50 protein-coding genes and 1 pseudogene (2 of these 51 running past the window's edge) are annotated in these 57671 nt (G+C 60.6%); 23 read left to right on the top strand and 28 right to left on the bottom strand.

Annotated elements, in window-relative coordinates:
* The 4 genes in view from ABUK12_RS00715 to ABUK12_RS00700 are tightly spaced (at most 22 nt apart) and all read right to left on the bottom strand, a layout consistent with a single transcriptional unit that may run on beyond the window.
* A protein-coding gene (locus ABUK12_RS00715) for an ABC transporter ATP-binding protein (RefSeq protein WP_410014485.1) crosses the window boundary here: on the bottom strand, positions 1 to 597 show its 5' portion. It extends 435 nt beyond the left edge of the window; only the first 597 of its 1032 coding nucleotides appear in the window; it begins with the start codon at positions 595 to 597; the stop codon falls past the left edge of the window.
* Positions 594 to 1481, bottom strand: a complete 888-nt coding sequence (locus tag ABUK12_RS00710) for an ABC transporter permease (RefSeq protein WP_410014484.1) — start codon at positions 1479 to 1481, stop codon at positions 594 to 596. Before ABUK12_RS00710 ends, ABUK12_RS00715 begins: the two co-directional genes overlap by 4 nt.
* On the bottom strand, positions 1481 to 2437 hold the full coding sequence (locus ABUK12_RS00705; RefSeq protein ID WP_410014483.1) for an ABC transporter permease: 957 nt from the start codon (positions 2435 to 2437) through the stop codon (positions 1481 to 1483). Before ABUK12_RS00705 ends, ABUK12_RS00710 begins: the two co-directional genes overlap by 1 nt.
* A 22-nt stretch (positions 2438 to 2459) precedes the next feature.
* A complete protein-coding gene (locus ABUK12_RS00700; RefSeq protein WP_410014482.1) occupies positions 2460 to 3980 on the bottom strand; it encodes an ABC transporter substrate-binding protein in 1521 nt (506 codons plus the stop codon).
* 153 nt (positions 3981 to 4133) lie between these two features.
* Here ABUK12_RS00700 and ABUK12_RS00695 point away from each other — a divergent pair, with 153 nt between their 5' ends.
* Together ABUK12_RS00695 and ABUK12_RS00690 are read left to right on the top strand one after the other, a co-directional pair.
* On the top strand, positions 4134 to 4853 hold the full coding sequence (locus ABUK12_RS00695; protein WP_410014481.1) for a GntR family transcriptional regulator: 720 nt from the start codon (positions 4134 to 4136) through the stop codon (positions 4851 to 4853).
* Positions 4846 to 5940 (top strand): enolase C-terminal domain-like protein, encoded by a 1095-nt coding sequence (locus ABUK12_RS00690; RefSeq protein WP_410014480.1) that lies wholly within the window; start codon positions 4846 to 4848, stop codon positions 5938 to 5940. Before ABUK12_RS00695 ends, ABUK12_RS00690 begins: the two co-directional genes overlap by 8 nt.
* Positions 5941 to 5980: 40 nt before the next feature.
* Here ABUK12_RS00690 and rhaT read toward each other — a convergent pair.
* A pseudogene (rhaT, locus tag ABUK12_RS00685) lies at positions 5981 to 7016 on the bottom strand (L-rhamnose/proton symporter RhaT).
* Between the two features lie 638 nt (positions 7017 to 7654).
* Between rhaT and fucO the strand changes: the two are divergent.
* The 10 genes from fucO (at position 7655) to ABUK12_RS00635 (ending at position 19068) form a co-directional block, all read left to right on the top strand.
* Positions 7655 to 8806, top strand: a complete 1152-nt coding sequence (gene fucO, locus ABUK12_RS00680) for a lactaldehyde reductase (RefSeq protein WP_410014479.1) — start codon at positions 7655 to 7657, stop codon at positions 8804 to 8806.
* 268 nt (positions 8807 to 9074) lie between these two features.
* Entirely contained in the window at positions 9075 to 10055 is a 981-nt protein-coding gene (locus ABUK12_RS00675) for a sugar phosphate isomerase/epimerase family protein (RefSeq protein WP_410014478.1), read from the top strand.
* Positions 10056 to 10078: 23 nt separating this feature from the next.
* Positions 10079 to 11122: a substrate-binding domain-containing protein gene (locus ABUK12_RS00670; RefSeq protein ID WP_410014477.1), complete on the top strand. Its 1044-nt coding sequence runs from the start codon at positions 10079 to 10081 to the stop codon at positions 11120 to 11122.
* Between the two features lie 30 nt (positions 11123 to 11152).
* Positions 11153 to 12649 carry a sugar ABC transporter ATP-binding protein gene (locus ABUK12_RS00665; RefSeq protein WP_410014476.1) on the top strand — a complete coding sequence of 499 codons (1497 nt, stop codon included), beginning with the start codon at positions 11153 to 11155 and terminating at the stop codon, positions 12647 to 12649.
* 44 nt (positions 12650 to 12693) lie between these two features.
* Positions 12694 to 13665, top strand: a complete 972-nt coding sequence (locus ABUK12_RS00660; protein WP_410014475.1) for an ABC transporter permease — start codon at positions 12694 to 12696, stop codon at positions 13663 to 13665.
* 2 nt (positions 13666 to 13667) lie between these two features.
* Positions 13668 to 14525: a MurR/RpiR family transcriptional regulator gene (locus ABUK12_RS00655; RefSeq protein ID WP_410014474.1), complete on the top strand. Its 858-nt coding sequence runs from the start codon at positions 13668 to 13670 to the stop codon at positions 14523 to 14525.
* A complete protein-coding gene (locus tag ABUK12_RS00650) occupies positions 14525 to 15418 on the top strand; it encodes a PfkB family carbohydrate kinase (RefSeq protein ID WP_410014473.1) in 894 nt (297 codons plus the stop codon). The genes ABUK12_RS00655 and ABUK12_RS00650 overlap by 1 nt, the downstream gene beginning before the upstream one ends.
* Before the next feature lie 172 nt (positions 15419 to 15590).
* Positions 15591 to 16613, top strand: coding sequence for a LacI family DNA-binding transcriptional regulator (locus tag ABUK12_RS00645; protein WP_410014472.1), 1023 nt, complete (start codon positions 15591 to 15593; stop codon positions 16611 to 16613).
* Positions 16614 to 16660: 47 nt separating this feature from the next.
* Positions 16661 to 17779, top strand: coding sequence for a mandelate racemase/muconate lactonizing enzyme family protein (locus ABUK12_RS00640; protein WP_410014471.1), 1119 nt, complete (start codon positions 16661 to 16663; stop codon positions 17777 to 17779).
* A 74-nt stretch (positions 17780 to 17853) separates the two neighbouring features.
* Positions 17854 to 19068 carry an MFS transporter gene (locus tag ABUK12_RS00635; protein ID WP_410014470.1) on the top strand — a complete coding sequence of 405 codons (1215 nt, stop codon included), beginning with the start codon at positions 17854 to 17856 and terminating at the stop codon, positions 19066 to 19068.
* A gap of 32 nt (positions 19069 to 19100) precedes the next feature.
* Here the strand turns inward: ABUK12_RS00635 and ABUK12_RS00630 are convergent, their stop codons facing one another.
* From ABUK12_RS00630 to ABUK12_RS00620, 3 genes are read right to left on the bottom strand one after another with little or no spacing between them, the layout of a single operon-like run.
* A complete protein-coding gene (locus ABUK12_RS00630) occupies positions 19101 to 20642 on the bottom strand; it encodes a DHA2 family efflux MFS transporter permease subunit (RefSeq protein WP_410016782.1) in 1542 nt (513 codons plus the stop codon).
* Between the two features lie 53 nt (positions 20643 to 20695).
* A complete protein-coding gene (locus tag ABUK12_RS00625) occupies positions 20696 to 21778 on the bottom strand; it encodes an HlyD family secretion protein (protein ID WP_410014469.1) in 1083 nt (360 codons plus the stop codon).
* A 12-nt stretch (positions 21779 to 21790) separates the two neighbouring features.
* Complete coding sequence (locus ABUK12_RS00620) at positions 21791 to 22333, bottom strand: winged helix-turn-helix transcriptional regulator (protein ID WP_410014468.1); 543 nt, start codon at positions 22331 to 22333, stop codon at positions 21791 to 21793.
* Positions 22334 to 22521: 188 nt separating this feature from the next.
* Here ABUK12_RS00620 and ABUK12_RS00615 point away from each other — a divergent pair, with 188 nt between their 5' ends.
* On the top strand, positions 22522 to 23448 hold the full coding sequence (locus ABUK12_RS00615) for an MBL fold metallo-hydrolase (protein WP_410014467.1): 927 nt from the start codon (positions 22522 to 22524) through the stop codon (positions 23446 to 23448).
* A gap of 106 nt (positions 23449 to 23554) precedes the next feature.
* Here ABUK12_RS00615 and ABUK12_RS00610 read toward each other — a convergent pair whose 3' ends face one another.
* On the bottom strand, positions 23555 to 24370 hold the full coding sequence (locus ABUK12_RS00610; protein ID WP_410014466.1) for an aldo/keto reductase: 816 nt from the start codon (positions 24368 to 24370) through the stop codon (positions 23555 to 23557).
* A gap of 431 nt (positions 24371 to 24801) precedes the next feature.
* Between ABUK12_RS00610 and ABUK12_RS00605 the strand changes: the two genes are divergently transcribed.
* On the top strand, positions 24802 to 25488 hold the full coding sequence (locus ABUK12_RS00605) for a GntR family transcriptional regulator (RefSeq protein WP_410014465.1): 687 nt from the start codon (positions 24802 to 24804) through the stop codon (positions 25486 to 25488).
* 116 nt (positions 25489 to 25604) lie between these two features.
* Here the strand turns inward: ABUK12_RS00605 and ABUK12_RS00600 are convergent, their stop codons facing one another.
* Both ABUK12_RS00600 and uxaC read right to left on the bottom strand, forming a co-directional pair.
* Positions 25605 to 27140: an MFS transporter gene (locus ABUK12_RS00600; protein WP_410014464.1), complete on the bottom strand. Its 1536-nt coding sequence runs from the start codon at positions 27138 to 27140 to the stop codon at positions 25605 to 25607.
* A gap of 136 nt (positions 27141 to 27276) precedes the next feature.
* Positions 27277 to 28680, bottom strand: coding sequence for a glucuronate isomerase (gene uxaC / locus ABUK12_RS00595; RefSeq protein ID WP_410014463.1), 1404 nt, complete (start codon positions 28678 to 28680; stop codon positions 27277 to 27279).
* Positions 28681 to 29013: 333 nt separating this feature from the next.
* Between uxaC and ABUK12_RS00590 the strand changes: the two genes are divergently transcribed.
* A complete protein-coding gene (locus ABUK12_RS00590; RefSeq protein ID WP_410014462.1) occupies positions 29014 to 29583 on the top strand; it encodes a DJ-1/PfpI family protein in 570 nt (189 codons plus the stop codon).
* Positions 29584 to 29625: 42 nt separating this feature from the next.
* Here ABUK12_RS00590 and ABUK12_RS00585 read toward each other — a convergent pair whose 3' ends face one another.
* From ABUK12_RS00585 to ABUK12_RS00560, 6 genes are all read right to left on the bottom strand, one after another.
* Positions 29626 to 30756, bottom strand: a complete 1131-nt coding sequence (locus tag ABUK12_RS00585; protein ID WP_410014461.1) for a M20 family metallopeptidase — start codon at positions 30754 to 30756, stop codon at positions 29626 to 29628.
* A gap of 192 nt (positions 30757 to 30948) precedes the next feature.
* On the bottom strand, positions 30949 to 32259 hold the full coding sequence (locus ABUK12_RS00580; protein ID WP_410014460.1) for an MFS transporter: 1311 nt from the start codon (positions 32257 to 32259) through the stop codon (positions 30949 to 30951).
* 26 nt (positions 32260 to 32285) lie between these two features.
* Complete coding sequence (locus ABUK12_RS00575) at positions 32286 to 33038, bottom strand: SDR family NAD(P)-dependent oxidoreductase (protein WP_410014459.1); 753 nt, start codon at positions 33036 to 33038, stop codon at positions 32286 to 32288.
* 14 nt (positions 33039 to 33052) lie between these two features.
* Entirely contained in the window at positions 33053 to 33817 is a 765-nt protein-coding gene (locus ABUK12_RS00570) for an acetoacetate decarboxylase family protein (RefSeq protein ID WP_410014458.1), read from the bottom strand.
* Between the two features lie 33 nt (positions 33818 to 33850).
* Positions 33851 to 35062: an alpha-hydroxy acid oxidase gene (locus ABUK12_RS00565; RefSeq protein WP_410014457.1), complete on the bottom strand. Its 1212-nt coding sequence runs from the start codon at positions 35060 to 35062 to the stop codon at positions 33851 to 33853.
* Positions 35059 to 35913, bottom strand: coding sequence for a fumarylacetoacetate hydrolase family protein (locus ABUK12_RS00560; RefSeq protein ID WP_410014456.1), 855 nt, complete (start codon positions 35911 to 35913; stop codon positions 35059 to 35061). Before ABUK12_RS00560 ends, ABUK12_RS00565 begins: the two co-directional genes overlap by 4 nt.
* A 280-nt stretch (positions 35914 to 36193) precedes the next feature.
* On the opposite strand from ABUK12_RS00560, the gene ABUK12_RS00555 reads away from it, so the two are divergent.
* Positions 36194 to 37165, top strand: a complete 972-nt coding sequence (locus tag ABUK12_RS00555; RefSeq protein ID WP_410014455.1) for a GntR family transcriptional regulator — start codon at positions 36194 to 36196, stop codon at positions 37163 to 37165.
* Between the two features lie 75 nt (positions 37166 to 37240).
* Here ABUK12_RS00555 and ABUK12_RS00550 read toward each other — a convergent pair whose 3' ends face one another.
* The 11 genes from ABUK12_RS00550 to ABUK12_RS00500 all read right to left on the bottom strand — a co-directional run bounded on the left by ABUK12_RS00550 (position 37241) and on the right by ABUK12_RS00500 (position 51177).
* A complete protein-coding gene (locus tag ABUK12_RS00550) occupies positions 37241 to 38290 on the bottom strand; it encodes a cyclase family protein (RefSeq protein WP_410014454.1) in 1050 nt (349 codons plus the stop codon).
* 10 nt (positions 38291 to 38300) lie between these two features.
* The gene (locus ABUK12_RS00545) at positions 38301 to 39617 is read right to left on the bottom strand and encodes an MFS transporter (protein ID WP_410014453.1); all 1317 of its coding nucleotides are present in this window, start codon (positions 39615 to 39617) and stop codon (positions 38301 to 38303) included.
* Between the two features lie 86 nt (positions 39618 to 39703).
* Complete coding sequence (locus ABUK12_RS00540; RefSeq protein ID WP_410014452.1) at positions 39704 to 41026, bottom strand: MFS transporter; 1323 nt, start codon at positions 41024 to 41026, stop codon at positions 39704 to 39706.
* A 99-nt stretch (positions 41027 to 41125) separates the two neighbouring features.
* On the bottom strand, positions 41126 to 42076 hold the full coding sequence (locus ABUK12_RS00535) for a phosphoglycerate dehydrogenase (protein ID WP_410014451.1): 951 nt from the start codon (positions 42074 to 42076) through the stop codon (positions 41126 to 41128).
* Between the two features lie 49 nt (positions 42077 to 42125).
* Positions 42126 to 43010 carry a dihydrodipicolinate synthase family protein gene (locus ABUK12_RS00530; protein ID WP_410014450.1) on the bottom strand — a complete coding sequence of 295 codons (885 nt, stop codon included), beginning with the start codon at positions 43008 to 43010 and terminating at the stop codon, positions 42126 to 42128.
* Positions 43011 to 43027: 17 nt separating this feature from the next.
* A complete protein-coding gene (locus ABUK12_RS00525) occupies positions 43028 to 44176 on the bottom strand; it encodes an iron-containing alcohol dehydrogenase (protein ID WP_410014449.1) in 1149 nt (382 codons plus the stop codon).
* 318 nt (positions 44177 to 44494) lie between these two features.
* Positions 44495 to 45571, bottom strand: a complete 1077-nt coding sequence (locus tag ABUK12_RS00520) for an ABC transporter ATP-binding protein (RefSeq protein WP_410014448.1) — start codon at positions 45569 to 45571, stop codon at positions 44495 to 44497.
* Complete coding sequence (locus ABUK12_RS00515; protein WP_410014447.1) at positions 45564 to 47333, bottom strand: ABC transporter permease; 1770 nt, start codon at positions 47331 to 47333, stop codon at positions 45564 to 45566. Before ABUK12_RS00515 ends, ABUK12_RS00520 begins: the two co-directional genes overlap by 8 nt.
* Positions 47334 to 47352: 19 nt before the next feature.
* Positions 47353 to 48420, bottom strand: a complete 1068-nt coding sequence (locus ABUK12_RS00510; protein ID WP_410016781.1) for an ABC transporter substrate-binding protein — start codon at positions 48418 to 48420, stop codon at positions 47353 to 47355.
* 248 nt (positions 48421 to 48668) lie between these two features.
* On the bottom strand, positions 48669 to 49454 hold the full coding sequence (locus ABUK12_RS00505; protein WP_410014446.1) for an SDR family oxidoreductase: 786 nt from the start codon (positions 49452 to 49454) through the stop codon (positions 48669 to 48671).
* A gap of 814 nt (positions 49455 to 50268) precedes the next feature.
* Positions 50269 to 51177 (bottom strand): GntR family transcriptional regulator, encoded by a 909-nt coding sequence (locus tag ABUK12_RS00500; RefSeq protein ID WP_410014445.1) that lies wholly within the window; start codon positions 51175 to 51177, stop codon positions 50269 to 50271.
* Between the two features lie 191 nt (positions 51178 to 51368).
* Between ABUK12_RS00500 and ABUK12_RS00495 the strand changes: the two genes are divergently transcribed.
* The 7 genes from ABUK12_RS00495 to ABUK12_RS00465 all read left to right on the top strand — a co-directional run.
* On the top strand, positions 51369 to 52184 hold the full coding sequence (locus ABUK12_RS00495; RefSeq protein WP_410014444.1) for an ABC transporter substrate-binding protein: 816 nt from the start codon (positions 51369 to 51371) through the stop codon (positions 52182 to 52184).
* 45 nt (positions 52185 to 52229) lie between these two features.
* Positions 52230 to 52949: an amino acid ABC transporter permease gene (locus ABUK12_RS00490; RefSeq protein WP_410014443.1), complete on the top strand. Its 720-nt coding sequence runs from the start codon at positions 52230 to 52232 to the stop codon at positions 52947 to 52949.
* A 10-nt stretch (positions 52950 to 52959) separates the two neighbouring features.
* Entirely contained in the window at positions 52960 to 53703 is a 744-nt protein-coding gene (locus tag ABUK12_RS00485) for an amino acid ABC transporter ATP-binding protein (RefSeq protein ID WP_410016780.1), read from the top strand.
* A 55-nt stretch (positions 53704 to 53758) separates the two neighbouring features.
* A complete protein-coding gene (locus tag ABUK12_RS00480) occupies positions 53759 to 54922 on the top strand; it encodes a M20 family metallopeptidase (protein ID WP_410014442.1) in 1164 nt (387 codons plus the stop codon).
* 9 nt (positions 54923 to 54931) lie between these two features.
* Positions 54932 to 56128 (top strand): mandelate racemase/muconate lactonizing enzyme family protein, encoded by a 1197-nt coding sequence (locus ABUK12_RS00475; protein WP_410014441.1) that lies wholly within the window; start codon positions 54932 to 54934, stop codon positions 56126 to 56128.
* Positions 56125 to 57327, top strand: a complete 1203-nt coding sequence (locus ABUK12_RS00470; RefSeq protein WP_410014440.1) for a M24 family metallopeptidase — start codon at positions 56125 to 56127, stop codon at positions 57325 to 57327. Before ABUK12_RS00475 ends, ABUK12_RS00470 begins: the two co-directional genes overlap by 4 nt.
* Before the next feature lie 164 nt (positions 57328 to 57491).
* Positions 57492 to 57671, top strand: the start of a protein-coding gene (locus tag ABUK12_RS00465) for a dihydrodipicolinate synthase family protein (protein ID WP_410014439.1). 744 nt of this gene lie beyond the right edge of the window; 180 of the gene's 924 nt are visible here — the first part of the coding sequence; it begins with the start codon at positions 57492 to 57494; its stop codon lies beyond the right edge, outside the window.

The raw sequence follows: 57671 nt of genomic DNA, 5'->3' as shown, positions 1-57671 counted from the left end.
CTGGGCCTGCACGGTAACATCCAGGGCGGTGGTCGGCTCGTCGGCGATAATCAGCCGCGGATGGTTTACCAGCGCGATGGCGATCAGGATGCGCTGGCACAGCCCGCCCGACATTTCGTGGGGATAACGTTTCATTTTGTCGGCGGCATCGCGGATACCCACCAGCGCCAGCACCTCTTCCGCCCGGTCGGCGCGCTGCCGGCGGGTGAGCGAGGGCTGGTGGCGGCGGATGCTTTCGGTAATCTGTCGCCCGATGGTCAGCACCGGGTTAAGCGAGGACATCGGATCCTGGAAAATCATGGCGATCTCATCACCGTACGGCCCGGCGCCCCGCCCCGCCTCCGGCGCCGGTAAATCCCGGCCGTCAAAGCGCATCCTGCCGGCGGCCACCTCGATGCCCGCCGGCAACAGCGACATCAGCGCCAGCGCCGTCAGCGTCTTGCCCGAGCCGGATTCACCGACGATGCACAGGGTTTCGCCGCGTTCGACGCTAAAGGAGATATTATCGATCGCCCGGCAACGTTCCCGGCCGGTGGCGAGATCAACGCTTAGCCCCGTCACCTCCAGCAGCGGCGCCGGGAGTTCATGGCTTGTCATAAGGACCTCCCCAGCGGGTCGAGCGCCTTATGCAGCGCGTCGCCCAGTTGATTCAGCGCCAGTACCAGCACCAGTAACAGCAGGCCGGGTACCACGGCATACAGCGGCGCCGTCGCCAGGTAATCGCGGCTGCTGCTGAGCATCGTTCCCCACGAGGCGGCCGGGGGTTTGATGCCCAGGCCGATAAAAGATAAGGACGCCTCCAGCAAAATGGCGTGGCCTGCCGCCGACGCCAGCTGCGTTATCACCACGCCGATGCTGTTGGGCAGCACATGACGCAGCATGATGCGCCACGGGCCGCTGCCCTGCACCACCGCCGCCTTCACATAGTCAAGCTCGCGCTCGCGCAGCACCGACGCGCGCATCAGGCGCGCAAAAATAGGGATGTTCACCAGCGCCACCGCGATACAGATTTGCGCCAGCCCGGCGCCCAGGATGGCCACCGTCATGACCGCCAGCAAAATGCCGGGATAGGCCAGCAGGATATCGCAGCCCCGCATCAGCAGCGCGTCCAGCCAGCGCGGCCCCATGCCGGCAACCAGTCCCGCCACGATGCCCAGTACCGCGCCCGCGCTCACGCTGGTAAACCCCACCAGCAGGGAGATGCGCGATCCGAACAGCGCCCGGCTGAGCAGATCCCGCGACAGCTCGTCGGTACCCAGCCAATGGCCGCCGGTACCGGCCGGCACCAGCCGCAGCCCGGCAAACTGGACATCCGGATCGCAAGGCGCCAGCCAGGGGGCCAGCAATGCCGCAAGCGTAATCATCGCCACGCCGCACAGGCCGAACAGGCCGGAGGGCGTGGCGAGCAGCGCCCTGAGCAACCGCAGCCGGCCGGGTGCGGCCGCCGCCGCGCCGCTCGTTTCCACAGCGTCTGCGCTCATCACGCCGCCCCCTTGACCAGGCGGATGCGCGGGTCAACGGCGCCGTACAATACATCGACCGCCAGGTTCAGCAGCAGGAAAAACAGCACCAGCACGATCAGGATCCCCTGCACCATGCCGTAATCGCGATTGATAATGGACTGTACCAGCAGGCGCCCGATGCCCGGCCAGGCGAACACCGACTCGATAACCACCGCCCCGCCCAGCATGCGGCCCAGCAGAATGCCGGTCATGGTGACAATCGGCAGCAGTGAATTACGCAGCACATGCCAATAAATGATATGCCCACGGCTCAGTCCCTTGGCCCGCGCGGTACGGATGTATCCCTCTCCCAGCGTGTCAACCACCGCGCCGCGGGTCGAGCGCACCAGCACCGCCGCGCCGTGCAGCCCAAGCGTCAGAGTAGGCAGCACCAGCGCCTGGGCAAAACCGGCGAACGATTCATCAAGGCTGACAAATCCCCCCGGCGGCAGCCAGCCCAGGGTGACGGCGAACAGCAGGATGGCGAGCATGCCGAACCAGAAATTAGGCGTGGCCACCGCCACGGAGGAAAAGACCGACGCCAGCCAGTCGACGGCTTTGCCCTGCCACAGGCCGGCGGCCAGGCCCAACGGCACCCCCACCGCCAGCGCGCTGAACAGGGCCGTGGCGGCCAGCAGCAGGGAATACGGCAGGCGGCTGAAAATCAGCTCGCTGTTATCGCGATGATAGATATAGGAGACGCCGAAATCGCCGCGCGCCATATGCCCCAGCCAGGCGGCGTACTGTACCGGCAACGGCCGGTCGAGGCCATATTCCACCCGGATGCGCTGCACATCCTCCCGGCTTGCGTCCGGCCCGGCAATCAGTTCGGCCGGATCGCCCGGCATGGCGCGCACCACCGCAAACACGATAATGCTTGAGACCAGCAGCACCGGGATCCACTGCATCAGCCGGCGTAGCAGATAGGCGGTCATCGTCTGTTTCTCCTGGTCCGGCTCATGGCTGGAAGGACGCCGCGCTCAGGATCGGCATGCCGTCCAGATTAAAACGCACGCCCGTCAGCCCCTTGGCGGAGGCCCACAGCACCGGCAGCGTCGCCACCGGCAATACCCAGTTTTGCTCCAGCATAAAGCTGTCGATGCGCTGCCAGGCGCGATCGGTTTGTTCATCCGGCGGCCGCGAGGTCACCAGGGCCACATCGTCCTGGTACTGCTGGGATTTGACGCCCGCCAGGTTATCGGTGGCGCGGAAAATCACCGCCGACATCAGGATGGTGGACGGACCGCGGCCGGCGCGGGCGTAGACATGGGCCGCCATTTGGAAATCCCCTTTGCGCAGGCGCGATATATAGGCGGCCTCGGACATTTCGACGATATTCACCTTCAGGCCGATGTCGCGCAGCGCGCTTTGCAGCATCTGCGCCATGGCGCCAATCTGCGGCTCGGACTGACTGCGCGACATCAGCGATATTTCCGCCCCGGCGGCGCCCGCCTGCTGGATCAGCTGTTTAGCCTGGGCCAGGTCGAAGGTACAGGCGTTTTCATGCCCCGCCGCCTCGCGCTGGCTAAAATGCGGCCAGGGCAGGCATTTCACCCGGGCGTCCGGGCCGGCGATATCATGGGCGATACGCGCGCGATCCAGCGCCAGGCCGATGGCGCGCCGCACTTCGGGCTTATCCAGCGGCGGGGTTCGGGTATTCAGCGTAATATCCAGCACCCGTCCCTCCACGGTGGCGGCGCCGGTGGCGAAACCGGCCGCGGCCAGCTGTTCGGCGGCTTCCCGGTCCAAAGACGGCAAAAAATCCACCGTGCCGGCGCGCAGCTGCATCACCCCGGACTGCTGATCGGGAATCACTTTCAGGGTGATTTTCTTTAGCGCCGGACGCGGCCCCCAGTAGGCCTCGTTACGCACAAACACCGCGTCCTCGCCCGGCAGGTAGCGGCTCAGTTTAAACGGACCGGTGCCGTTGCCGCCGGTTTTGATTTTTTTAGGCGCGCTGCCGTCGATAATAAACGCCAGATCCAGTAAATCGAAGATTGCGTCCGAGGCGCCGGCAAAATGCAGTATCACGGTGCGATCGTCGGGCGTATCGATACTGCCGATCATTTTGGCCAGCGGCAGGATATTGGCGCCGTTAACCGGATCGCGGGCATAGTTCAGGCTGAACGCCACATCCCTGGCGGTAAACGGCCGGCCGTCGTGGAACGTCACGCCGTCCGCCAGTTTAAGCGTCAGCGTTTTGCCGTCGTCGGAGCGGGTCCAGGACCGCGCCAGCTCCGGCTGCGGACGGCCGTCGGCATCCAGGCGGATCAGCGTGTTATACAGCAGATGCGTCAGCACAAAGGTGCCCATGCGCAGTTCCGTCGGATCAAAGGAGGTGATATCGGCGCTTTGTCCAATCACCAGGGTATCGCGCGCCGCCGCCAGGGCCTTGCCGCTCGCCAATGCCAAGCTTAACAGCAGCGCCAGCAGCAGGCCGCCGGCGCGGGCACGGCCGCTGAACATCTTTAACGTCATACTATCCCTCATACTCGCTTCAACGATGGACCAACCAACGGCAATGCGTTATTTGATCAAATTATTGTCTGTTGTTGTCCGAATACTATTGAATAAAGCCGATTTATAACAGAAAATAACTCCACATCTCATATGATTTGATCAAATATCGTTATGCGAAAAATAGATAAGCCCATCCACGACGGCGAACCGGACATTACCGACCGGCTTCGGGACGCCATCATCAACCGGCAGGAGTTCGACGCCGGGGCGCCGCTGCGCATCGACGCGCTGGCCACGCGTTTCGGCGTGTCCCATATGCCGATACGGGCGGCGCTGCAGCGGCTGGAAAGCGAAGGGCTGATCGTCGCCCAGCCCAATAAGGGCGCGCGGGTGGCGGCGGTGGATGAGACCTTCGTGGCCGAATTGCTGGATGTGCGCATGTTGATTGAAAGCTACCTGGCGCGCCGCGCCGCCGGGCGCATGACGCCGCAGTGGCTGGAACAATTGGAAACGCTGCGGGCGCGGCACGAAGAGGCGGTTGCCCGCGGCGACGCCGCCGAGGCGCTTACGGCCAACCGCGATTTTCACGCCGCCATTCATCACATTGCCGCCAACCGCGACGCCAGCCTGATTCTCGAGCGGCATTGGCGGCTGATCCGCGCCCTGTGGAAACGCTACGGTTATCAAGCCGACCGTTTTGCCGGCGTGGTGGCCGATCACCGGCTACTGCTGGCGGCCTTCGCCGCCGGCGACGGTGAAGCGGCGGCGGCCGTAACCGCCGCCCATACCGCGCGCGCAAAGCTGGTGCTGCTCAACCGGATGCGTGAGCATGCCCCGCCCGCGGACGGGTCGCAAACCTTTGACGCCGCCACGAAGGAACCCCATGAATAATTCGCGCATCGCCGCGCTGGAACTGGTGCATTGTCCGGTCACGACCAAAACCACCTGGTCATTTATCCGCCTGGCGCGGGCGGACGGCGCATGCGGCTGGGGCGAGGCCAGCTGGGTGCGCGAGCCCGGCGCGCTCGACGCCTGCCATGACGCCGCCCGGCGATATCTGCTGGGACAGCCCTGGGAGGCGCTTGCCGCCTATATTGCCCGGGAAACCCGCGGCGTACCCCAGGCGGCGATGGCCAGCGCCCTGGAACAGGCGATGTGGGATATCCGGGGCAAGGATAGGGGCGACTATGCGGCATCGCTGGCGGGCGGCGGCTACCGCACCCGCATCCCGTTGTATGCCAATATCAATCGCAGCATCGTCCAGCGCGACGGGGCGGGTTTCGCCCGGGCGGCGCAACGTGCGCGCGCGGCGGGGTTTAACCGTATCAAGATAGCGCCTTTCGACGGCCTGACCCCCGATATCCGCCTGACGCCGCTGGGCCGGCGGCGGCTGGACGATGGGCTGGCGCGCGTGGCGGCCACCCGCGCGGCCATCGGTCCCGCCGCCGAGCTGTATGTGGATTGCCACTGGCGCTTCGACCCGCCGGGCGCGTCGGCGGTATTACCGGAACTGGCGGCGCTTGGCGTCAGCTGGTTCGAGTGCCCGCTGGCGGAAACGCCGGAAAATATCCCCGCCCTGAAACACCTGCGCGGCGCAGCCAATACCCTGGGCATGCGCCTGGCCGGCCTGGAGGAACTGACGCATCCCGCCGCGTTTCTTCCCTGGCTCGCCGCCGGCGCTTACGATGTGGTGATGCCGGATGTCAAATATGCGCGCGGCATCACCGGCGTGCTGGAGGTGGCAACGCTTGCGGCCGCCCACGGCGCCGGTTGCGCGCCGCATAACCCCAGCGGACCGATTGCGCATGCCGCCAGCCTGGTGGCCTGCGCCATCAGCGAGGGCATTGAACAGTTGGAGCATCAATTTGATGAAACGCCGGCCTTCTGGCGCTTGGCGGCCGCCGATTTCCCGCGCCCGGCGAACGGGGCCAGCCTGACGCCCACGCTTGCGGGGCTGGGCACGGCGCTCAGGCGGTAAATGGCGGGCCGGGTGCCGTATCACCGGCGGCCCGCCCCGTTCAGGAGGCGATGCCCAGGCCGACGATATTGGCCGCCAGGATAATCACCATCGCGCCGAGGCTCAGCACCCGCACCGGTTTTTTGCCCACGGCCAGCCACTCTTTGAGCAGCAGGCCGACGATGCCGCCGCACAGCACATAAAAGCTCATATGCAGCATCCAGCTGACATAACGGTATTGTTCCGGAATATTGGCGTGTCCCCAGGCATAGAAGAAAAATTGCAGATACCACATGACGCCGCCGAGGATGGCGAACAGCGCATTGGCTATCAGCAGGGATTTCCCCACGGATAAATCCGCTTTTATCGACAGTTCGGGCCTGGTGGCGCAACCGGAAAAAACAGTAGGCCAGATTGACGATAGCCCCGCCGCCCATGATGATCACATAGCTGGGCAGCGCCACGTACAGCGGGCTGATGCCGATATTTTTGGCGGCGATATGCATCGGCACCGCGGCATCCATGGCAAAGGACATGCCGGCGGAGAAGATCCCGCACAGCACGGCCAGGATCAGGCCCTTCTTAAGACTGAACTCCTGGGCGCTGACGCCGAGCGCTTTTTCCTTCATTACCCCGGCATAGCTGACGATGCCGACGCCTATCAGGGCGACGAACACGCCCAGCAAGGTGATCTGGCCGCCGGTCGAGCCGGCCATGGCGCCGAACTTCCCTTGCAGGATAGGCGTCATCAGCGTACCGACAATCAGGGTGATGCCGATGGCAATGCCGATCCCCATGGACATGCCGAGATAACGCATCGTCAGGCCGTAATTAATATTTCCCACGCCCCACATGGCGCCAAACAGAAATACCGGCAGCAATGTCGACCAGGAAAACGCGCCGAAATAGCCCCAGAAATCGGGGAGCAGGATGGCGCTGACGGTCCAGGGCAACACCACCCAGGAAAAGAACCCGCCCAGCGACCACATGGTCTCCCAGCTCCAGCGCCGGACCTGCTTGAACGGCGCGTAAAAACAGGCGGCGGAAGCGGCGCCGACGAAATGCCATAATATACCGAGGAAAATTGAGCTGCCCATTTACAATTCCTTAGAAAATAATTTGCATAAAGTGATAGGGACACATGCCGGAAAATGAATGCCAATGTAATTTTGTATTCTAAGCATCGGACTGAGCCTTACCTTCATATCCACGCCATTCAGATCGTCACCCTGGCACGCATATAAAGAGGGATGTGATGAGTATCACAAAAACATAATTAATTTATTTGCGGCAGGTTCTCATAAGCTTATTTTTTATCGCTCAAAAAACAATGTATTATTAATAAAAAAATCGGCACGACGTTTCATTTTTTTTATTATTCGCGCTCATTTATCGACAACAATCTTAATTATCGTAAAATTAAGTACATAATTTATGCCATGCTGATTTAAATTAATGTGTTGTTTTTAAATCTAAAAATAATAAAAGCGTTCTTTTTTAAGGCTGAATTTTTCACACCTATAACCGATTTTTACCACTCCCGCGGCATCTTTACATGATTGCCATCTTTTGTCCGGTACTGGCAATGGGAAGAAGGTCTTGGGGCGGCGCTTGCGTTACGATACCGGCAAAGATCAATCCACAGGCGATATATCGCCTGTTATTACGCCATACGCATAAAACAAGACGTGTTACTTCTTACTAACAATTCTGAAATCAACCGAAGGTTATCATTATGACTAATCGTATGATCCTAAATCAAACCGCCTATTTTGGCCGGGGCGCTATTTCGCATATTATCGATGAAGCAAAGGCCCACGGTTATAAAAAGGCGCTGATTGTTACCGACCAGGAGTTAATCCGCGTTAAGGTGGCCACCCGGGTATTCGCGTTACTTGATCAGGCGGGTTTTGCCTTCGACGTTTTTGATGAAGTGATGCCAAACCCCACGGTCTCCGTCGTCAAACGCGGCGTAAGCGCCTTTAAAGCGGCCCAGGCGGATTTTCTTATCGCCATCGGCGGCGGTTCGCCGCAGGATACCAGCAAGGCCATCGGCATTATCATCGCTAATCCCGGCTTCGCCGATGTGCTTAGCCTGGAAGGCGTGGCCGCCACCACCGCGGCCAGCGTACCGGTGATCGCCATACCCACCACGGCCGGCACCGCGGCCGAAGTGACGATTAACTACGTGATTACCGATGAGGACAAACGGCGTAAATTCGTCTGTGTCGATCCCCACGATATTCCGCTGGTGGCGATTATCGACCCGGACATGATGTCCAGCATGCCCGCGTCCCTGAAAGCCGCCACGGGCGTAGACGCCTTGACGCACGCCATTGAGGGCTACACCACCCGGGCGGCCTGGGAACTCACCGATATGTTTCACCTGAAGGCCATTGAAATCATCGCCCGCTCGCTGCGCGCGTCGGTTCAGGGCGATGCCAGGGGCGTGGACGACATGGCGTTGGGGCAATATATCGCCGGCATGGGATTTTCCAACGTCGGCCTGGGGCTGGTGCACGGCATGGCGCATCCGCTGGGGGCGTATTACAACACCCCGCACGGCGTCGCCAATGCCATTCTTCTGCCGCATATTATGGTCTACAACGCGGCGCAAACCGGTGAAAAATTCCGGGCGATCGCCGTGGCGATGGGTGTTGAAAACGCGGCCGCCATGCCGCTTGAGCAGGCGAGGACGGCGGCCATCGACGCGGTGAAGGCGCTTTGCCGCGAGGTGGGCATTCCCGCGCGGCTGCGCGAAGTCGGCCTGAGGGAACAGGACATCCCGGCGCTGGCGCAGGCGGCGCTTGACGACGTCTGTACCGGCGGCAACCCCCGGCAAACCAGCCTGGAGGATATCAAGGCGTTATATCAGGCCATCTTCTAATCCCTCCTCGCCGTCCCGGTAAAGACCTTGCCGGCGCGGCGGGAAGACCTTCCCCGCCGCCCGGTTTAATGGCAAGCCGAACCCACGATCCCCCCTATGGCCGCCTCACGGTTGCGCCGGTTGATTTTGTGAATTACCTCTGATTTGTGAACAATTCCCTTCCATACCCTTGCCGGGTGATAATTCCGATGTTAGCTTACTTATCAACTTCACTAATTATTGTGAAATAGATAAGTACAACACGAATTATAATTGATGAGGGTTCACCATGACGGGACTGAAGTTTGCGACACGATTAAACTCCTTCGCTTCGGGGGCGCACGCGTACTGGCCGGACTTGCAGGGTAAGCCATCCGTAATGCAAATGATCGAAAGAGCCTCTAGAGTCAAGGGATTGACGCATCTGGATTTAAATTATCCACAGCATGTCGGCGCTGATCTGAAAACGCTTGGACAGCATATTGCGGATCACGGATTAACCGTCAACGGCATGGCCATGCGGTATGACAAACCCGCGTTTAGGATTGGCGCCTTCACGAATCCTGACGCGCAAGTGAGGCGCGATGCCATCGAACTCACCAAACGCGGCATTGATGCCGGCCGTGAATTAGGCACGAAATTAATGACCATCTGGCTGGGACAGGACGGTTTTGATTACAGCTTCCAGGCTGACTATAAAAAAATGTGGAGCGATGCGGTAAAGGCGGTGCAGGAAGTTGCCGAATATGCTCCCGATTGCGATATCAGCATTGAATATAAACCCAATGAACCCCGTTCATTCAGCATCTTTCCCAACGTCGCCACCTGCTTGCTGGCGGTGGAAGAGGCCGGCAACAGTAATCTGGGCATTACCCTAGACTTCGCGCATGTGCTGTATGCCGATGAAATACCGGCCTTTGCCGCCAGTATGGTGACGCGTCGTTCCCGCATTCTGGGCCTGCATCTGAATGACGGTTATGGCAAACGCGACGACGGGCTGATGGTGGCCTCGGTGAATCCACGCGCCACGCTGGAATTATTATGGCAGTTGCAACGAGACGGTTTTAGCGGGGCATATTATTTCGATACTTTTCCGGATGCCAGCGGTCTCGATCCGGTGCGTGAATGCGAAGTCAATATTTCGACGGTACAACGGCTGTTGGCAATGTCAGGCAAGCTGCTCGGACACCCGGGTTTGCAGACCGGCATCGACAGTCAAGATGCAGTGTCAACACAGCAAATCGTGAATGATATCCTGCTTGCAAAATAATTAAATAAAGAAGGAATCAGATTATGAATAAACTCCTCTCTACCCTTATTGCCGCATCCGTATTCGGTTCCGCGGTGCTGCACGCGGCCGATTTACCGCCGCTGCAATCCGACACCGAGCCCGATCGCATAAACTGGACCCAGCTGGAACAAAAATTTGGCCCGCTGCCGGCGGTAAAACCCGGATTGAAAATCGGCGGCGTATCCAAAACCTTAACCAACGAGTACTGGCGAACCCTGGGAAAGGGGTATGAAAATTTCGCCAAACAGCATGGCATTACCTTTGTTTACCAAGCCGCGGCCAACGAGGACGATCAGATGGGGCAGTTATCCATCGCTGAGACGCTGATAGCCCAGGGTTTTAACGGTCTGCTGGTTTCGCCGCAGACCGACGCTAATCTTGAGCCCGCGGTGGAAACCGCCAAGGCGCGCGGCGTCGCGGTGATAAACGTTAACGACGCGGTTATGCCCGGCGCCGCCCACTATGTCGGCAATGTGCAAAAGGACAATGGCGTACGTGTTGCCGAATGGTTCATCAAACATCATCCGCAGGGTGGGAAAGTGGCGATAATTGAAGGACAGCCGGGCGTTTACGCGGCACGCCAGCGCACCCAGGGTTTGCGTGAAACACTCACCGCCAACGGTAAATTCCAGGTGGTCGCCAGCGTCCCGGCAAACTGGAGCCGTGAAACCGCCTACAACGCCTCCGCCACTATTTTACAGCAGCATCCCGACCTGATCGGCTTCTATGCCAACAATGACGGCATGGCGCTGGGCGTGGTGGAGGCGGTTCATGCCGCGGGCATGTCTAAACAGGTAGCGGTATTCGGCACCGACGGCATCTCGGATGCATACAATTCCATTGAGCGTGGCGAATTGACCGGCACGGTGGACAGTTTTCCTGAACTCACAGGTGAGGTGGGGATGGAAGTGGCTGTTCGATTGATTGCGGGCCAGCCCCTGCCGCGTGTGGTGTCAACACCCCAGGCGCTGATTACCAAAGACAACGCCAATCAATTCCGTACCGCCACCAAAGAGCAACTCAAAACCCTACTGCAGCAACAATAAGCGCTTAAGCCATGCGCGCATGGAGAGGTTATGGACAATTATCGTTTGGAAATGCGTAACATGACCAAGATATATGGCGCCGTTACGGTACTTGATGAGGTGAATTTCGCCGTAAAAGCCGGCGAGGTTCATGCCCTGATCGGTGAGAACGGCGCGGGTAAATCCACGCTGCTGAATCTATTGTCCGGAGTAAAAGAAGCCAATTCCGGCGATATTATGCTTGAAGGCGCTGCGGTCAAGATTAAAAACCCCCTCGCCGCCCGCAACGCGGGGATCGCCATGATTCATCAGGAATTACAGCATGTTCCCGAACTCTCCGTCGCGCAAAATATGTTTCTCGGACGCCCGCTAACGAAGCACAACGGCCTGTTCGTGGATAAAAAAGCCCAGTATGCCAAAGCCAAGCTTATCCTCCGGCAACTGGATCCCGCCATCGACCCCGATGCGCAGATCAAGACGCTGAAAGTGGCGCAACAGCAAATTGTCGAAATTGGCCGGGCCTTGCTGGAGGAGGCCAAGATCATCGCCATGGACGAACCGACGTCCAGCCTGACGCCGACGGAGTTCGAGCGGCTGGCGCAATTGATCCATGACCTGAAAATGATGGGCGTGTCCATTATCTATGTATCACACAAAATGGATGAAATTTTCAAGGTCTGCGATCGGGCCACTATTTTGCGCGACGGCAAACAGGTCGGCGTGGTTAATCTTGCTGAGGAAACCGAAGAGACCCTGGTCACCCGCATGGTCGGCCGTAAGATTGATAAGATAAAACACAATACCTTCGCCACCGATCGGGAAATATTAAAGGTGGAAAACCTGGGCCGGAACAATGCCGTCAAGCCCGCCAGTTTTTCGGTATATGCGGGCGAGGTGCTGGGCATTGCCGGTCTGGTCGGCTCAGGACGCACGGAACTGCTGCGCCTTATCGCCGGCCTGGACAAAAAAACCAGCGGCCGGATTTTTATCAATGGCCGGGAAATCACATCCCACAACGTCAGGTCTGCTATCCAGGCCGGCATCGGACTGGTGCCGGAAGACCGGAAAAAAGAGGGAATAATCAAGGAAAGGTCCGTAGCGGTCAATATGGCGCTGCCTTCCATGAAGCAGTTTACCCGCCAGGGGCTGGTTAACAGTAAAAAACTTAAAAGCGTGGCCGTTGAGGTGATGTCCAGTTTAAGGCTCAGACCCTTGGATATTCAGCGACACATCGGCACATTAAGCGGCGGCAACCAGCAGAAAGTCATTATCGGCAGATGGGTCGCAGCCAAAAATGAAGTCTTTTTATTCGATGAGCCGACCCGGGGTATTGACGTCGGCGCCAAATCAGAAATCTATAACCTTATTGAAAAACTGGCGCATGACGGTAAAGCCATAATTGTGGTGTCATCGGAAATGCCGGAAATAATGCGAATTTCAGATCGCGTGCTGGTGATAAAGGACGGCAAAGTTGCCGCCCAATTGACCGGCGGCGATATCAGCGAAGAAAAAATTGCTCAATACGCTCTCAGCAGCACTGTAAATTGATTTTTATTCTACTTTTTCACAGATTAATATCATGAGGTTAAACCATGAATGCCCAAGAGAGTACTTTGCGGAGTAAATACTACTCTTCCCTGCTTAAATTTAATTTGCGTGACGCGGGAACATTAATAGGCCTTATCATCATCGTAGGCGTATTTTCGGTGTTGTCGCCCGTATTCCTTACCGTACCCAACCTGCTGAATATCCTCCAGCAGTCTTCCCTCAACGCCGCCATTGCCCTCGGCATGACGCTGGTCATAATCTCCGGCAGCATCGACCTGTCGGTCGGTCCCGTGGCAGCGCTTTCCGCCGTGGTCGCGGCGTCGCTGATGGTGGCCGGCGTGCCTATTTCGCTCTCCATCATCGGCGCGCTGGCGGTCGGCGTGTTATGCGGCACCTTCAGCGGCGTGCTGGTGGCCTACGCCGGGCTGCAGCCGTTTATCGTCACGCTGGGCGGTCTGTCGCTGTTTCGCGCCGTGGCATTAATCTATACCGGCGGCAATCCCATCTTTGGTATTCCGCAAGAATTCAGGAGCTTTATCAACGGCTATTTCTTCGGCATCCCCTGCCCGATAGTGATCGTAGCAATTATAGCGATAATATTATGGGTTATTATGAACAAAACGCCGTTGGGCGAATATATTCTCGCCGTGGGCGGCAACCAGGAAGCGGCCAGGGTAGCCGGGGTGCCGGTGGAAAAAACCAAAGTCATTGTCTTTATTATTTCCGGGCTGCTTGCTGCTATTTCTTCCCTGATTTTAATTGGCCGGCTGGGCGCGGCCGAACCCACCCTGGGCAACCTGTGGGAGCTGGATGCCATCGCCGCCGCGGCCATTGGCGGCGCCTCCCTGATGGGCGGCAAGGGCAGTATCATCGGCACCATTATCGGTACCATAATCCTTGGCGCCTTGCGAAATGGCCTGACGTTGATGAACATCCAGGCCTTCTATCAATTGCTTGCCACCGGCCTAATCATTATAATCGCCATGCTGATTGACAGGGCCACCAGAGGTAAGTAGCGATGAAATATGATCCAAGAGCCATTGGCGCGCAAATTCGTATGCGATTACCACAATTAACGCCGCTGGAAATAAAGGTAGTGGAGTCAATTACCTCTAAAGAAAGCCTTTCTGAAAGCACGTCACTCAAGGAAATTGCCACAGAAAATAGCGTTTCAGAAGCCATGATTGTTAAATTAGCCAAAAAACTGGATTTTACCGGTTTCCGGGATTTCAGGACCAGTTTAATACATTATAATCATTCCGACGTGGCTAATCTTCATAAAGAAATATCGCCGGACGACTCATCCGCGCAATTATTGGAAAAGGTTTTCAAAACCTCGATACAAGCGATTGAGGAAACCATGGCCATTATTGATATTGCAGCATTTGAGCGAGCAGCGGAAATAATATACCGCGCGAGAAATATTGATTTATACGGCGTGGGGGGATCGGCGCAGGTAGCTCGGGATATGTCGCACAAACTGTTAAAAATCGGCATACGGGGCATGGTGCATGATGATTCCCACATGATGATGATGTCGGCATCGGTATTGAATGATGATGATGCGGTGATCGCGATAAGCCACTCCGGCACCACCAAAGCGGTGATTGAACCCATAAAGCTCGCCGCTAAAAATGGCGCGAAAGTTATCGCTATCTCAAACTATGTTAACTCGCCCATAGTGAAGTACGCCGATGTGGAACTGCATTCAACGTCGCAGGGCTCACCCTTGTTGGGTGAAAATGCGGCATCGCGAATAGCGCAGCTCAATATACTGGACGCGTTATTCGTCGCCATAGCGAAGAAAAATCTCAAGATTGCACAGGCTAATCTGAATAAAACTCAAATGGCGGTGCGCAGCATGAGGGTAGATTGATGCGTGTAAATAAAATTTTAGTGGTCGGCAGCCTGCATTACGACATGATGGTCGATGCCCCTCACCTTCCCGAAAAAGGCGAAACGGTGATCGGCGACTCCGCCTCATTTAAGTTCGGCGGCAAGGGAGGCAACCAGGCCGTAGCGGCGGCCAAAGCGGGGGCTAACGTTGTGTTCCTCGGTGCCGTGGGCGCGGACGATAAAGGCCGCTTTCTTCTCTCGACGCTGCAAGCGTACGGAATAGATACCACCCCGGTTGAAACCGTCGCCACGCTTGCCTCGGGAATGAGTTTGGCCATCACGGATGCCGACGGTGATTATGGGGCCATTGTGATATCCGGCGCTAATAATGCCATTGATATCACCAGACTTAGCCATGATGATGTCTGGTCAGGCGTCGGCCTGCTGGTATTGCAAAATGAAGTGCCGGAAAGCGTGAATTTATCCGCCGCGCGGGAAGCCCGCAGGCGCAATATTACCGTCTGTTTAAATGCCGCGCCGGCAAAAACGTTGTCCGCCGATTTCCAGCGGTACATCGACATGTTGGTGGTCAATGCCATCGAGGCGCGCGATATGTCGGGCGTGGCCGTAAACGATGCCGACTCCGCGGGCGCCGCGGTAGTAGCCTTAAAACAACGGTTTTCCGTGGTATTGGTCACCGCGGGTGAACATGGGGTAGCGTTTTCCGCCACCGATGATGCCTACGACTACCTGCCGGCGGAAAAAGTCACACTGGTGAGCACCCATGGCGCTGGCGACTGTTTTTTGGGCAACTTCTGTCATGCATTTAACCGCGGCGCGTCGCTAAGAGACGCTGTGGAGGCGGCAAACCATGCGGCGGCGCTACATGTTTCCCAACCGAAGACTTCCCAGCTGACGACCCTAATTTCTTAACACCGGCCTTCGGGCCGTTCCCAGCCTCTTGCCGGGCGTAGCTGCCACGCCCGCCTCGCCGGTGCCTGCTCATTCCTTTCCCGACTGAAAATCATTTTTGCGCCTTGGATCACAGTATGGTTTCGCAGTGAGAATCTAACATTAGGTAATCGATTACCTAATGCGAATAAACATGCAAAAACCCATAGCTATCCGTGATGTCGCCCAGGCGGCGGGCGTCTCCACCGCCACGGTATCACGTTATATGAACGGCAAGTTTCATGCGATGAGCGCGGACACCCGATTGCGCATTGAAAGCGTGATTGACGCTATGGGCTATAAACCGAACGATGTGGCGCGCACGCTGCGCAGCACCAAAAGCAACACCATCGCGGTGATCGTGTCCGATATCCTCAATCCCTATTCCATCGCCATCCTGCAAGGGATCGAGGAAGCCTGCGCGGCGTTCGGCTATACCATATTCGTCTGCAATTCCAGGGAACTGCCGGTAAAGGAGAAAGAATTTATCGAGATGATGCTGGCGAAACGGGTCGACGGTTTTGTGATAAATACCACCGGCGGCAACGATGGTCTTATCGCCAGCCTGGCCGAGCGGACCCCCGTGGTGCTGGTTGGACGTAAAATCAGCCAGGGGGCGGTGCAGGCCATTACCGTGAATAACGCGCAGGGCATGGCCCTGGCGGTGGATCATTTGCGGGCGCAGGGCTGCCGTTCCCTGGCATTGCTCAGCCCGCCCACCACCGGGATCAGCCCGCGCATGGAACGCGTTGAGGCTTTCCGCACGCACGCCGCCCGCGCCGGGGCCGACGGCATCATCAGCGATATCCAGATTATCGGCCGTGTCCAGGTCGAGCCGGTCGCCGACGCCCTGCAACATATCATGGCGCGGCGCGACCCGCGGCAACGGCTGGGCATTATCGCCACCAACGGCATGCTGGCGCTGGCGGTGCTCAAGGCCGCCAAGGTCCTGGGATATGCCATTCCCGCCGATTTCCTGTTTATCGGTTTTGACGATACCGAATGGGCCTCGGTCAGTGATCCCAGCCTGACGGTGGTCGCGCAACCGACCTACGAGGTCGGCGCCGCCGCGGCGAAAAGACTGATCGCCCATTTGATTAAAAAAGAACCGCAAAATGGACCGGACGCCATTGAATTACCGGTGAAACTGATCCCGAGAGACTCAACCCTGACTTAATTTTTACCGCCAGGGTAATCGATTACCCTGCTGGACCGGAGGCAGCGATGCACATTCAAGATATCAAGACTTACGTGGTGGTACAAAAACTGGATACACAGTTCGGCATGTCCCAGTGGTTATGGGATAGCCGGGCCAGCTGCCTGTTGGAAATCATCACCGACGAGGGCGTGATCGGCTGGGGCGAGTGTTTTGGCCCGGCCAGGGCCAACGCCGCGCTGATCAATGAATTATTCGCCCCGCTGCTGATCGGGCAGGATCCGCTGCAGCGCGCGCCATTATGGGAAACCCTCTACAACCGCACCCGTGAATTCGGCCGCAAAGGCATCGCGGTTTCCGCGCTGTCCGGTATCGATATCGCCCTATGGGATATCGCCGGCAAAATCATGGGGCAGCCTATCGCGGCATTGCTGGGCGCCGCCGCCGCGGTGCCGGTCACCGCCTATGCGTCGTCTTTTTATTATTCCGGCGACGCGCGCTATACGCTGGAAAAAGACGCTGAAGAGGCGCTGAACCAGGGATTCCGGGCCTTTAAAATGAAAGTGGGCGGCCTGGGGCTTCGCCAGGATGCGCAACGGGTGGCGCGGGTGCGGCAGTTGATCGGCCCCGATGCCGGCCTGGCGGTGGATGCCAATCGAGCCTATACCGCGCGCGAGGCCATCCAGTTGGGCAGGATGATTGAAGAACAGGACATCTCCTGGTTCGAGGAGCCGGTGCTGCCGGATGATTTCACCGGCTATCGCGAGGTGAGAAGCGCGTTGCATATGCGCATCGCCGGCGGCGAATCGGAATTTACCCGCTTTGGCTTCCGGCCGTTCCTGGAACAACGCTGCGTGGACATCGCCCAGCCGGATGTCGCCGCCTGCGGCGGCTTGGGCGAAGCGTGGCATATCGCCGTGATGGCCACCGCCTTCGGCGTCGATTGTTATCCCCATCTATGGGGTTCCGCCATCTCCTTGGCCGCCACGCTGCATTTAATCTCCGCCATTCCGGTGGCGGTGCCCTCGATGGTAAAGGCGCGGCCGCTGCTGGAGCTGGATCGGGCGCCCAACGTCTTTCGCGAACAGCTTTCCGACTTAGTCATCGGGCCGTCGATGCCGGTGCCGGATAAACCGGGGCTGGGCATTGAAATCGACCGGAGCCTTATCCGGCGCTACGCGCAATAACACGGCCGGCACGTTCGCCAGGCCACGTCACCCTACGATGGAATCATTAAAATAAACACAGAATGGGACAGGATATGAGTCATGCAAAATGGTACCGTATCGGCGGCACATTGATGATTGGGCTATTTGTCGCTTATCTCGATCGTTCAAACCTCTCCATTGCGCTGCCCGGCATGGAACGCGATCTGGGTTTTTCCGGCGCGGCGACCAAAAGCCTGGCATTAACCGGCTTTCTTATCGGCTATGCGGTGGCGAATTTTTTCGGCGGCTTCCTTACCTACAAACTGAACCCCAAAACCACCATCGTCAGCATGGTGCTGATCTGGTCGCTGGCCCAGGTGATGACCGCCTGGGTCACCTCGCCCACGCTGTTGATTATCTACCGCATTATTCTCGGCATCGCGGAAGGCATTTACTGGCCGCAGCAATTCCGTTTCGCCCGCGCCTGGTTTACCAAAGATGAAATCACGCGCGGCACCAATCTTATCCAGTTTTACGGCCAGTTCCTGGCGCTGGCGCTGGGGTTCCTGATCCTGACGCCCATTTACGACGCCCTGGGCTGGGAATGGATTTTTTATATCACCGGCGGGCTGGGCCTGGCGATCGTGGTGCCGTTGTTTTTGCTTTTCCTGAAAAACGCACCGGAGGGCGGCAGCGGGGCGGCGGCCGAAGAGGCGCGTCCCGCCGGGAAACTGACTTTCCAGGCGCTCGGCGGTTATCCCTTCCTGTTATTGATATTCAGTTATTTCGCCAACGGCATGCTGTTTTGGGGCATTACGCTGTTTATTCCGATGCTGGTTCATTCGCTGGGCTTTACCGGCCTGTGGCAGGGGTTTGCCAGTTCCCTGCCCTATATGCTGGCGATTGTGTTCGCCATTCCGATGGCCTATATCAGCGATCGTACCCAGAAACGCGGGCTGATCGCCGCCTCGGGACTGGCCGTCGCCGGCATACTGCTGGTCATGTTGCCCGTTATTGATAATCCGGTGGCGAAAATGGCGTTGATTACCCTGGCCATCGCCTATTTCACCAGCAGCTACACCACCAATATCTGGTCGATTATCACCTCAAGCGTCCAGCCCGAAGCGGTAGGCCCGGCGGCCGGGGTGATTAACGGCATCGGCGCGGGCGGCGGCGGCACCACCGCCGGTTTTGTCGTCGGCGTGCTGTACAGCAACACCGGCTCCTATCTGGCGGGATTCAGCGTTATCGGCGCGGTAGCCATCCTGGGCGGGCTGGCCGTCTATCTTTATACCAAAATCCAGCGCACGGACGTGAGCGCGCAATAACGTGGCCACGCGCCCATCCGCCTTTGCCGCCGTCAATGCGCCGGGGGCGCCGCCGCCGGCTTGGTTATTTTCTTCATCAGCGGCACCATGGCGGTGGCGATGATAAAGCACCACATGATCGCCATAAACGTATCGCTGAAGGTTAACGTGCGCGCCTCGCGGTAAGCCAGCGACCACAGCTGGCGCAACGCGGCGGCAGCGGCGGAGGACGGATCGTAGCCGAGCCGGGTAAATTGCCCGGCCAGCGTATCCAGCATGGCGTTCATCGCCTCGTTGGACGCCGTCAGGGATTCCGCCAGGCGGGAATAATGCAGGTTGGTGCGATCGTTGAGCAACGTCGCGCACCAGGCAATGCCGATGGCGCCGCCCAGGTTGCGCATCAGGTTGAAGAGCCCCGAGGCCATTTTCAGTCGTTCCGGCGCCAGGCTGCCCAGGGTCAGCGTGACGACCGGGGCGACGGAAAACTGCTGCGCCATGCCGCGGAACGCCTGGGGTATCAGCAGTTCCCGCGCCCCCCAGTCATGGGTAATCGGCATAAAATTCCACATGGAGAAAGCAAAGCAGGCAAGGCCGAACATCAGCAGCCAGCGCAGATCGATACGGTTGGCAAAAAAGGAATAAACCGGAATGGACAGGACCTGGAAGATGCCGGTGGAAAATACCGCCATACCGATCTGCAGCGCGCTGAATCCCCGGACCTGGCCGAGGAACAGCGGCGTCAGGTAGATAGTGGCGAAGATGCCGACGCCGGTGATAAAGGAGAAAAAACAGCCAAGGGCGAAGTTGCGCTCTTTTAACGCGCGCAGATCGACAATCGGCCGGGCAAAGGTTAGCGAGCGCCAGAGAAACAGCACGCCCGCCACGGCGGAAATCCAGGCGGTGGCCAGGATAACGCCATCACCAAACCAATCCCAGCGCGGCCCCTCCTCCAAAGTGTACTCAAGGCAGCCCAGGCAGAGCGCCAGCAGTACGATGCCCAGGTAATCGGCGCCGCGCAGCAGCGCCAGGTTGGCGCGGTCAATCCTGACCATAAGCGGCACGGCGACGGCAACAAAAATCCCCGGCACTAAATTGATAAAAAAGAGCCAGTGCCAGGAATAGTTTTCGGTAATCCAGCCGCCCACCGTCGGCCCAAGCGTCGGCGCCAGCGACGCGATGCCGCCGACGGTGGCGGCGGCGAACACCCGCTGCGGCCCGGCAAAAAAGATAAAGGCGGTGGTAAACACCAGCGGGATCATCGAACCGCCGAGAAATCCCTGCATCGCCCGGAACAGAATCATGCTCTGGATATTCCACGCCCAGCCGCACAGCAGGCTCGATAAGGTAAAGCCAATGGCGGAAACGCAGAACAGCCAGCGGGTCGACATCACATGCGCCAGCCAGCCCGAAAGCGGTATGACGATGATCTCGGCGATCAGATAGGCGGTCTGGACCCAGACGGTTTCATCGGTGCCCGCCGACAGGCCGCCGCCGATATCCTTTAACGACGCCGAGACAATTTGTATATCCAGCAAGGCGATGAACATGCCGACGCACATGGTGGCAAAGGCGAAGATACGGGTGGGCAGCGTCATGCCGGCCGGCAGGGCCGCCACCGATGAATGCGCGGCCGGCGCGGCGGCGGCGCTCACGGGCGTTCCGCTTCGCGGCTGTCGATGGCGGCGGTTACCGACAGCCCCGGGCGCAGCAGGCCCAGCGTGCCGTCGTCGCGGTCAAGATTGATGCGCACCGGGACGCGCTGGACGATTTTGGTGAAATTGCCGGTGGCGTTTTCCGTCGGCAGCACGCTGAACTGCGCGCCGGTCGCCGGCGCCAGGCTGCTGACCGTACCGTGGAACACCCGCCCGGGCTGGATATCGGCCCGCACCGTGGCGCGCTGTCCCGGCCGCATATCCGCCAGCTGATCTTCTTTAAAATTGGCGTCCACCCACAAGCCCGTGGCCGGGATAATGACCAACAGCTGGCTGCCGGCGCCGGCCCAGGCGCCCAACCTGGCCCGCCGGTTGCCCACCACGCCGTTTATCGGCGCGCGGATCTGGCTGTACTCCACATTAAGCCGCGCGAGATCGCGCCCGGCAACGGCCTGATCCAGTGCGGCCTTGATCTGGCCTTTTTCGCTATCGGTGACCGCCAGCTGACGCTGTGCCGCCAGGAGCGCCGCGCGGGCCTGCTGGCCATCAGCCACCGCCTGCCGGTAGTCGGCCTCGGCTTTTTGCAGGCTTTGCACGGAGACGGCGGCGGACATCTGCAGTTTTTGGTAGCGATCCAGGTCATGGCGGGTGCGTTCCGTTTGCGCGTCGTAACCGGCGATGGCGGCCTTGGCCTGCTCGATCAGCGCTTCCTTTAAACTGCGCGTCGAGGCCAGATTGACCAGCGCGGCCTGCTGCGCGGCGATTTCGCTTTCCGTTTTCGCCAGTTCGGCCCGGTAATCCCGATCGTCAAGGCGCACCAGCACATCGCCGGCATGCACCGCCTGGTTATCGGTGACCTCGACGCTTGCGACATATCCCGCCACTTTGGCGCTGATGGTGGTGATGTCGCCGCCGATATACGCATCGTCGGTGGTCTGCATAAAGCGGCTTTGAGTCCACCAAAAATAGCCGTAACCGGTAAGTATTGCCGCGCCGGCCGTCAAGGCCATAAGCATCAGGACGCGGCTTTTTTTCATGCCGCGCGGCGGCGCGTCGCTTGCGCTGAGAGGCGTGTTCATCGGGCTATCCTGTTAAGCAAATTTTTTAGCGGGCGGGTTAAAACGCAGGTTGTCATCCCCGGTCGTTTCTTTTAGCTGCAAAAATGCCATGCGGTAGCGCATTTGCTCGCTGGCCATCGGTCCCGGGCCTACCCGATAGGCCGCGTCGGTCATTTTTTCACCGGTTACGGCATCCACCAGTATCGGCTGCGCCGGCACGTTGGTTTCCCGGTTGACCAGCTGTGTCGCGATGCCTTCGGGGGCGAAATGGGCGTTGCCCCAGGCCAGCAACGCCCATAATACCGGCTGGAAATCGCGTCCGGCCTCGGTCAAGTGATATTCGTGGCGGGGAGGCTTATCGCTGTACTGCCTGCGCTCCAGCAGGCCGTTTTCCACCAGTTCGGTTAACCGGCGCGTCAGCATATTGGGGGCGATCTTCAGACTGGCCTCGAATTCATAAAACCGCGTCAGGCCGTAGAAGGCGTCGCGCAGGATCAGCATGCTCCACCATTCCCCTACCCGTCCCAGGCTGCGGGCGATGGGACAGGGCATGGCGCTGAAATCGGTCTTGGTCATGGGCGGGCGCTCCGGCTGGTAACTATCAAGTTGAAAGTAGCATACCGCCAGTGACTATCATTATGCAAGTCTATGCCTAAAAAAAGGCCCATAGTGTATAGTCAAAGCGGGCACTCTCGCGCCGCATGCCGCGCGTAGGGTTTTTGACCGGCCGCCGGCGCGGCATTCTCAATCAAGGCAGGTGTTGCATGTCAGATCATCAGCATAGCGTTTCCCAGGCCGCCACCCTGCGCGTCTGCCGCCCCTGGCCCGGGATCATGGCCTTTTACGACGGGCGCATCCCCCATAAGAGACTTTACGGCGCGCAAGCTAACTGGCTCGATGACGGCGCCTTCTCTCTCGGCACCGCCACCTACGCCATCATCGCGGGCCACGAGGCGGTGGTGTACGATACCCACATGACGCTCGATCACGCCGCGGCGATCCGCGCCATCCTGGAAGAAGAGGGCGTCACCGCCATCAGGGTGATCATGAGCCATTGGCATACCGATCATGTCGCGGGCAACGCGGCGTTCGCCGATTGCGAAATCATCGCCTGCGACCTGACCCGGCAATTGCTGATAGAACACCGCGAAGAGCTGGAAAACGGCGCCCCGCCCATTACGCCGCTGGTCCTGCCCACCACCACCTTTACCGATCGCCTGGACCTGACCGTCGGCGCCCTCTCCCTGGAGCTGCGCCAGTACGATATCCACAGCGCGGACGGCCTGGTGGTGCGCATCCCTTCGCTGGGGCTGCTGTTGGCCGGCGACACGCTGGAGGATACCCTGACCTATGTCGCCGAACCCGGACGGCTCGCGATACACCTGCGCGAGCTGGCCCGCCTCGGGCAGTGGGATTTCCAGCGGATCCTGCCGAACCACGGCCGCTTAGAGATGATTGCCGCCGGCGGCTACCCGCGCGACCTGATCGCCGCCACGCAGCGGTATGTGGAACAGCTGCTCCGGCTGCCGGCACACCCGGAATTAGCCGCTTTGCCGCTGGTGGAGTTTGCCGCCGCCTCGCTGGCGACCGGCGCGGTGGCCTGGTTCGAGCCCTATGAGGCGGTACACCGGCATAATATCGCCAGCGTGCTGAAGGCGACCGGCGCCGATTGCCGGCCACAGCCTGGCTGAGTGAGGATCAACCGCGCGCGTGTTCGCCGCGATTTTCGCGGCAAGGGGGCTGCGGCGCGCGGCTGGACTGCCGCGGGTGGACGTCACGGCGGTTTGCCCGCCGCCATCAGACCAGGGCGATCAGTTCGCGCCGCTGCCGCGGCGTCAGCGCCGGTCCGGTCGCCGCCGCCGCGTTTTCCGCCATGTACCTGGGATTGCCCGTGCCCGGTATGGCGCAGGTGACGGCGGAATTGGCGAGCACGAACTTCAGCGCCAGCTGCGCCCAGGACACGGCGCCGGCGTCTGCGGCCCAGCCGGGCAGCGGCGTCGCCCCCAGGCGCCTGAGCAGCCCGCCGCCGCCAAACGGCGTGTTGCAGATAACGGCCACCCCTTTGTCACGCGCCAGGGGGAGCAGCCGTTGTTCGGCCGCGCGATCGTCCAGGGCATAGTTAATCTGCAGAAAATCCAGCGGCGTGGCGTTGATGAGGCTCTCCAGCGCATCGTACGCCGCAGGGGTATAGTGCGTGACGCCGATATAGCGGATGCGTCCCGCCGCTTTCATCGCGCGCAGGGTGGGCAGGTGCGTTTGCCAGTCCAGCAGATTATGGATTTGCATCAGATCGATGCGATCGGTTTGCAGTAAACGGAACGACGCCTCCATTTGCCGGATGCCGGCCTCGCGTCCGGAGGTCCATACCTTGGTGGCGAGAAAGGCCCGGGGCCGCAGCCGCCGCGCCCCCAGCAGTTCGCCGGTGGTGCGCTCCGCCCGGCCGTACATGGGCGAACTGTCGATAACCGTGCCGCCGGCGGCAAACAACGCATCCAGCACCGCGGGAAGCCGCGCATACTGACTGTCGCCGGGCGCGACATCAAAGCCGCGATAGGTGCCAAGGCCGATAACCGGCAGCGCTTCGCGCGAGGAAGGGATAGGACGGGTCGGCATAGGCGATGCTCCTGGCGAAGGCGGCCGCGGGGATACCGGCGGCGCGCCGAATGAAACCCTTGCGCCCAGGGTGCTCCAGGCCGCCCATCCGGCGCCGAGGCGCAAGAGCCGGCGGCGGGATAACGGCGCCATCGTCAGCCCGCCTGGCCGGGATACCGCCCGGGCGCGATAGACGGCGCACGCCGCAAGGCGCGGCAGGCCCCGGCGTAGCCTGGTGATAGAGATTGACCGCCGATACCCAGGTCGAGCCGTTTTTGCATCCCACGATCCCCCCTACTGTTTGCCCGCCGTTATTACCGCATATAGCTTATCGTATTACTATAAGCCGGCGCCAGCCGACATAACGGCAATAGCGGGTGCATCATCCCTTTAGACTTACCGGCAATTGTAATATATTCAGCTAAGCTATTTGATAAAACGGTCAATATCCTATGTCGCTCACCCATATCCTCCATGCCGGTCAGCCGGTAAATCAGCAGATTTACCGTTTCCTGCGCCAGGAGATTGTCACCTGCATAATCCCGCCGGGTTCGCTGCTTTCCGAAAAAGAAATCTCCGCGCGGTTTAATGTCTCGCGCCAACCCGTGCGCGAAGCTTTTATTAAACTGGCGGAAACCGGGCTGGTCCAGGTATTGCCCCAGCGCGGCACCTTTGTGCGTAAAATCTCCGCCAGGCTGGTTGAGGACGGGCGTTTTATCCGTGAATCGCTGGAAAGCGCCGTGGTACGCCGCGCCGCCAGGCAGGCCCGCCCGGAGTATCTTGAGCGGCTGGAATATAATCTGGAGCTGCAATCGCGCTCGGCGCAAAAAAACGATAGCTTTGAGTTCCTGCGGCTTGATGATGATTTTCACCGGCTTATCGCCGGCAGCATTGATTGCGCCCTGGCCTGGGAAACGGTGGAAAATATCAAGGCGGCGATGGACCGGGTGCGTTTTCTGACCTTAAGCGAAGTCTCGCCGCCGGACCGGCTTATCGAACAGCATCATCATATTCTCCGCGCCATTAAAGCCAAAGACGCCGACGCCGCCGAACAGGCGATGCGCCTCCATTTGCAGGAAATGATTTTCTCCATTACGCCTATTAGCGAGCGCAACGGCGAATGGTTTGAGGATGACTGAATAGCGCGTCATGGGCGTACGGAACGCGGCCGGCGCTACCGGCCGCGGGGATGGCGGGATGAGAAACAGCGGCGCGCGGCGCCGGGAATCAGCCCGGCCGCCGCGGCGCAATACCTTTACGCCGTCTCCGGCGCGGCCGCCGGCGCCACTTCCGGCACGGTATCCGGCCAGACCCTATCATAACTATAGCCGGTCAGGTCTTCGACGACAGCCCGGGTGCGCGGGTCGACCTGGCGTTTATCGCCGTTGTTCTTAAGCCGCTCGATGTCCTGCACCAGAATGGTATGGGTGCGTTTATTCAGTCTGAACGTCAGCGCGACGCACAGCGCCAGCACCAGCAGGCCGCCGGTACCGATAAACAGCAGCATGGCGATGGTCGTTACCGCCTGCGGGGACTGCACGGCGCTGCCGGTAATAAACCCCCCTTCCTGCAAAATCACGCCGACAAAAAAGGTGGCGATGGCAACACTTGTCTTGCGGGAAAAGGTCATCACCGCGGCAAACAGCCCTTCGCGGCGTTTTTTGGTCACCATCTCGTCGATATCGGGAATAAACGGAAAGACGTTCCAGGGGGTAAATTCCAACAGGCAGCGTCCTATCTGGTAGGTGATGGCGATAGCGTAAAGCATCAGGACCTTGGCCGGCGGATTATTCAGGTACACCGCAAGCAGCGCCCCCAGGCAAACCAGCATAATGGTATAGCCGCAAATATACAGGCGGGAGGGACCGTATTTAATAATCGCCATGCCCGCCAATAACGTCACCGGCAGGCCGATAATACTGAGGGAAAGCAGGCCCGCGGCAAATGACGCGGAGACGCTCAGGCAATACACGCAGAAAAAGACAAAGACGGTATTAAAGATATCCTTGGCGGTAAAAGACAGCAGGTAAATGGCGATATGTTTACGAAAAGCGCGTATTTTCAGCGTCGAGCCATACTCTATCCATAGCCGGCCAAAGCGCTTTAATTGCTCGCCAACGCTGTGTTTATCGGTGGATTTGGCGCGATCCAGATCCGCCAGCATGGCCGGCGTCAACGCCCGCTCCCAGGTCACGCTATACGAGACCATGATGCATACCGCGAACAGCACGGCAAAAAACAGGCCGTTAACCAAATAGGCCGTAGGGTTGTTTTCCCCGAAATGGCCAATCAGCAATCCCGGAATGAAGGTTGCCAGGAACGTGCCCATCGCCGAGAGGAACATGCGGCAGGTCGATAATTTGGTCCGCTGGTTAAAGTCCTTGGTCATTTCCGACGGCAGGGTTTCCCAGGGGATCAGCACCATCGCGGCAATGATTTCAAATAATAAATATACCGACAGATAAAACCAATAATTCATGCCGTTAAGCCACAATAAGGCATAGACCAGCATGAGCGGCGAACCGATTAATAAAAAGAAGCGCCGGCGGCCAAATTTTTTACCAAAATAGTTTTTGTAAAAATGGTCGGTAAAACTTCCCATAAACAGGCTGACGATAGCATCGACAATACGCGCGATACCCACAATCGACGCCGCCTGTATCGGCGACAGGCCGACAAAGGTCGTATAGTAGAACAATAGCCAGGCGCCGATAACGGTAAACGCCCCCCCGCCCATGATATCGGTAAGGCCATAGCCGATACCGATAGGTATTGTGACTTTCCTCGACATAACGTTAAGCCTCTATTTTAAATTTTATGCGGCGAGACAATAGATAATTATTCGCTGCATTTAAAAAATGACGATAAAGTCAAAAATAATATTATGTCTCAAATATTAAATCTGACTCATGCAATAACAGCGATCGCTAAAAATCAAAATAAACCTTGGCATTCTGATAACAAATATTACCGATAAGTTTTTCCAGCAAGGCCTGGTCGGCGGGAATATGTCCCGCCGTGACCCACTCGCCAATCAGATCACATAAAATGCGGCGAAAATAATCATGCCGGGTGTAGGAAATAAAGCTGCGCGAGTCGGTAAGCATACCGACAAAATTCATTAACAGTCCGTGGTCGGCCAGCGTGGTCAGTTGGCGGATCATGCCGCGCCGGGTATCGTTAAACCACCAGCCGGCGCCGAACTGCATGTTCGATTTAACCCCGCCCCCGGTTTGGAAATTGGCCAGCGTGGAGGCCACCACGTCATTGAGCGACGGATCCAGGTTATAAACGATGATTTTCGGCAGGGCGTCCCGTAGCGCCATGGCGTCGAACAGCCGGTTAAGATGCGGCGCGATGTCGGACTGATCGCAAATGGAATCGTAACCGACATTCGCGCCGAGCTGCTGAAACATCCGGGTATTGGCGTTACGCAGCGCGCCAAAATGGATCTGCATGGTCCAGCCGCGTTTGGCGTAAAAGCCGGCCAGCGCCAGCAGCACCGCGGATTGGTAACGGACCTGGTCGTCGCCCGCGAGCGCGTCGCCCGCCCTTTTCCGCTGGAACAGCGCTTCCTGTTCCATTGGCGTGGACGGTAAATAGGCAATACGCGTCAGGCCGTGATCGGAAAGCCTGCCGCCATGCTGGTGGAAATAGCCGACGCGGGCATCCAGCGCCGCCAGGTAGTCGTCAAAACGGTGAATGGCGGCGCCGTTGAGTTGCTCAAGACGGGCGATAAAGCGCCGGAAGACGTCGCCGTCGGCCTCCAGCGCCTCGTCGGGCCTGAACGTCGGCAGCACCCGGGTGGCAAAATCCGCGTCATCGCGCAACGCCTGATGGTATTCCAGGGAATCGGTCGGGGCATCGGTGGTACAAATGACCTCGACATTGGATTGACGTATCAATCCGCGCGGTGAAAACGATGGCTGTTGCAATAGCGGATTGACCCGATCCCAAACGCCCCGCCAGTTTTGACCGTTCAGGGGCTCGGTGATACCGAAATAGAATTTAAGCTCCAGATGGGTCCAGTGGTAGAGCGGATTGCCGACACAAGCCTCGACGGTCTGCGCCCAGGCCTGGAATTTTTCCATCGCACAGGCGTTGCCGGTAATGAATTCCTCGGGTATGCCGTTGGCGCGCATGGCGCGCCATTTATAATGATCCCCGGCCAGCCAGAGTTCGGTCAGGTTGGCAAAAGGACGATCCTCGGCGATAACCCGGGGATCAAGATGGCAGTGGTAGTCGATAATAGGCGCAAGCGCGGCGACCTGATGATAAAGCTCGCGCGCGCAATCGCTCTTTAACAAAAAATCCCGGTCGATAAATGCCATTTCACACCTGCTGATGATAAACAATGCGCACTACCATACTAGATGGTTCAACACGGTGTTTTGAACGCAGTCACACTTCTTGGGCAGGCGGCAAAATATCCCTATCGCGGCGCCGGTTATGACGAAACCTCTCTTAGCGCGCGCATTACGATAAGCCCCCACCGGCGCAGCGGCGCAGGCCGTCCCGGGGCTGTTTTGTTAGCCAAATGCCATTATTCAGGCGCTTTTTAAGCTAAAATAGCGTCATCAGGGCAGTGAATGCCCGGCTGGCCCTGCGCTGACATGGGCTGAATCTTGTGCCTTTCTCCTCCACCTCTCCAGGGAGTTTTCATCATGACCACAAAAAAGATTTTGCTGCTGGTCGGCGATTACGTCGAAGATTATGAAGCCATGGTGCCGTTCCAGGCATTGCAGATGCTGGGCCATCGCGTGGACGCCGTCTGCCCCGATAAAGGCAAGGGCGAATACGTGCTGACCGCGATCCATGATTTTGACGGCGCGCAGACCTATAGCGAGAAACCGGGCCATCGCTTTGTGCTTAACGCCGATTTTGCCGCCGCGCGGGCGCAGGACTATGACGCCCTGGTGATCCCGGGCGGCCGGGCGCCGGAATATCTGCGGCTCAATCCCGCGGTGATCGCCTTGGTGCAGGAATTTGACGCCGCCGATAAACCCATTGCCGCCGTATGCCACGGACCGCAGATCCTGGCGGCGGCCGGCGTGCTGAAGGGCCGCACCTGCAGCGCCTACCCGGCCTGCGCGCCCGAGATTCGCCTGGGGGGCGGCCAGTATGCCGATATCGGCGTCGATCAGGCCTGGGTGGACGATAACCTGGTCACCGCGCCGGCCTGGCCCGCCCACCCGCAATGGCTGGCAAAATTCGTCGAGCTGCTCGGCCGCTAGCCCTAGCCCCTGAGGCGCTACCGGCGCCATGCCGGCCGCGCCTCAGTCGATTTCTCCGCGGATAATTTCGGCCAGCAGCGCGGCCCGCAGCGGGATATCGGCGATAATGATATGTTCATGGCGGGCATGGATGCCGGCCCCGGTGGCGCCCAGGCCGTCAAGGGTGGCGATGCCCAGCGCGGAGGTGAAATTGCCGTCGCTGCCGCCGCCCACCGCCTTGCCCGCCAGCGCGACGCCCAGCCGTTGCGCGGCGCGTTGCGCCTGGCTAAACAAGGCCATGTTTTGCGGCGTTTGTTCCATCGGCGGCCGGGACATGCCGCCGGTTATCTCGATGCTGATCCCCGGCAGTGTCGCGCAGATGCCGTGAATCGCCGCCAGCAGGCGTTCCGCCTCCGCCATATGCGTGACGCGCAAATCCACGCCAAGGTAGGCCTGGTCGGCCACCACATTGATTTTGCCGCCGCCCTGCGCCGCCCCGACGTTAACCGTGGTGCCCATCTGCGGCGCGTTCAGGCTGTGCAGATACAGGATTTGATGCGCCATTTCCTGGATGGCGCTGACGCCCTCCTCCGGATTATTGCCGGCATGGGCGGCGCGTCCGGTAATCCTGATATCAAAGCGGCCCACGCCCTTGCGGGCGATTTTCGCCTCATGGGTATGGGCAACGGCTGGTTCCGCCACCAGCACGCGATCGGCGCCGGCCGCCTGCCGCTCTATCCATTGACGCGAGCTGGGGCTGCCCAGCTCCTCATCCGACGGGCATATAAAGACGACCCGTTGGCCGTGCAGCAACCCGCATTGTTGCAAGGCGCGCACCGCCCAGATCGCCTGGACCAGTCCCGCTTTCATATCCAGCACGCCGGGACCGAAAAGCTTGCCGTCCCGTTCAGCCATCTCCAGTTCGTCGAGTTCCCACACGGTATCGAAGTGGCCGAGAATGCAGGTCAGCCCGGGCCCCTCGCCGACGGAAAAGGACAGGTGATCGCCCAGCGTCTCCTGCCGGTATACCTGCGCGTCCGCGCCCAGGCGCTCGACCGCCATGCTTTGCAGCACCGCGCCGCACCGGTCCACCGCGGTTTTATTTAACGACGGCGACTGCGCCTGTACCAGGCGCTTGATATCGCCAAGGAGTTCGCAAGCGTGTCGTTGCAGGTAGTCATAGGGAGTTGGCATGGGTCGGTTTCCTGTCCGGGAGAGCGGGTGGGTGATGACGGATATCTATAACGTACTCTGCATCACATTTCCATACCGGTGTGAGTGAGAACGGCGCAAGCGCCCGCGCGATGGCGGCGACGGCATGGCCAAGACCGCCGCCGCTGACCCGTACGGCTTTGCCGCTGGGTTTTATCGTCCTCTTCTCCAGGGCTAATGATGGCGCAGGCCGCTGCGCAGGGTTTCGCCATAGGCCAGCGCGGCGATGAGCGACGCGCCGGCGGCGGCGATGACAAACCAGGCGGGCGACTGCAAATCCCCGGTGGCGCTCACCAGCCAGGTGGCGATAAAAGGCGCGGTACCCCCCAGCAGAGTGACGGGAATATTCAGGCTGACGGACAGCCCGGTATAGCGGATGCGGGTAGGCATGATTTCCGCCATGGCGCAGAGCGCGGTGGCCGAATGCGGGGCAAACGCCAGGCTCATCAGGCACAGCCCCAGCACCGTCTGGTTAAAATTGCCGGCGTTAAGCAGATGAAACGCCGGATAAGTGACCAGCGCAATGGCCAGCGAACTGGCGATCATCAGCGGGCGCCGGCCGATGATATCGCTCAGCCAGGCGAACCCGGGCAGCAGGCAGCAATAGAACGCCAGACTGTACAGATTGGCGCGCTGCGCCTGCGCCAGGGAGAACCCCAGCACCACCGACAGATAGGTGGGCGAATAAATATAATAGATATAAATACAGGCGGAAGGCGCCGCGATCAGCCCCATGCCGATCAGGATGGCGCGCCATTCCTGGCGTAATCCCGTCAGCAGCGGGGCTTTTTCCACCCCGGCGGATTTTTTCACCTTGGCGAAATGCGGCGTTTCCTCCAGCTTCAGGCGCAGATAAAGCCCGACGAACCCCAGGGGCAGCCCCGCCAGGAACGGCAGGCGCCAGCCCCAGGCATGCAGGTCTTCGGCGGACAGCAGGGCGGTCAGCGCCGTCGCCACCCCGCCGCCGGCCAGCAGCGCCAGGCCGATGGTGAAGGTTTGCCAGCCGGTATATAACCCCCGCCGGTGCGGCGGCGCGTATTCGGAAATAAACGACGTGGCGCCGCCGTATTCGCCGCCCACCGAGATTCCCTGGATCAAGCGGGCCAGCGTCAGGATCACCGGCGCGGCCAGGCCGATGGTGTCGTAGGTCGGCATTAAACCGATGACCGTGGTGGAGCCGGCTATCAGCATAATCGCAATCGACAGCGGTATTTTGCGGCCGTAGCGATCGCCCAGATGGCCGAAGATAATACCGCCCAGGGGACGGGAGGCGTAGCTGATGGCAAACACCGCAAAGGTGAGCAGCAGGCTGGCGGCCTGGTTTTCCGCCGGGAAAAACAGCCGGGCGATCACCGAGGCGAAATAGCCGTAAATCACAAAGTCAAAATACTCGATGAAATTACCGATGCAGGCGGCGACCAGCGCCCGTTTATGCTGCGCGGTCACCCGCGGCGCATACTGCGCCGTGATAATTTTTGAACTCATGGTGCATCTCCTCCAGGGGGATGGGATCAGGCCACGGTGCCGCCGCCGTCTACGACCAGCGACGCGCCGTTGATATGACTGGACGCCGGTGACAGTAAAAACGACACCATCTGCGCCACATCGTCGGGGGTGCCGTACGGCGCCGTCGTCGCCCGTTTGATGCCGCCGCCCGGCGCCTGTTCGGCCGCCATGCGATCGATGGCCTCGATCATGGCGGTTTGCGTGGGACCGGGCAGTACGGCGTTGACCCGCACTTGGCTGCCGACGCATTCCAGCGCGCTGCTCCTGACCAGGCCCAGCACCGCGTGTTTACTGGCGACATAACCGGCCATGTTGGCACGGCCGCGTATCGCCGACGTGGAGGCGATGGCCACGAAACTGCCGCCCTGCCGGCGCAGCAGCGGCAACGCGTACTTCAGGCAATAAAAGGTGCCGCAGGTATTTACCGCCAGCACCTGGCGAAACATGTCGCCGGGGTAGTCGCTTATCTCCCGCACGGCGCCCGCCATGCCCGCGCAGCTGACAAACCCCTGGCATCCGCCGTAGAGACGGGCGGCGGCGCCGGCCAGCGCCGCCACATCGCGCTCGCTGCCGATATCGCCGGCCACAGCCGTCGTTTCGGCGCCGAGCGACGCGCACGCGCGCCGGCACGCCTCAAGCGCCTGCGCCTCCTGTTCCGCCAGCACCAGGCGCCATCCCTGCCGCGCCAGGGTTAACGCCACCGCGCGGCCGATGCCGCCGCCCGCGCCGGTAATAATCGCCACCGGATCTGTCATCATGGTGCTCTCCGCGATCAGGGATAAAGACGCGCCAGCAGGCGGCGATCTTCCACGGCGAACCCGCCGCCATACACATCCGAGGTCATGAAATGCGCGCTCAGCACCTCAGGCTCCAGCGCCGCGATGGGATCAAACGGGCTGGCGTGCAATGTCCAGTCGATATGGCCGCGTACCGGCGCCGAATAGCGCAGCGGCGTGCGGCGATAGACCACATCGGCATAGGCGGTGGCCGGTTTTTCCGGATCGGGCAGGCGGCGCACATGAATTTCGCCCGCCGGCTGTTCCGCCTCGTCGGTGAGCAGCACCAGCGGCGCCGCGGCGTCGGGAGTAAAATGGAAATCCGCCAGCGGCACGTTGCGCCGCCGCACCCAGCCGCTGATTCGGCCGTCGTCGGTTTCACGGAAGGCGTAGTGGGTATCCTTTTTGGTGTAGCCGAACAGCTCGCGGCCGGCGCAGATGCCCATCGGGTCGCTGCAATACATGAAGATATGGGTTTGGGTAAACAACGACTGGTAACGCACCGGCACCGTGACCATCAAATCAAACATTTCCCCGCTGTGTAGTGCCAGGGTATGGCCGGGCGAAAGCATAAAACGGAACGCCACCCGGTCGTTGACCAGTTCGAAAGGGGTATCGCGCAGCAACGCCTCTACCTTGCGCCGTTCGACCCGGGTCACCACTTCCAGCGTGCGCAGCGGACATTCCCATTCCACGGGGTAGGCCGGCGCGTAGGGAGGATTGACGCCGCTGTCGGGATGCATTTTGTAATCGCCAAACATATAACACTCCTTTCCAGGATCCAGGGTTGATGTTCAGGGCGCCTCGGCGATGGACCGAAGCGCGGGGGTACGCGGCGCCGGCGCCGAGGCGACGGCAGGCCAGGGATAATCGACAATGGCGTCCGGACCAAGCTGCTCGAGGGCGGTGACGCCGCACAGCGCCATGGTCGCTTCCAGCTCCTTGCGCAGTATGTCAAGGCACAGGGCCACGCCCTGCTCGCCCAGGGCGCCGAGACCGTACAGAAAAGCGCGTCCGATCATCACGCTGTCCGCCCCCAATGCCAGGGCGCGCAGCATGTCCTGGCCGCTGCGGATGCCGCCGTCCATGATGATTTCGCCGGCATCCCCGACGCTGTCGGCAATCGCCCGCAGCGCGCTGATGCTGGACGGCGCGCCGTCCAGTTGCCTGCCGCCGTGGTTGGAAACGACAATGGCGTCGGCGCCGGCGCCGAACGCCCGGCGGGCGTCGCCGGCGTCCATGATGCCTTTAACAATCAGCCTGCCGCCCCAGCGCTGCTTCACCCAGTCGATATCGTCCCAGGTAACGGTACGGTCGAACTGACGGCTGACCCACTCGGCAAAACCCAGGGTATCGGTGACTCCCCGCGCATGGCCGACGATATTGCCGAACGTCCGGCGCGGCGTTCTGAGCATGGCGGCGCACCAGCGCGGGCGCGACAGCATGGACAGGATGCCGGACGCGGTCAGCGCCGGCGGCACCGACAGGCCGTTGCGGATATCCTTATGGCGCTGCCCCTGGATCGGCAAATCCAGCGTCAGCACCAGGGCGGAACAGCTTGCCGCGCGGGCGCGGGCGATCAGATCGGCGATAAACCCCCGATCCTTCATCATATACAGCTGTAGCCAGAACGGCTGCGCGAGCCGGGCGGCCAGGTCCTCGATGCTGCAGATGCTGACGGTGGACAGGGTGTAGGGCACGCCGGCCGCCGCCGCCGCGCGGGCGGCCAGAATTTCGCCATCCGGCCAGATCATGCCGGTCAGGCCGGCGGGCGCCAGCGCCAGCGGCAGCGCGGCCGGCTGACCCAAAATAGTGGCGCGGGTACTGATATCGGCGACATTGCGCCCGACCTGCTGGCGGAAATGCAGCCGCGCCAGATCGAGGCTATTGGCGCGGTAGGTGGACTCGGTCCAGGATCCGCTGTCGACATAATCGTAAAATAATCCCGGCACGCGCCGCCGTGCCAGGCGGCGGAGATCGTCCACGCAGGTGATGACCGGCTTCATAAGCCCGCCCCGGCCGCAACGACGGGATTATCCTGCTCGCCCAGCCCGCCGATGCCCGCCCTTACCCGCTGGCCGGGCGCCAGATAGACCGGCGGCCGTAATCCCATGCCCACGCCCGCCGGGGTGCCGGTGGCGATAATATCCCCCGCCTGCAGGCTCATAAACCGGCTGACATAGGCCAGCAGTTCCGCCACGCCGAAAATCATATCGCGGGTGGAGCCGTCTTGGCGGCGCACGCCGTCCACCTCCAGCCACAGCGGGAGATCCTGCACGTCGGTAATCTCATCCGGCGTCACCAGATACGGCCCGAGGGGCGCAAAAGTATCGGCGCATTTGCCTTTATCCCACTGGCCGCCGCGCTCCAGCTGATAGGCGCGCTCCGACACATCGTTGAACAGGCAGTAGCCCGCCACGTGTTCCATCACCCGCCCCGGCTCCAGGTAACGTCCGTCCTGGCCGATAACAATCCCCAGCTCCACTTCCCAGTCGACCTTGGCCGCCCCGGGAGGAATTTCGATCGCGTCAAAAGGACCGGTGATGGCGCTGGCCGCTTTTAAAAACAGGATAGGCTCGGTGGGCAACGCCATCCCGGCCTCCCGGGCGTGGTCGCGATAATTCAGTCCGACGCAAATGATTTTACCCACCCCGGCGATACAGGGCCCCAAACGCGCCTGCGCCGGAACCCGCGGCAATGTGCGCGCATCCAGGCCGTGCAGCCGCCGCAGCTGGCCGGAGGAAAGCGCGGCCCCGCGCCAGTCGTCGATTACGCCGCCCAGATCGCGCCGCTCTCCCTGACGGTCAATCATGCCGGGCCGTTCCCGCCCGTCGTCTCCCCACCGAAATATCTTCATCCGTCTTCCCCTTGCCCGGCCATCACCGGCTGGCGACGGCGCAGGCATTAATATGTACTTTGCATACAAAACACATTTACTTAAGGCGAAATGCATCAACATGTCAAAAAAAAGTAAACGAAATGATAAATCCGTCACTTTTTATGCCCTGGATGTGAGAGCGATCACGTAAGGAGTTTGATGCGTTGGGACGGCATAATGAAAAACGATGCCGCTAGCCGATGGCGGCGATTTGATTGTGATATGCTGATAAACAGGTACTCATTGAAATGATTAAGCTATGTCGGAATCTACGGATAAACACTCTATTCAGCATCGCGCCTATCAGCTGTTGAAATCCATGATCGACGACGGCCGGCTCTCTCCGGGCGAAAGACTGCTGGAGGTGCATGTGGCCAAGGCGTTCGGCATCAGCCGTTCCCCGGCGCGCCATGCGCTGAAAAGACTCTGCGAGCAACAGCTTATCCAGGAAGTCGAGGGACGCGGTTATGAAGTGGCCGGCGCGCGCGCGACGGACGGCGTGGCGCACCATGCCAATCTGGATATGATCAAAATCCCGGCCGTAGCGCGCTGGGAAAGCATGTACGGCCAGCTGGAACAGGCGCTGTGCGCCAGTATTATTTTCACGTCCGTGCGTATTATCGAAGAACGCGTGGCGGAACATTTTAACGTTAGCCGCACGGTGGTAAGGGATGTGCTGGCCCGGATGCACAGCGTCGGGCTGGTCAGCAAAGACGCGCCCGGCCGCTGGATTGCGCCCCAGGTGACGCCGGAACGAACGCATCATCTCTACGAAATCCGCTGGCTGCTCGAGCCGCCGGCCCTGCTGCAGGCCGCGCCCCGGGCGCCAAGGCTTCATATGGAGCAGGCGCGCAACCGGGTAAAACAATCGCTGGGCGGCTTTCCGCGCGACGGGTTTAACATGGATGTGGTCGAAAACGATTTGCACGACATTTTATTGTCGTATTGCCCCAATAAAGAGATCCTGCAGACGCTGGCGCGCACACGGATTTTATTTGTTCCCACCCGCTATTTATTTGATCCGGTGCTGCAAATCCCGCTATCGTTAATCGAGGATGCCCTGCACGAGCACCTGCACATCTACGATCTGCTGCTGGCCCATGACCATCAGGGGGCGGCGGATACCCTGTGCCGCCATCTCCAGCGTGCGGATGAACGCTGGCTGCAGCGGTTCAGCAGCGCTTTCGGGCTGCCCAAGGTGCAAATTCCCGCCTATCTGGTGCCGCTGTGACGTCCGGGCCCCTTTTCGCTGACCTCCCGGCCGCGGCGCCGGGACGTCGGTACGGGGATCTCTTTTTATCACGGCTTACACCGTGGCAACCGGCGTGACGGGCGAGCCTACCGCGCCCGGCAGCCGCAATGGCGGCGCGGTCAGCAAGAACGCGTGGCGTTGATGGGCGCAAAGCCAATCGGCGAGTTCGCTTAAATGCCACAGCTCGCCCAGGTAAACGCCCAGCCGGAACAGGCACAGATCGTGCAGGGGATGCGAGGGATAAAAATCCTGGTGCAACGGGCGCGCCGGCAATATTTCCACGGCCGGATTGTCGGCAATTAACGCTACCACGCCGCATTCTGCAACCCATTGGCGCAGCGCCGGATCGCCGCCGTCCAGGCCGGCAAAATGATGTGCGAGATAATCCGCGTCCGGGGCGCCGCCCATGGCAAATATAGCCTCATCCATACCGGTACGGAAACACACCATATCCCCGGGCCGGATGACGATATTGTCCGCCGCCAGGATCTGTTGCAGCTGCGCATAGCCAAAGGCAAAGCGCCGGATGCCGAAATGCTTTTTGATGTCGATCATCACCGCCCGCCCCTGGACGCCATGCCGCGCCATATTTTCAATACCCAGCCGCTTTGCGCCCTGGTGGCCGCCCTGGCCGCAGCCGCAGCCGGGCCGGAAATCACGCTCGCCGATGATATCCACACCGGCGCGGTAGCCGTTATAGAACACCATTTCGGGCGTGCCGTCGCCGCGCACGTCGAACCATTGGCCCATATGCGCCAGGCTGTCCCACTGCGTGGAATATTGCAGCGCCAGCGTCACGCTGTCGTCGCAGATGATATCGGTCAGGCGGGCGTCATCGCGCGACAGCGGATAGGTCATGTTGGGATGCTCGCCGCGCCGCGTGGCGTTAAGCCTGGGCGGCGGCCGCCTGGGATTCATCGCCGTGCCGCCGGGCAGATCCAGCGGCAGGCTCAGGCAAAAGGTGCGACCGGTTTTTACCTCGGCCACGCCCTCGCGCACTTTCTCAGGCGTCAGCAAATTAAGCCGGCCCAATTGATCGTCGGGGCCAAAATCGCCCCAGGTGGCGTATTCCGGACGCCGGGTCCAACGCGTTTGTTCGCTCATCGTCCTCTCCTTACGCCTGCGGGGTTAAGCGCATCGGCTCGACCCTGGGCAGCCACACGGCATAAATCAACGCGCCGAACAGCCCCACGATCCCCGCCAGCACCAGGGGAATCACAAAAGAATGGGTAAACTGCATCAGCACGCCTATCAGTATCGGTGAAATAATGCCGGCGAGATTGGCCGCCATATTCTGGATGCCGCCGATGGTGGCGACATTGGCGCGGTTGGGGGCCACGTCCGAGGGCAGCGCCCATAGCGCCGCCGAGGCGAAGGTCGCGGCAAAGTTGGCGAAGCAGAGCGCGGACAGCGCCAGGGTGACGGTAGGTGAAAAAGCGGCCAGGCCAATCACCGAGCTGCCCAGCATACCGCCCACCAGCGGAATTTTACGCGCCACCGACAGCGAAACGCCGCGCCTTACCAGGCTGTCCGACAGCAGCCCCCCGCACCAGCCGCCGACAATGGCGGCGATACCGGGCAACATGCCCAGCAGGCCGAACTTCATCAGCGAAAGATGGAAGGTTTCCACCAGATAGGTGGGAAACCAGGTAAAAAAGAAATAGGAAACAAAGTTGATACAGAAAAAGCCGGCCATCATGGCCTGCACGGTACGCTGCGCCATGAGCTGGCGCACGCTCATCGGCGCGCCGGTGGCCTGCTCCTGGTTGGCCTCGATAAACGCCACCTCCTCCCGCGACACCGTGCCGTGCTGGCGGGGGTCGCGATACCACAGGTACCAGCCTGCCGCCCAGATGACGGCCACCAGGCCGGAAATGACAAAGGTCATGCGCCAGCCCACCCCGGCTATCAGGAACGAGATCAACGGGATAGCCAGGGTGCCGCCGATTTTGCTGCCGTTATTAAAGGTGGCGGCGGCAAAACTGCGCTCCTGGCGCGGAAACCAGCGGGTGACGGTCGCCGCGCTGGCGGGATAGCTGGGGGCCTCGACGGCGCCGAGCACAAAACGGAACCCCACCAGGGCGCCGATGCCGTGCGCCAGGCCGCAGGCGGCGGTGGCCAGGCCCCAGCCCAGGCTGCTGATGGCGAAGGTTACCCGCGGTCCCCACTTATCCACCAGCCAGCCGCCGGGCAGTTGAAATAACACATAGCTCCAGAAAAAGGCGGACAACAGCAGGCCGCTGTCGGTGCTGGATAAATGCAATTCCTCCGACATAAACGGCATCGCCACGCTCATGGCGGCGCGATCGATATAATTGATCGCGATGCCGACGGACAGTACGGTGAGAATAAGAAAGCGCATTTTTCCCATAGCCCTCGCGTTAACGACGGTCTCGGGCATAGCCGCGCTGTTATTGGAATCAAGCGACATAAAGCCTCCATAACATGATGGTTAACGGCAGGTATCCGAACACACATCATCGCGCCGGCGGCGGCCGGGCGATGATGTGTGGCAGGCTAGGCACGGCTGCGCAGGGACACCGGCCGTTTGCCCGCCGGGGCGTCCTCGACGATGGGCTCCACCTTCCCCATCAGGAACAGGTAGTTGATAATGCCGAGCACCACCAGCCCGGCGGAGAACACCAGCGCAAAGGTAAACGAGCCGGTGGCCGCCACGATGGCGCCGGTCACGATGGGACCGATGGCGCCCCCGAGGTTGGAGACGGTATTTTGCAGGCCGGCGACGATGGAGACGCTGTTTTTCGGCGCCACATCGCCGGGCAGCGCCCAGACCTGCGAAGCCGCGACGGTGGTGCCGGATTTCGCCACGCACAGCAGCAGCACGGTCATGAAAATGGAATCCGTAAACGGGGCGAAACCGATGCACAGCGCCATCAGCAGGCCGACTGTCAGGAACAGCTTGCGCGTGGCGGTCAATGACAGGCGCCCGCTCTCCACCACGCGATCCGAGGCCCAGCCGGCGACCACTTCAATCACCATGCCGCAGATCAGCGGCAGCGCGGCCACCATGCCCATCTTGATAAAATCCATGCCCTTTTCCTGCACCAGATAGGTCGGCAGCCAGGTGATAAAGAAATAGGAGGTATAATTTATGGTGAAAAAGCCCAGGCACATGGCCCAGATATTGCGATAGCGCAGCAGCTTGTACCACCGCATCGGCAGCACGGATTTGTCGCCGTGTTTCTGCACCTGTCCGTCCAGGATATAGCTGACTTCCTGCGCGCTGATGCGTTTATGATCCGCCGGGTTTTCGGTATAGATGAAATACCAGGCGATCACCCACAGTATGCCGATGCCGCCGATGATCATAAACGTCAGCCGCCAGTCCACCATATAAATCATCCATACGATAAGCGGCATGGCCACGGCGCCGCCGAACTTCGAGGCGCTGTCGAACAGGCCGGAGACGGTGGCGCGTTCCGTATCAGGGAACCAGCGCGCGGTAATGCCGGCGTTGCTGGGATACGCCGCGGCCTCGCCGACGCCCAATGCCAGGCGCAGCGCCAGCAGGGATTTAAACCCGGTAGCCAGCCCCATGACCGAGGTGGCGATGGACCACCAGGCCACCGCCAGGCCGAGCCCCTTTTTCTGGCCGAAACGGTCGGCAAACCAGCCGGCCGGAATTTGCAGCAGCGAATAAGACCAGAAAAACGCGGCCATGATAAAGCCCATCATTTCCGCGTTCAGGCTGAGTTCTTTGATCAGGTGCGGCGCAGCGGCGGAGAGTACGGTGCGATCAATATAGTTAATGGCAATGGCCAGCCACATCAGTCCGGCGACCCACCAGCGAATGCGCGATTTAGCAGCTATTGTATTCATCGTCAACGAGCCTGTAGAGGAGAGGTTTAAGTCGCCGGATAACGTATTATCCGGCATTGCATACCAGGCGGCGGCCGCGCCCGTTATTTTTCGACGCCGTTATAGCGCGTTCATGATATTCACCGGCCGCTCATGCTGGCAGACGCACTGGATAATCTGCTGTACGCAGCGTTCGCCGATGGCGCTGATGGCGCCGTCGGTATAGCCGGCGATATGGGATGTCGGCAGGAAATTAGCCAGCGTAAACAGCGGATGGGCGGCCAGCGGCTCCTGGGTAAACACATCGGCGGCCGCGCCGGCGATGACCCCGTCGCTGAGCGCCGCATACAGGTCCTGTTCGTTAACCACGCCGCCGCGCGCCACGTTGATCAGGAACGCCGAGGACTTCATGCGCTTGATGCGCGCCGCGTCGAATAAATTGCGCGTCTCATCGGTCAGCGGCGTATGCAGGGTAATAAAATCGCTTTCGGCGGTCAGCCTGTCCAGCGTGACGAATTCGACGCCGTGTTCGGCGGCAAAACGTTCGTCCGGGTAAAAATCAAACGCCAGCACGCGCATAGCGAATCCCCGCGCCCGCAGGGCCACCTGCTTGCCGATATTGCCCAGGCCGACAATGCCTAAGGTCTTGCCGTAGACGTCGGTGGCAAAAATACGCGGCCAATCGCCCGCGCGCGTGCCGGCCACCGCCTGCGTCACCTGGCGCGCGCCGCTCAGCATCAGGGAAAAGGCAAAGTCGGCGACGGCATGCTTATTGGCGTCGGGTACGTTGGTGACGTAAATGCCGCGCGCGCGCGTGGCGTCCAGATCGATATTATCGACGCCGACGCCATGTTTGCAGACGATCTTCAGGCCGGGCGCCGCGTCGAGCAACGCGGCGTTGACCTCGGTAAAGGCGACGATCATCGCCACCGTGTCCGCCAGATGCGGCTCAAGGGCGGCAAGTGGCGCGTCCGCGGGTAACATTATCAGTTCAAAACCCTGTGCTTGCAGCCGGTCGATGGGGGAAGCATCGTATTTGGCAAACGAGGGCGAGGTGCAGATCACTTTCATCGTAGCGTCCTGGTAGGTCACAAGGCGGCACCCGGGTGCCGCGCCGCCATCACTGCAGATATTGATTCACGATATGGCGAATCTTCTGCTCCTGTTCCGCGCTGAACCGGACGGCGTAACGGCTTTCGCCCACGTCATGGCCCATCAGCGCCACCGCTTTTTTCACCGCCGCCGGAGAAAAGGCCACGCTGTAAAGATCGGTGCGCAACCCTGTCACGTTTTCCTGCGCCCGGCGCGAACCCGCGATATCGCCGGTATGGAACAATGACCAGATGGCGTTGATTTCACGGGGCGCGACGTTGGCCAGCCCGGAAATGCAGGCGGTGCAGCCGTCGACAAAACCCTGGTGAATCAGGGAGTCAGGGCCGTTCAGCACGTTAAAACCGTCGATGTCCGCGGCGACTGCCAGGAAACCGCTCAGGCTTTCGTAGCTGCCCGCGCTGTCCTTGATACCGATAATATTGGGGTGCTGCGCCAGGTCGCGCACGGTATCCGGCTGTAACGTATTGCCGGTGCGCGCCGGAATATTGTAGAGGAATACCGGCACCTCGAGGGCGTCCGCCACCGCCCGGTAGTGAGACATTAATTCATCCTGTTTCAGCGGCACAAAATACGGCGTGATCACCGAAACCGCGTCGACCCCCAGTTTGGCCACCTGCCGGCCAAGGCGAATGGTATCGCGCGTGGATATTTCACCGATATGGGCCACCACCGCCGCCTGGCCCGCCGTTTCATCGACGCAGGTTTCGGTAACCGCCAGCTTTTCACGCTCGTTAAGCACGAAGAACTCGCCGTTGGTGCCGCCGCAGAAAATCCCGTTGCCGGCGTCCAGCTGGCGCCGGATCTGAGCGCGCATCGCCTTGGGATGGTATTCGCCCTGAGGGTCGAAGGTGGTGACGATGGCGGTCAGTACGCCTTGAATAGTGTGGCTCATAATATCCTCTTGATTAATCAATAATTCTTTTGCGGAAATAACGCCAGGTAGATGCCGCGGACATCCGCCGCGCTCACGGGCGCGGGGACATTTTTCATCAGCCGCTGTACATCCAGCGCCGCCGTCACCAGATAAGAGAGATTATCGGCGGCGATCCCCAGCTCATCCAGGCTGGCGGGAAGCCGCAGACGTTTTACCAGCGCGGCGAAATAGTCCACCAGCGCGTGTGATTTCTCTTCCTCGTCAAGCGACGTATCGGCCGTGGGCAGCAAATCGTAGGCCCGGGCGAATTTCTTTACCGCCGCCGGCCGTACGAAGCGCATGCAGGGAGCGAGCAGGATAGCGTTGGCCACGCCGTGCGGAATATGGTACTTGCCGCCCAACGGGTAGGACATGGCGTGGACCAAATGGGTGCCGGCGTGGGCAATCGCCGCGCCGCCGTAATAGGATGCCCACAGCATATCCAGACGCGCTCCCAGGTTGGCGGGCTCGGCCACCGCGGTTTCCAGGCTGGCGAACAGTTTTTTCAGGCCGATCAGGGCATAGTTATCGCTGACCGGGTTGGCGACGGTGGCGGTAAAACATTCGATTAAGTGGCATAACGCATCGATGCCGGTGGAGGCGGCGATATGCGCGGGCATGCTGGTGGTGAGTTCCGGCGCCAGCGCCACGATATCGGGCAGCATGATCGGCGAAATGATGCCGACTTTGGTCTCTTGTTCCGGAATGGCCAGTATGGCGTTGGGCGTGGCTTCCGAGCCGGTGCCGGCGGTGGTGGGGATCAGCATCGAGGCGACGCGGGCGCGCGGTTTTTCGCCGGCCAGCAGCGCGTCAAGCGTCGGCGCGCCGGGCACGCACAGCACCGACAACAGTTTCGCCACATCCAGCACGCTGCCGCCGCCGATGCCGATAACCATATCGACGTCCCGCACCTCCAGCGACGCCAGGATGCGCGCGACGTCATGCTGACTCGGCTCCGGCGGCACGCTGTCGATAATATCCACCCGGCGGTCCGGGCTGCGCGCCTGTGCCATCACCGCGCGCACCGCGGGTATGGCGGCGATATTTTTATCCGTCACCAGCAGCACGCGCCGCTTATCCTTAATAATGTAGCCGATGTCGCTAAGCGCCTGGTAACCGCTGATAACGGTGCTATTGATATTCATTAATCCCGCCTCGCCTCCGACGCCCTGTTCTGATGTCGTTATATTGATTATATTTTGTCATTTTGACCGCATTACTCTTGCCTGTCTTGGCTATTTTATAGGTTATATGCGCCATGATTACCTTGATCATGCTCACATTTAATCAATTATGATTTTATATAATCACAAGCAATCATTTTGTCGCCGGCGGGGTAAGCGCCGGGTCAATGGCCTGCGAAGGGTGGTAACGAGAAAGGCCAGCGGGAACGCTGGCGGGCGATATTGACGTGACAGGGTGTCACTTTTTAATCCGGTCCGGGGTCGGCCGGCGTTCAACGTCTATAAAGGAAAGATCCAGACCTGTCCGGCGGGCAATGACAGCCGGCACAGCCCGTCGCGCGCGGCGGTATCGCCATAGGCGCGCACCGGTATGCCCTCGGCGGCGGTGCGGAACAGGTATTCCCAGCGGTTGCCAAGGTACATGCGGGTCAGCAGCGGCAGTGAAAGCGTATTATCCCCGGCATCGGCGGCCCCGTCGGCAAAGCGTACCTGTTCCACCCGGATAACGGCCGCCGCCTCCTGCCCGACCGCCAGCCCCGCGCCGGCGCCGCCCCACAGCGACCAGTCCTGGCCGTCGATGCGCGCCCGCCCCTCGCGCAGTTCCATCACGCGGCCGTTCAGGCGGTTGTTGCTGCCCATAAACTCGGCGGTAAACAGGGTCGCCGGCGCGCCGTACATTTCCTGCGGGGTGCCCTGCTGCTCTATCCTGCCGTTATTGAGCAATAAAATCCGGTCTGAAATGGCCATCGCCTCGTGCTGGTCATGGGTGACCATCAGCGCCGACAGGCCAAGCCGGATAATCAGCTCGCGCAAGAACACCCGCGCCTCCTCGCGCAGTTTGGCGTCCAGGTTGGAGAGCGGTTCGTCGAGCAGGATAATGGGCGGGTTATAGACCAGCGCCCGGCCGATGGCCACCCGCTGTTGCTGTCCGCCCGAGAGCTGGTGGGGGTGGCGTTGGCCCAGATGCCCCAGGCCCAGCTGATCGAGTACCGCCTGCACGCGGCGGGTCAGCTCCGCGGACGGCACCTTACGCAGTTTAAGGGGGTAAGCGACGTTGTCGAATACCGTTTTGTGCGGCCAGAGCGCGTAGGACTGGAATACCAGCCCCAGGTTGCGTTCCTCCGCCGGCAGCTCGACGCCGGCGGCGCCGTCGTACAGTAGGGTATCGCCGATGGCGATGCGGCCCTCGGTGGGTTTTTCCAGCCCGGCCACCGCCCGCAGCAGGGTGGTCTTGCCGCTGCCTGAAGGCCCCAGCAGCGACACCACCTCCCCCTGCGCCAGCTGCATCGATACCCCGCGCAAAACCGAATTATCGCCGTACTTCAGGTGCAGGTTCTCCACCGACAGCTCAATCATACATTTTCACTCCAAAACGTAAGGCGACGCCCAGTCCGAGCACGACAATCAAAATATTGATAAACGACAGCGCCGCCACGATGTCGATGGCCCCCGCCGCCCACAACGACACCAGCATCGAACCGATGGTTTCAGTGCCGGGGGAGAGCAGGTATACGCCGGTGGAATATTCACGCTCGAAGATCAGGAACATCAGCAGCCAGGAGCCGATCAGGCCGTAGCGGGATAACGGAATGGTGACATGGCGGGTGACCTGGCCCTGGCTCGCGCCGGTGCTGCGCGCGGCTTCTTCCAGCTCCGGCCCCACCTGCAGCAGCGTCGAGGATATCAGCCGCAGCCCGTACGCCATCCAAACCACTGTGTATGCCAGCCATACGCTGAAAATGGTGTTGCGCAAGGATCGCAGCCAGACGATAAAATGCTCGCGCAGCCCGTCGGCAAACGGCAGCGCCGACAATAATCCGTCTTTCAGGGAGCGATCCAGCCACATGGGAATAAACAGGAACACCCATAAAAACGCCAGCCCCGCGAGCAGGCCGGGCACGGCCCTGGGCACCAGCACGCTGTAATCCATAAAACGGGTGACGCCGTCCGGTTTGCGATGCAGCGCCAGGCCGATAAACAGATAACACATTACCGCGATGGCGCCGCCAATCACGCCGATGCTGATGGAATTGACAATGGCGCGCATCAGATTGGTCTGCCCGAGGATGAGGCGGAATGTCTTGAGCGACAGCTGCGCCCAAATATCCACCCCCACCCCCCAGTTGGTGATAAACGCGCGCAGCATGACGCCCGCCAGCGGTACGCCGATGGTGACCGTCAGCCACGCCACCACCACCACGCCCGCCACCCAGCGCCATTTACCCAACGGCAGCAGCCTGGCCTGCGCGGCTTTGCCTTTGACGGTGACAAAGCGGTTCGCGGTGCGCATCAGCCGCCGCTGCAGCATGACCAGGGGCACGGTGAGGCAAATCAGCACTACCGCCACCGCCGCCATCAGATGATAGGACGGCGTGCCGAGCTTATTGGTCAGTTGGAACAGATAGGTGGCCAGCACCAGGTTGCCTTCGGGATCGCCGAGCACCAGCATCAGGCCGAACACTTCCAGCCCGAGGAAAAACAGCAGCACGCAGGCGTAGAGGATCGCCGGGCGTACCATCGGCAGGCTGACCGAGAGCATCACCTGCAGCGGGGTGGCGCCCACCGTGCGCGCCGCCTCCTCCACATCCGATCCCACGCTCCTGAGCGCCGAGGAAATGTACAGATAGGCGTGCGGCACGTGGGTCAGACCGGCAATGACCACGATGCTGCTCATGGCGTAGATATCCCACGGAATAAAGCCCACCAGGCTTTGCGCCCAGAGCGAGAAAAAGCCTACCGGCCCCGCCGCCACCACGTATCCGAACGCCAGCACCATCGGCGAGACAAACACCGGCACCAGGATCAGCGGCTCGATAAACCGGCGGCCCGGCAGGTCGGTCCTGATCATCAGGAACGCCAGGATGCCGCCGAGCGGGATGGCGATGGCCACCAGGCCGAAGGCCAGGATAAAGCCGTTGCGCAGGGCTTTATAGAAGTCGGGATCGGTGAAGATAAAGCGGAACGCTCCCAGGCTGAACACCTTTGAGGGTGAAAAGAACGGGGCGGACAGGAAGCTTTGGATAATGATAAATGACAGCGGTACATAGATAACCAGCGCGGTTAACAGCACGACCACGCCTCTCGGCAAACGCCGCCAGGTAGTGCGCAATGTCTTCATAATGATCCCTGACGGCCGGTTATTTGTTCACCGCTGCGCGGAATTGTTTGATGAACTCCAGCCGTTTATTTTGTTCCAGGTATTCCAGCAGGGTTTCATCTACCGGGATCGGCTTGAGCGCGCCGCCCAATTTTTTGGTCATGCCGTCAAGATCGTTGTCGCCGGCGATATCATTGCGCAGCGAGGTAATATCGGCCTTATTGGCCAGTACGTCCTGCCCTTGCGGCGACAGGACATAATCCAGCCAGAGTTTGGCGGCATTTTTATTTTGCGCCTCGCTGCTGATGAACATGACCCGCGAGAGCACCAGGATATAGTCGTTGGGATAAGAAACGCCCATGGAGGGGTCGGTCTTGATGCGGGCGTCGGCATAGGATCCGAGGATGTTATAGCCGATCAGGTTTTCCCCGGAGGAGACCCGTTCCAGCATGGTGCCGGTGGACGACTGTACCGACAATCCTCCTTTGGCCGTCTGGGCCAGGGTGTCGAAGTAATGCGGGTCGGCCTTCATATCCTGTACCGACAGCATGAATCCGAGGGCGGATTTTTCGATGTCGTAGGTGGTGACCTTGTTTTTGAATCGATCCGGCTGGCTTTGGATTAATTTGGCCAGCGCGGCATGGGACGCGGGAACTTCATTGGCCGCAATCAGCCGTTTGTTGTAGATAAATACCAGCGGTTCGAAGGTGGTACCATAGGCCTTTTCCTTCCATACCGACCATTTGGGCAGGTTTTTCACTTCCGGCGAGGCGTATTGCAGCGCATAGTCGGTGGCCAGTTTGAGCGCGGTATCCATGGACGAGCTCCAGATAACGTCGCCGCTGTTGCCGCCCGCCGCCTGCTCGCTGATATACCGGTTATACAGTTCGGTGCTGTTCATATCGTTATATTCCACTTTTATTCCGGGATACGCCGCCTCGAATCCCTGGATCAGGGGCCCCGCGGCCTGGGTATCGGTTGTGGAATAGATAACAACCTTGCCTTCCTTTTTCGCGCCGTCCACCACTTGCTGGTAGCCGGCCGGGTAGCCCGCCGGCAGCGCCAGTGCCGGGGCGGCTGCGCCCAGTAAAACAGCCATACCGACCATAGGAATACTGAATTTCGTCGACATGCGTTATGTCCCATAACAATTATTGTAAGAAAAATTAACATATAGTTAAAGAATCCACCGGCGCAATAGCGCCTTTTCGTTATCTTCTTAATTTGTGAGTAGGCGCATATAAAAAAATTGCGCGGCGGTGAGGGGGGACTGCACCATTTTGAGGCGCGCCGGCGGGGCGTAGATCGCGGACGGAGGAGACCGCCGGCCAGGTGCGGGCCGGCGGGAAGCGTGGCTTAGAGGGCGGGGATCATGCCGCCGTCGACGCGGATTACGCCGCCGGTCATATAAGAGGCCTGGCGGCTGGCGAGGAATGCCGCCACCGCGCCGTATTCTTCGGGTTTGCCGTAGCGACCGGCCGGGATCGTCGCCGCGCTTTTAGCCGCTATCTGTTCGACGCTGAGGTCTTCCCGTGCGGCGCGGGCGGCGTCCAGCTGCCCTACCCGTCGGGTGGCGATGCGGCCCGGCACCATGACGTTTACCGTGATGCCGTCGCGGGCCACTTCAGCGGCGAGGGTTTTCGACCAGCCGGCCAGCGCGAGGCGTAGGGTGTTGGAGATGCCGAGATTGGCAATGGGCGCCACGATGCCGGACGAGGTGCTGGTGATAATGCGGCCCCAGCCCGCCGCGCGCATGTCCGGCAACACTTTGTCGGTCAGCAGGATGAGCGATCCGACCATGGCGGAAAACTGGGCGTTCCAGAGTTCCGGCGCCACGCCCGCGGCCCCGCTGGGCTGTGGGCCGCCGGAGTTATTGACCAGGATGGCTACCGGCCCGAGGGCGGCGCGGATATCGGCCAGGATGGCGTCAAAGGCGTCCTGGCGGGTGAGATCCAGTGTCCAGGCGCGGGCGCTGCCGCCCTGCGCGTTAATCAGCGCCACGGTTTCATCAAGCGTGTTTTGCGTGCGTCCGCAGACCGCCACCTTGGCGCCTTCCGCCGCCAATGCCAGCGCGATGGCGCGCCCGAGGCCGCCGCCCGCGCCGCTGACCAGCGCTACGCGCCCCTGAATGCCAAAATCCATTACCGACTCCTGTTTGATTGAAATAATGATTTAACAGCGGTGTATTCCGCCTGGTGTTAGCGCAATGTTGGCGTGCCATGGGGCGCTTGGTCGGGCGGGAATACCACGCCCGATTCGACCCCATTGGCACGCTCTCCCTTGAACACGTCTGCTTTGAACCCGGTGTTGGCGGGCCTACCGTGCCATGGGGTGCTCGGTCGGGCGGGAAAACCACGCCCGATTGGACCCCATTGGCACGCTCTCCCTTGAACACGTCTGCTTTAAGCCCGGTGTTGGCGGGCCTACCGTGCCATGGGGTGCTCGGTCGGGCGGGAACACCACGCCCGATTCGACCCCATTGGCACGGTCTCCCTTGAACACGTCTGCTTTGAGCCCGGTGTTGGCGGGCCTACCGTGCCATGGGGCTCGGTTTGGCGGGGACACCACGCCCGATTCGACCCCATTGGCACGCTCTCCCTTGAACACGTCTGCTTTGAGCCCGGTGTTGGCGGGCCTAGCATGCCATGGGGCTCGGTTTGGCGGGAACACCACGCCCGATTTGACCCCATTGGCACGCTCTCCCTTGAACATGTCTGCTTTAAGCCCGGTGTTGGCGGGCCTACCGTGCCATGGGGTGCTCGGTCGGGCGGGAACACCACGCCCGATTCGACCCCATTGGCACGCTCTCCCTTGAACACGTCTGCTTTGAGCCCGATATTAGCGGGCCTACCGTGCCATGGGGCTCGGTTTGGCGGGAACACCACGCCCGATTCAACCCCATTGGCACGCTCTCCCTTGAACATGTCTGCTTTGAGCCCGGTGTTGGCGGGCCGCCTTAATCCGGCTTACTGCTTTTACTGACCTTAGTGCGTCCGTTTTCGTAGGCGGATTGCAGATGACGGCGCATGATTTCCGCGGCTTCGGCCATGTGTCCTTCCAGGACGGCGTCGATGATCGCCACATGTTCGCCGCACCATTCGCGCACCCGCTGCTTATTGGTATAGCTGCCGAATTCCAGCAGACGACGCAGGCGGTTCTGCTGTACGATGGCCTGCAGGATAAAAATATTGCCGCTTAATTCCGCCAGCGTTTCATGGAAGCTGGCGTCGGTGTCGAAAATCTGCCGCCCGTCGACGCTTAAGATATCCGGGTGTGAAATCAGGAACATATGCTGCTGGCGCAGGCGCCTGAGCGTGTTTTTATCCGCCTGGAAGCCGGGGGACAGCAGCGCGCCCGGCTCAATCATCAGCCGGAACCGGTAACCGTTGCTGAACGCCACGTCGGTATTGAGCGTCGGCAGGAACGACCAGCCGTGGCCTTTATTGCGCGCAATCAGTCCGTCCTCGGACAAGCGCAGCAGCGTGCGCGCCAGGACATTGCGATCGACGTCATAGCGCTGCGAGATCTCGGTTTGGGTCAGGGATTCCGGCAGTTTGCCGGCGATACGGTCCCGGACCAGCTGTTCATACAGGTCTTGATCGCTGCTGGCGGGTACATCAATGCTGATGCGCTGGATTTCATCATAGGGCTTAACCAGGAAAAATCCCTGGTTGCGCCGCGTTTCGATGATGCCCAGTTCGCACAGCAGTTTCATGGCCGCGCGCACCGGGGTGCGGGAGACGCCCGCCATATCCGCCAGTTGCTGTTCGCGCAGGTGATGCCCCGGCTCGAATTTCGCCTCGCGTATCAGATCCAGGATTTGATTTGCCAGTCGCCGTCCGCTGGCCGTCGCCGTTTGAGTCATGGAGTGCCGCATCCAAAAAGTATTTGTTGCATACTATTATACAATAACCCATTAAACAATAACACCTTCAAATAGCGTGCAAGCCCTTATATAGTGCAGAATGTGCACCAAAAAAGAGCCTTGACAACCCCTTTCAATTGTATTTAATGATACACAAAGAGCAATTACGCTCATCACCCCCGGAGCCTGACATGTCTAAAAACCTGTTTTTGCGTCGCTATGCCGTCGTTACCCTGGCCGCGTTATGTCTGGGCGCCCCCCTGATGAGCCAGGCGGCGCCTGAGCTGGTCAGTAAGGGCGAGCTGACCTATGGCACCGCCGCCACCTTTATGCCGTTTGAATACATGAAGGACGGCAAGCTGACCGGCTTTGATATCGACCTGATCAACGCCCTGTCGGCCAAGCTGGCGCTGAAACCGCAGCCGATGTCCATGGAGTTCAAGGGATTGATCCCGGCATTGCAGGGTAAGCGTCTGGATATCATCAACTCGGCGATGTATATCAACCCGGTGCGTTCCGAGCAGGTGGAATTTGTGCCTTACCTGAAAATCGGCAGCCGGGTGGTGGTCGCCAAGGGCAATCCGGAGAAGATTACCGGCCGCGACCTGTCGCTGTGCGGCAAGAGCATCGCCGTGACCCTCGGCGGCATTGAGGAAAGCCAGGCGCGCGTGAGCAGCAAAGCGTGCCAGGACGGCGGCAAGGCGGCCATTAACGTCATGACCTTCCCGGCGGCCACCGACTCGGCGGTGGCGGTGGCGCAAAAGCGGGCCGATGCTGAATTTCTTTCCACCCCGGGCGCCGTGGCGCTGCTGAGCGAAAAAGGCGATACCTTCGAAACCACCGGCGATGAATTCGAGGCCGATACCCATATCGGCATTGCGCTGCGCAAAGGCGACGCGCAGATGAAAACCCTGATTGAAACCGGCCTGAAAGAACTTGTTGCCGACGGCACCTACCAGAAATTGATCGCGAAATGGCAGTTCCCCGCGTCGGTGGCTATTTTTTGATCATCACCACGTTTTCCGACCGGTCCCGGCGTTTAAGGAAAGTCCATGTCCCTTGATCTTGTTTGGCAGTACCTGCTCTCCCCGGCGTTCTTCCAGGGCGCGTTAATGACCCTGCTGTTGACGGTGTGCTCGTTGTTTTTCGGCATCATCATGGGATTGGTGCTGGCCCTGTTACAGGAGTCCCGGTTACGTATCTGCACGGGGCTGGCCTTCTTTTATCTCTGGCTGTTTCGCGGCACGCCGGTGCTGTTCCAAATCATTTTTGTCTATAACGTCCTGCCCGGTTTCGGCGTGCGGTTCTCGGCGTTTACCTGCGCGATCCTGGCGCTGTCGCTGAACGAGGGCGCGTATATGGCCGAAATCCTGCGCTCCGGATTGCAGGCGGTACGCAGCGGACAGCGCACCGCGGGCATGGCGCTGGGCATGACCGGCGGGCAGATCATGCGCAAGATCGTGCTGCCGCAGGCGGCGCGGATTGTGTTGCCGCCGATGGGCAACCAGATGATCAGCATGCTCAAGTCCAGCGCCCTGGTCTCGGTGATTGCGGTGCAGGAACTGCTTCTTATCGCCAACCAGACCGCCAGCGCCAGCTTCCGCTATTTCGAGGCCCTGTGCGCCGCCGGTATCTATTATCTGGTGCTGACCACCCTCTTTATGCTGGGCCAGGCCTGGCTGGAGCGTTACCTCGACCCGAAAAAACGCAGGAAGCCGGCGTTGTCATTCACCGAACGCCTGTTGCGCGGCAGCACCGGCACGACACACTGAGGGAAAAATGATGAAAAGCACAAAACCGGTTCTGGAGATTATCGGCGTCGATAAACATTTCGGCGCGCAGCATGTGCTGAAAAACTGTTCGCTCAACGTGGCCGAGGGCGACACCGTGGTGCTGATAGGCCCCTCCGGCTCGGGCAAATCCACCCTGCTGCGCTGCGTCAATCTGCTGGAACCCATCGAAGGCGGCGCCATTTTTTTCCGCAACCAGGATATTACCCATGCCGATATCAAGCCGCACCGGCTGCGCCAGGACATCGGCATGGTGTTTCAAAGCTATGAGCTGTTTTCCCATCTCACCGCCGCGGAAAACATTATGCTCGCGCCGATGACGGTGCGCGGCGTCAGCCGCGCCGAGGCCCAGGCCCAGGCGCTGGAACTGCTGGGCAAGGTGCGCATACCGGACAAGGCCGACGCGTTTCCCGACGAGCTGTCCGGCGGCCAGCAGCAGCGGGTGGCCATTGCCCGTGCCCTGGCGATGAAACCCAAGCTGATGCTGTTCGACGAGCCGACCTCGGCGCTGGATCCGGAAATGATCCGCGAGGTGCTCGACGTCATGGCCGATCTGAGCGCCGAGGGCATGACCAGTATCGTGGTCACCCACGAGATGGGGTTTGCCCGGCGCGCCGCCAACCATATCGTTTTTATGGAAAACGGCGAAATCATTGAAAACGCCCCGAGCGAGAAGTTTTTCGGCGGCGATGTGAGCGAGCGGGCGCAGCGCTTCCTCGACCAGATATTGCACTGATAGTGCTAATCATGCATGCCCTCGTCAGGGCGTTTATTCACCTCAGGAGATGTCGATGAGTCTTTCATCGCCCGATATCGGCAGGATGAAACGCGATCTTGCCGCGCTGGTCGCAATCAATACCGAAAACCCGCCGGGGCGCGAGCGCGAAGCGGCGGAACATATCAGCCGGCTGCTGGCCGATGCCGGTTTTGACCTGACGCTTAGCGAATACCTGCCTGGCCGCACCAATGTCATTGCGCGCCTGGAAAATGGCGCCGGTCCCTGCTTCGCCTTTAACACCCATATCGATGTGGTGCCGGCCGGCGACGGCTGGAGCCAGGATCCCTTTACGCTTACCGAGCGCGACGGCAAATTGTATGGCCGCGGCTCCTGCGACGCCAAAGGGCCGCTGGTGGCGATGCTTGAGGCGATGCGCATGCTGGCGGCGCATCGCGACGGCTGGCGCGGCACCCTGATGGGGATTTTCGTCGCCGACGAGGAGGTGGCCAGCGAAGGCGCCAAATTCTACGTGCGCGAGGCGCCGGCGAAAATCGACTACGCGGTGATTGGCGAACCGACCTCTAACAGCACTTATTCCGCCCATAAAGGCAGCCTGCGTCCGCTGGTGCGGGTGCACGGCGTTACCGCGCACTCCGGCACGCCGGAGCTGGGCGAAAACGCCATCTTCCGCGCGGCGCAGCTGCTGGGTCTGGTGGAACATGCCCACGAACACAGCGTGCGCTGCCATTGCCACCCGCTGGTGGGATCCGCCAGCCTGACGGTGACGCGCATCAACGGCGGCCATGCGGATAACGTGCTGCCGGACAGCTGCGAGCTGCTGCTGGACCGGCGCATGGTGCCGGGGGAAGACGAAGAGCAGGTTAAACAAGAGATCCGCGATCTGCTTACGCTGGCGCGGGAAAAGTTCGGCGTGCGCAGCGACATCGTCACCTTTAAACCGACCACCGGCGGCGCGACGGAAACCGACTCCGGCGATCCCATCGTACTGGCGGGCCTGGATGCCTGTCGCGCCCACGGCAATGCGGAGCCGGGGCCGTTCGGCTTCCAGGGCGGCTGCGATCTGGTGCATTTTCGCAGTCTCGGCACCAAGGGCATCGTTATCGGCCCGGGATCCCTTGCCGACGCGCACAAACCCGATGAGTTCGTGCCCATCGATGAATTTATTGCCGCCAGCGAGATCTATCGCGACGTGGCGCTGGCGATGATGAGCCGCTAAGGAGCCCGGGTGAAAGCCACTTTGTATCGCGCCGCGCTGCGCTACCCGCATCTACGGCTGTATACCGCCTCCTCGGGCAGCGTGGCGGCGCTGGACGAGCTTTACCTGCTGCTGGAGGATCAGGCCTTCCAGGGCCTGGGCGAGGTGCGGGTGAATATCGCCTACCTGAACGGCTACAGCCCGCAGCAGGTGCTGGACGACGTCCTCCGCTGCCTGTGCCGGCTGGATCTTGCCCTGGACCCCGCGCAACTGCTGGCCGGGCTGGATACCTGGGCGGCAGGAATTCTGGCGCCGACGCGCATGCTGCTTGATGTGGCGCTGCATGACCTGCTTGCCCGGCGCCAAGGCATCAGCGTCGCAGGGTTGCTGGCGCGTCCCCGGGACGCGGGCGGCACCGTGCCGCCAGGCGGGGAAACGGCGCGGGAGCGGCACCCCGTGGCCATTGCGCCGGCGCAGGACGGCGCGTCTTCGCCGGTGGTGAGCTATCGCACTAACCAGACGCTGTTCTGGTCCTCGCGCGAGCAAATGCTGCAACAGGCCGAGGCGTATGTGGACCGGGGTTTCACCGAGTTGAAACTGCGGGTCGGCGTGGCCGGATTTGACCAGGACCTGGACCGCGTCGCCGCCCTGCGCCGCCGTTTTGGCGCCGGCATCAGCCTGGCGGCGGACGCCAACGGCCAGTGGCCGGCGCGCGAGGCCCTGGCGCGCCTGCGGGCCCTGGCCGCCTACGATTTACGTTATATGGAGCAGCCGATTGCCGATGGCGCGGCCGACGACCCGGAACACGGCTACGCGGCGCTGGCCGCCGCCAGCCCGATCCCGCTGATGCTCGACGAAAGCATGAGCAGCGAGGCGGATCTGGCCCGCGTCATCGGCCTGGGCGGCAAGGTTTGGGCGCACCTGAAGCTGGTGAAAATGGGCGGCATCGGCCCGGCCCTTGCCGCCGCGCGGCGGCTTAACGCCGCCGGCGTGCCTTTTATGATAGGCCAAATGAATGAAGGCGCGGCGGCCACCGCCGCCGCGCTGCATGTCGCCTGCGCCTCCCGCCCGGCCTATGCCGAACTGTATGGCGCCGACGGGCTGGGCAACGATCCGGTCGCCGGACTTATCTATCAGCAAGGGCTGGTCTGCAGCCCAAGCGCGTCCGGGTTGGGGGTCGGTTTTGACCCCGCCCGGGCGGAATTCATCCAGGAGTTCTGTAAATGACAAACCCAAGCGCAGTAAACAAGACCCCGTTGCCCGATCTGGGCCGCGTGACGCCGGGCGGCGAATCCGCCTTTGGCGAAGAGGAATACCGCGGACGCGTCGAGCGCGCGCGCGCCCTGCTCACCCAGGCCGGGCTGGACGTCATGGTCATCACCGGTCCGGAAAATATTTTCTATCTTACCGGCCAGCAGACGCCGGGATATTACACCTTTCAGGCCCTGGTGCTGCCGGTGGAGGGCGATCCGGTATTCGTTATCCGCCAGTTGGAATATTTTAACTTTATTTCCAACACCTTTATCCGCGACGCCGCCATTTATACCGACGGCGATAATCCGGTGAATTTTCTGCTGGGCGTGCTGAAGGACCGCGGCTGGACCCGGCGCCGCATCGGCATTGATAAACGCGGCTGGTTTCTGCCGATTGCCGTTTACGAAGCGTTGCAAGCCGAGCTGGGCGTTATCCACGACGCGGCGGGCGTGATTGAACAGCTGCGCGCGGTGAAATCCGCCGCCGAGCTGGAAAAAATGGCCCACGCCGCCCGCTATGTCGACGCGGGCATGCTGGCCGGGCGCGCGGCCATCCGGGCCGGCGCCACCGAGAACGACCTGGTCGCCGCCATGATGGGCGCGGCCATCGCCGCCGGATCCGAATATATGGGCATGGAACCGCTGGTCTCCTCCGGCCCGCGTACCGGCGTGCCGCACGGCACCTGGCGCCGGCGCAAAATCCAGGACGGCGATCCTATCTTCCTGGAAATGGCCGCCACCCACGATCGCTATCACGCGGCGCTGATGCGCTCGGCGTGGCTGGGCAAACCGCCCGCCGTGGCGCTGGAAATGGAAAAAACCTGTCAGGAAGCCCTGCAGGCGGCCCTTGACGCCATCCGCCCCGGCGCCACCTGCGAGGCCCCGCATCTCGCCTGCCAGAAAGTGATCGACCGCGCCGGGTATACCGATAACTTTAAAAAACGCACCGGCTATTCCATCGGCGTGTCGTTCGCGCCGGACTGGGGCGAAGGCGCAATCCTCAGTCTTTACAGCGGCATCACCACCGAACTGCAACCGGGCATGACCTTCCATATTCCGCCCGCGCTGAGAATCTACGGTGAATTCACCGTCGGCGTCAGCGAAACCATCGTGGTGACGGAAACCGGCTGCCGGGCCCTCGGGGCGGTGGACCGGCCGTTATACCGGCTTTAGCCGGGCGCTGTATGCGCCCGCCGGCCAGGCAGGCGCCCGCCAAGGCGGCCAGGCCGCGCCGGCAATGCTCCGCCCCGGCGGCGCAACCTCTCCCACGCGCCTGGCCCCATGGCCGGGCTGCGGTATCGGTTCTTCGTTATCAGGTCAGACAGGAAAGCATAGTTATGAAAGACATCAGTGAAAGCCAGGCACGCCTGCGCGGTATTTTTAATATCACCGTTACCCCGTTTACCGCCGACGGCGCATTTGATTTCGCGGGACTGGCGCGCAATATCGAGCGGGTCATCGGGCTGGGCTACGACGGCGTGCTGATCGGCGGCACCTACGGTGAATTCCCGGCGATG

The organism is Sodalis sp. C49 (assembly GCF_046352915.1).
GTDB lineage: Bacteria > Pseudomonadota > Gammaproteobacteria > Enterobacterales > Enterobacteriaceae > Acerihabitans.
The sequence above is the reverse complement of the archived record's forward strand: the minus strand, read 5'-3'. Positions and strand labels throughout refer to the sequence as shown.

Coding starts and splice junctions, on each gene's coding strand:
- ABUK12_RS00490 (WP_410014443.1), top strand. CDS start 52,230: ATGTCCCTTGATCTTGTTTGGCAGTACCTGCTCTCCCCGGCGTTCTTC.
- ABUK12_RS00705 (WP_410014483.1), bottom strand. CDS start 2,437: ATGACCGCCTATCTGCTACGCCGGCTGATGCAGTGGATCCCGGTGCTG.
- ABUK12_RS00695 (WP_410014481.1), top strand. CDS start 4,134: ATGCGAAAAATAGATAAGCCCATCCACGACGGCGAACCGGACATTACC.
- ABUK12_RS00700 (WP_410014482.1), bottom strand. CDS start 3,980: ATGACGTTAAAGATGTTCAGCGGCCGTGCCCGCGCCGGCGGCCTGCTG.
- ABUK12_RS00525 (WP_410014449.1), bottom strand. CDS start 44,176: ATGAATATCAATAGCACCGTTATCAGCGGTTACCAGGCGCTTAGCGAC.
- ABUK12_RS00665 (WP_410014476.1), top strand. CDS start 11,153: ATGGACAATTATCGTTTGGAAATGCGTAACATGACCAAGATATATGGC.
- ABUK12_RS00615 (WP_410014467.1), top strand. CDS start 22,522: ATGTCAGATCATCAGCATAGCGTTTCCCAGGCCGCCACCCTGCGCGTC.
- ABUK12_RS00625 (WP_410014469.1), bottom strand. CDS start 21,778: ATGAACACGCCTCTCAGCGCAAGCGACGCGCCGCCGCGCGGCATGAAA.
- uxaC (WP_410014463.1), bottom strand. CDS start 28,680: ATGGCATTTATCGACCGGGATTTTTTGTTAAAGAGCGATTGCGCGCGC.
- ABUK12_RS00480 (WP_410014442.1), top strand. CDS start 53,759: ATGAGTCTTTCATCGCCCGATATCGGCAGGATGAAACGCGATCTTGCC.
- ABUK12_RS00580 (WP_410014460.1), bottom strand. CDS start 32,259: ATGAGTTCAAAAATTATCACGGCGCAGTATGCGCCGCGGGTGACCGCG.
- ABUK12_RS00535 (WP_410014451.1), bottom strand. CDS start 42,076: ATGAAAGTGATCTGCACCTCGCCCTCGTTTGCCAAATACGATGCTTCC.
- ABUK12_RS00640 (WP_410014471.1), top strand. CDS start 16,661: ATGCACATTCAAGATATCAAGACTTACGTGGTGGTACAAAAACTGGAT.
- ABUK12_RS00530 (WP_410014450.1), bottom strand. CDS start 43,010: ATGAGCCACACTATTCAAGGCGTACTGACCGCCATCGTCACCACCTTC.
- ABUK12_RS00515 (WP_410014447.1), bottom strand. CDS start 47,333: ATGAAGACATTGCGCACTACCTGGCGGCGTTTGCCGAGAGGCGTGGTC.
- ABUK12_RS00540 (WP_410014452.1), bottom strand. CDS start 41,026: ATGAATACAATAGCTGCTAAATCGCGCATTCGCTGGTGGGTCGCCGGA.
- ABUK12_RS00710 (WP_410014484.1), bottom strand. CDS start 1,481: ATGAGCGCAGACGCTGTGGAAACGAGCGGCGCGGCGGCGGCCGCACCC.
- ABUK12_RS00670 (WP_410014477.1), top strand. CDS start 10,079: ATGAATAAACTCCTCTCTACCCTTATTGCCGCATCCGTATTCGGTTCC.
- ABUK12_RS00560 (WP_410014456.1), bottom strand. CDS start 35,913: ATGAAGATATTTCGGTGGGGAGACGACGGGCGGGAACGGCCCGGCATG.
- ABUK12_RS00545 (WP_410014453.1), bottom strand. CDS start 39,617: ATGTCGCTTGATTCCAATAACAGCGCGGCTATGCCCGAGACCGTCGTT.
- ABUK12_RS00510 (WP_410016781.1), bottom strand. CDS start 48,420: ATGGTCGGTATGGCTGTTTTACTGGGCGCAGCCGCCCCGGCACTGGCG.
- ABUK12_RS00690 (WP_410014480.1), top strand. CDS start 4,846: ATGAATAATTCGCGCATCGCCGCGCTGGAACTGGTGCATTGTCCGGTC.
- ABUK12_RS00660 (WP_410014475.1), top strand. CDS start 12,694: ATGAATGCCCAAGAGAGTACTTTGCGGAGTAAATACTACTCTTCCCTG.
- ABUK12_RS00550 (WP_410014454.1), bottom strand. CDS start 38,290: ATGAGCGAACAAACGCGTTGGACCCGGCGTCCGGAATACGCCACCTGG.
- ABUK12_RS00500 (WP_410014445.1), bottom strand. CDS start 51,177: ATGACTCAAACGGCGACGGCCAGCGGACGGCGACTGGCAAATCAAATC.
- ABUK12_RS00520 (WP_410014448.1), bottom strand. CDS start 45,571: ATGATTGAGCTGTCGGTGGAGAACCTGCACCTGAAGTACGGCGATAAT.
- ABUK12_RS00600 (WP_410014464.1), bottom strand. CDS start 27,140: ATGTCGAGGAAAGTCACAATACCTATCGGTATCGGCTATGGCCTTACC.
- ABUK12_RS00485 (WP_410016780.1), top strand. CDS start 52,960: ATGAAAAGCACAAAACCGGTTCTGGAGATTATCGGCGTCGATAAACAT.
- ABUK12_RS00470 (WP_410014440.1), top strand. CDS start 56,125: ATGACAAACCCAAGCGCAGTAAACAAGACCCCGTTGCCCGATCTGGGC.
- ABUK12_RS00495 (WP_410014444.1), top strand. CDS start 51,369: ATGTCTAAAAACCTGTTTTTGCGTCGCTATGCCGTCGTTACCCTGGCC.
- ABUK12_RS00675 (WP_410014478.1), top strand. CDS start 9,075: ATGACGGGACTGAAGTTTGCGACACGATTAAACTCCTTCGCTTCGGGG.
- ABUK12_RS00605 (WP_410014465.1), top strand. CDS start 24,802: ATGTCGCTCACCCATATCCTCCATGCCGGTCAGCCGGTAAATCAGCAG.
- ABUK12_RS00650 (WP_410014473.1), top strand. CDS start 14,525: ATGCGTGTAAATAAAATTTTAGTGGTCGGCAGCCTGCATTACGACATG.
- ABUK12_RS00570 (WP_410014458.1), bottom strand. CDS start 33,817: ATGTTTGGCGATTACAAAATGCATCCCGACAGCGGCGTCAATCCTCCC.
- ABUK12_RS00590 (WP_410014462.1), top strand. CDS start 29,014: ATGACCACAAAAAAGATTTTGCTGCTGGTCGGCGATTACGTCGAAGAT.
- ABUK12_RS00505 (WP_410014446.1), bottom strand. CDS start 49,454: ATGGATTTTGGCATTCAGGGGCGCGTAGCGCTGGTCAGCGGCGCGGGC.
- ABUK12_RS00575 (WP_410014459.1), bottom strand. CDS start 33,038: ATGATGACAGATCCGGTGGCGATTATTACCGGCGCGGGCGGCGGCATC.
- ABUK12_RS00555 (WP_410014455.1), top strand. CDS start 36,194: ATGTCGGAATCTACGGATAAACACTCTATTCAGCATCGCGCCTATCAG.
- ABUK12_RS00630 (WP_410016782.1), bottom strand. CDS start 20,642: ATGACGCTGCCCACCCGTATCTTCGCCTTTGCCACCATGTGCGTCGGC.
- ABUK12_RS00620 (WP_410014468.1), bottom strand. CDS start 22,333: ATGACCAAGACCGATTTCAGCGCCATGCCCTGTCCCATCGCCCGCAGC.
- ABUK12_RS00610 (WP_410014466.1), bottom strand. CDS start 24,370: ATGCCGACCCGTCCTATCCCTTCCTCGCGCGAAGCGCTGCCGGTTATC.
- ABUK12_RS00655 (WP_410014474.1), top strand. CDS start 13,668: ATGAAATATGATCCAAGAGCCATTGGCGCGCAAATTCGTATGCGATTA.
- ABUK12_RS00635 (WP_410014470.1), top strand. CDS start 17,854: ATGAGTCATGCAAAATGGTACCGTATCGGCGGCACATTGATGATTGGG.
- ABUK12_RS00645 (WP_410014472.1), top strand. CDS start 15,591: ATGCAAAAACCCATAGCTATCCGTGATGTCGCCCAGGCGGCGGGCGTC.
- fucO (WP_410014479.1), top strand. CDS start 7,655: ATGACTAATCGTATGATCCTAAATCAAACCGCCTATTTTGGCCGGGGC.
- ABUK12_RS00565 (WP_410014457.1), bottom strand. CDS start 35,062: ATGAAGCCGGTCATCACCTGCGTGGACGATCTCCGCCGCCTGGCACGG.
- ABUK12_RS00585 (WP_410014461.1), bottom strand. CDS start 30,756: ATGCCAACTCCCTATGACTACCTGCAACGACACGCTTGCGAACTCCTT.